Source organism: [Lactobacillus] rogosae (assembly GCA_900112995.1).
Lineage (GTDB): Bacteria > Bacillota > Clostridia > Lachnospirales > Lachnospiraceae > Lachnospira > Lachnospira rogosae.
The window spans coordinates 57,672-115,342 of the sequence record FONU01000012.1 but is presented as its reverse complement, the minus strand read 5'-3'; the positions used below and the strand labels follow the sequence as shown (position 1 = coordinate 115,342).

The 57,671-nt window shown below is 36.3% G+C and carries 58 protein-coding genes (2 of these 58 cut by a window edge); 6 read left to right on the top strand and 52 right to left on the bottom strand.

Going from position 1 to position 57,671, the window contains the following annotated elements:
* The 5 genes from BM157_RS06480 to BM157_RS06460 all read right to left on the bottom strand — a co-directional run.
* A protein-coding gene (locus BM157_RS06480; protein ID WP_090140399.1) for a GHKL domain-containing protein crosses the window boundary here: on the bottom strand, positions 1 to 455 show its 5' end (the start). 859 nt of this gene lie to the left of the window's left edge; the window shows 455 of its 1,314 coding nt (coding positions 1-455); the start codon lies at positions 453 to 455; its stop codon lies off the left edge, out of view.
* 27 nt (positions 456 to 482) lie between these two features.
* Entirely contained in the window at positions 483 to 1,226 is a 744-nt protein-coding gene (locus tag BM157_RS06475) for a LytR/AlgR family response regulator transcription factor (RefSeq protein ID WP_022502447.1), read from the bottom strand.
* 13 nt (positions 1,227 to 1,239) lie between these two features.
* Complete coding sequence (locus tag BM157_RS06470) at positions 1,240 to 1,986, bottom strand: CvpA family protein (RefSeq protein ID WP_022502448.1); 747 nt, start codon at positions 1,984 to 1,986, stop codon at positions 1,240 to 1,242.
* 100 nt (positions 1,987 to 2,086) lie between these two features.
* Positions 2,087 to 3,349 carry a DUF5711 family protein gene (locus BM157_RS06465; protein ID WP_022502449.1) on the bottom strand — a complete coding sequence of 421 codons (1,263 nt, stop codon included), beginning with the start codon at positions 3,347 to 3,349 and terminating at the stop codon, positions 2,087 to 2,089.
* A gap of 67 nt (positions 3,350 to 3,416) precedes the next feature.
* Positions 3,417 to 4,712, bottom strand: a complete 1,296-nt coding sequence (locus BM157_RS06460; RefSeq protein ID WP_055177579.1) for a LysM peptidoglycan-binding domain-containing protein — start codon at positions 4,710 to 4,712, stop codon at positions 3,417 to 3,419.
* Positions 4,713 to 4,958: 246 nt separating this feature from the next.
* Here BM157_RS06460 and yyaC point away from each other — a divergent pair, with 246 nt between their 5' ends.
* Complete coding sequence (gene yyaC / locus BM157_RS06455; protein ID WP_022502451.1) at positions 4,959 to 5,528, top strand: spore protease YyaC; 570 nt, start codon at positions 4,959 to 4,961, stop codon at positions 5,526 to 5,528.
* A 3-nt stretch (positions 5,529 to 5,531) separates the two neighbouring features.
* Here the strand turns inward: yyaC and BM157_RS06450 are convergent, their stop codons facing one another.
* From BM157_RS06450 to BM157_RS06440, 3 genes are all read right to left on the bottom strand, one after another.
* Positions 5,532 to 6,623 (bottom strand): hypothetical protein, encoded by a 1,092-nt coding sequence (locus BM157_RS06450; protein ID WP_055306944.1) that lies wholly within the window; start codon positions 6,621 to 6,623, stop codon positions 5,532 to 5,534.
* 19 nt (positions 6,624 to 6,642) lie between these two features.
* Positions 6,643 to 8,928 (bottom strand): hydratase, encoded by a 2,286-nt coding sequence (locus tag BM157_RS06445; protein ID WP_090140397.1) that lies wholly within the window; start codon positions 8,926 to 8,928, stop codon positions 6,643 to 6,645.
* A 68-nt stretch (positions 8,929 to 8,996) separates the two neighbouring features.
* Positions 8,997 to 9,413 carry an HIT family protein gene (locus BM157_RS06440; RefSeq protein WP_022502454.1) on the bottom strand — a complete coding sequence of 139 codons (417 nt, stop codon included), beginning with the start codon at positions 9,411 to 9,413 and terminating at the stop codon, positions 8,997 to 8,999.
* A gap of 142 nt (positions 9,414 to 9,555) precedes the next feature.
* Between BM157_RS06440 and BM157_RS06435 the strand changes: the two genes are divergently transcribed.
* The gene (locus BM157_RS06435) at positions 9,556 to 10,386 is read left to right on the top strand and encodes an ATP-binding protein (RefSeq protein WP_022502455.1); all 831 of its coding nucleotides are present in this window, start codon (positions 9,556 to 9,558) and stop codon (positions 10,384 to 10,386) included.
* On the opposite strand, the gene BM157_RS06430 is transcribed toward BM157_RS06435, so the two are convergent.
* The 12 genes from BM157_RS06430 to BM157_RS06375 all read right to left on the bottom strand — a co-directional run bounded on the left by BM157_RS06430 (position 10,370) and on the right by BM157_RS06375 (position 21,984).
* Complete coding sequence (locus BM157_RS06430; protein ID WP_022502456.1) at positions 10,370 to 11,362, bottom strand: SCP2 sterol-binding domain-containing protein; 993 nt, start codon at positions 11,360 to 11,362, stop codon at positions 10,370 to 10,372. The genes BM157_RS06435 and BM157_RS06430 overlap by 17 nt on opposite strands.
* 109 nt (positions 11,363 to 11,471) lie before the next feature.
* Positions 11,472 to 13,118, bottom strand: a complete 1,647-nt coding sequence (locus BM157_RS06425) for a DUF6382 domain-containing protein (RefSeq protein WP_090140394.1) — start codon at positions 13,116 to 13,118, stop codon at positions 11,472 to 11,474.
* Complete coding sequence (locus BM157_RS06420; RefSeq protein ID WP_022502458.1) at positions 13,118 to 13,519, bottom strand: TadE family protein; 402 nt, start codon at positions 13,517 to 13,519, stop codon at positions 13,118 to 13,120. Before BM157_RS06420 ends, BM157_RS06425 begins: the two co-directional genes overlap by 1 nt.
* Before the next feature lie 32 nt (positions 13,520 to 13,551).
* Complete coding sequence (locus BM157_RS06415) at positions 13,552 to 14,022, bottom strand: hypothetical protein (protein WP_022502459.1); 471 nt, start codon at positions 14,020 to 14,022, stop codon at positions 13,552 to 13,554.
* A gap of 14 nt (positions 14,023 to 14,036) precedes the next feature.
* Complete coding sequence (locus tag BM157_RS06410; protein WP_055306949.1) at positions 14,037 to 14,891, bottom strand: hypothetical protein; 855 nt, start codon at positions 14,889 to 14,891, stop codon at positions 14,037 to 14,039.
* Positions 14,892 to 14,993: 102 nt separating this feature from the next.
* The gene (locus tag BM157_RS06405) at positions 14,994 to 16,721 is read right to left on the bottom strand and encodes a DUF5702 domain-containing protein (protein WP_090140392.1); all 1,728 of its coding nucleotides are present in this window, start codon (positions 16,719 to 16,721) and stop codon (positions 14,994 to 14,996) included.
* On the bottom strand, positions 16,718 to 16,915 hold the full coding sequence (locus BM157_RS06400; protein ID WP_022502462.1) for a Flp1 family type IVb pilin: 198 nt from the start codon (positions 16,913 to 16,915) through the stop codon (positions 16,718 to 16,720). The genes BM157_RS06405 and BM157_RS06400 overlap by 4 nt, the downstream gene beginning before the upstream one ends.
* A 268-nt stretch (positions 16,916 to 17,183) precedes the next feature.
* Positions 17,184 to 18,329: a type II secretion system F family protein gene (locus BM157_RS06395; RefSeq protein WP_022502463.1), complete on the bottom strand. Its 1,146-nt coding sequence runs from the start codon at positions 18,327 to 18,329 to the stop codon at positions 17,184 to 17,186.
* 67 nt (positions 18,330 to 18,396) lie between these two features.
* On the bottom strand, positions 18,397 to 19,071 hold the full coding sequence (locus BM157_RS06390; protein ID WP_022502464.1) for a type II secretion system F family protein: 675 nt from the start codon (positions 19,069 to 19,071) through the stop codon (positions 18,397 to 18,399).
* A gap of 64 nt (positions 19,072 to 19,135) precedes the next feature.
* Positions 19,136 to 20,371 carry a CpaF family protein gene (locus tag BM157_RS06385; RefSeq protein WP_055306953.1) on the bottom strand — a complete coding sequence of 412 codons (1,236 nt, stop codon included), beginning with the start codon at positions 20,369 to 20,371 and terminating at the stop codon, positions 19,136 to 19,138.
* A gap of 57 nt (positions 20,372 to 20,428) precedes the next feature.
* A complete protein-coding gene (locus BM157_RS06380; RefSeq protein WP_022502466.1) occupies positions 20,429 to 21,439 on the bottom strand; it encodes a P-loop NTPase family protein in 1,011 nt (336 codons plus the stop codon).
* Positions 21,440 to 21,489: 50 nt separating this feature from the next.
* Positions 21,490 to 21,984, bottom strand: coding sequence for an A24 family peptidase (locus BM157_RS06375; protein ID WP_055177515.1), 495 nt, complete (start codon positions 21,982 to 21,984; stop codon positions 21,490 to 21,492).
* A gap of 157 nt (positions 21,985 to 22,141) precedes the next feature.
* Between BM157_RS06375 and BM157_RS06370 the strand changes: the two genes are divergently transcribed.
* Positions 22,142 to 22,393, top strand: a complete 252-nt coding sequence (locus BM157_RS06370) for a DUF2508 family protein (RefSeq protein WP_090140389.1) — start codon at positions 22,142 to 22,144, stop codon at positions 22,391 to 22,393.
* A 210-nt stretch (positions 22,394 to 22,603) separates the two neighbouring features.
* Positions 22,604 to 23,680 (top strand): glycoside hydrolase family 25 protein, encoded by a 1,077-nt coding sequence (locus BM157_RS06365; protein WP_090140387.1) that lies wholly within the window; start codon positions 22,604 to 22,606, stop codon positions 23,678 to 23,680.
* 3 nt (positions 23,681 to 23,683) lie between these two features.
* On the opposite strand, the gene BM157_RS06360 is transcribed toward BM157_RS06365, so the two are convergent.
* The 32 genes from BM157_RS06360 to BM157_RS06205 all read right to left on the bottom strand — a co-directional run bounded on the left by BM157_RS06360 (position 23,684) and on the right by BM157_RS06205 (position 55,410).
* Positions 23,684 to 24,202: a spore maturation protein gene (locus tag BM157_RS06360; protein ID WP_090140384.1), complete on the bottom strand. Its 519-nt coding sequence runs from the start codon at positions 24,200 to 24,202 to the stop codon at positions 23,684 to 23,686.
* Positions 24,199 to 24,777, bottom strand: coding sequence for a nucleoside recognition domain-containing protein (locus BM157_RS06355; protein ID WP_090140382.1), 579 nt, complete (start codon positions 24,775 to 24,777; stop codon positions 24,199 to 24,201). The genes BM157_RS06360 and BM157_RS06355 overlap by 4 nt, the downstream gene beginning before the upstream one ends.
* A gap of 55 nt (positions 24,778 to 24,832) precedes the next feature.
* Positions 24,833 to 25,768 (bottom strand): NAD(+) diphosphatase, encoded by a 936-nt coding sequence (nudC, locus tag BM157_RS06350; protein WP_055306958.1) that lies wholly within the window; start codon positions 25,766 to 25,768, stop codon positions 24,833 to 24,835.
* Between the two features lie 93 nt (positions 25,769 to 25,861).
* Positions 25,862 to 26,809: a TIGR03943 family putative permease subunit gene (locus BM157_RS06345; RefSeq protein WP_055177505.1), complete on the bottom strand. Its 948-nt coding sequence runs from the start codon at positions 26,807 to 26,809 to the stop codon at positions 25,862 to 25,864.
* 97 nt (positions 26,810 to 26,906) lie between these two features.
* Positions 26,907 to 28,085 carry a CobW family GTP-binding protein gene (locus BM157_RS06340; RefSeq protein ID WP_022502474.1) on the bottom strand — a complete coding sequence of 393 codons (1,179 nt, stop codon included), beginning with the start codon at positions 28,083 to 28,085 and terminating at the stop codon, positions 26,907 to 26,909.
* Positions 28,086 to 28,155: 70 nt separating this feature from the next.
* Complete coding sequence (gene whiA, locus BM157_RS06335; protein ID WP_090140380.1) at positions 28,156 to 29,100, bottom strand: DNA-binding protein WhiA; 945 nt, start codon at positions 29,098 to 29,100, stop codon at positions 28,156 to 28,158.
* On the bottom strand, positions 29,100 to 29,984 hold the full coding sequence (gene rapZ / locus BM157_RS06330; RefSeq protein WP_022502476.1) for an RNase adapter RapZ: 885 nt from the start codon (positions 29,982 to 29,984) through the stop codon (positions 29,100 to 29,102). Before rapZ ends, whiA begins: the two co-directional genes overlap by 1 nt.
* A gap of 17 nt (positions 29,985 to 30,001) precedes the next feature.
* Complete coding sequence (gene murB, locus BM157_RS06325; RefSeq protein WP_055177504.1) at positions 30,002 to 30,922, bottom strand: UDP-N-acetylmuramate dehydrogenase; 921 nt, start codon at positions 30,920 to 30,922, stop codon at positions 30,002 to 30,004.
* 27 nt (positions 30,923 to 30,949) lie between these two features.
* Positions 30,950 to 31,903 carry an ROK family glucokinase gene (locus BM157_RS06320; RefSeq protein ID WP_318255840.1) on the bottom strand — a complete coding sequence of 318 codons (954 nt, stop codon included), beginning with the start codon at positions 31,901 to 31,903 and terminating at the stop codon, positions 30,950 to 30,952.
* Positions 31,884 to 32,837 carry an HPr(Ser) kinase/phosphatase gene (gene hprK, locus BM157_RS06315; protein WP_022502479.1) on the bottom strand — a complete coding sequence of 318 codons (954 nt, stop codon included), beginning with the start codon at positions 32,835 to 32,837 and terminating at the stop codon, positions 31,884 to 31,886. The genes BM157_RS06320 and hprK overlap by 20 nt, the downstream gene beginning before the upstream one ends.
* A gap of 134 nt (positions 32,838 to 32,971) precedes the next feature.
* Positions 32,972 to 34,810 (bottom strand): excinuclease ABC subunit UvrC, encoded by a 1,839-nt coding sequence (gene uvrC, locus BM157_RS06310; protein WP_055177502.1) that lies wholly within the window; start codon positions 34,808 to 34,810, stop codon positions 32,972 to 32,974.
* 118 nt (positions 34,811 to 34,928) lie between these two features.
* Entirely contained in the window at positions 34,929 to 35,507 is a 579-nt protein-coding gene (locus BM157_RS06305; RefSeq protein ID WP_055177500.1) for an indolepyruvate oxidoreductase subunit beta, read from the bottom strand.
* A gap of 131 nt (positions 35,508 to 35,638) precedes the next feature.
* Positions 35,639 to 37,360, bottom strand: a complete 1,722-nt coding sequence (gene iorA, locus BM157_RS06300; protein WP_090140378.1) for an indolepyruvate ferredoxin oxidoreductase subunit alpha — start codon at positions 37,358 to 37,360, stop codon at positions 35,639 to 35,641.
* 59 nt (positions 37,361 to 37,419) lie between these two features.
* Positions 37,420 to 39,054 (bottom strand): class I adenylate-forming enzyme family protein, encoded by a 1,635-nt coding sequence (locus BM157_RS06295; protein WP_090140375.1) that lies wholly within the window; start codon positions 39,052 to 39,054, stop codon positions 37,420 to 37,422.
* Positions 39,055 to 39,223: 169 nt separating this feature from the next.
* On the bottom strand, positions 39,224 to 39,898 hold the full coding sequence (locus BM157_RS06290) for an ABC transporter ATP-binding protein (protein ID WP_055177496.1): 675 nt from the start codon (positions 39,896 to 39,898) through the stop codon (positions 39,224 to 39,226).
* Entirely contained in the window at positions 39,882 to 40,985 is a 1,104-nt protein-coding gene (locus BM157_RS06285; RefSeq protein WP_090140372.1) for an ABC transporter permease family protein, read from the bottom strand. The genes BM157_RS06290 and BM157_RS06285 overlap by 17 nt, the downstream gene beginning before the upstream one ends.
* A 129-nt stretch (positions 40,986 to 41,114) precedes the next feature.
* Positions 41,115 to 42,347, bottom strand: a complete 1,233-nt coding sequence (locus tag BM157_RS06280) for an ABC transporter permease family protein (RefSeq protein ID WP_090140370.1) — start codon at positions 42,345 to 42,347, stop codon at positions 41,115 to 41,117.
* Positions 42,348 to 42,352: 5 nt separating this feature from the next.
* Positions 42,353 to 43,300, bottom strand: a complete 948-nt coding sequence (locus BM157_RS06275; RefSeq protein WP_055177486.1) for a hypothetical protein — start codon at positions 43,298 to 43,300, stop codon at positions 42,353 to 42,355.
* Between the two features lie 80 nt (positions 43,301 to 43,380).
* Positions 43,381 to 43,755 carry a hypothetical protein gene (locus BM157_RS06270; protein ID WP_055177484.1) on the bottom strand — a complete coding sequence of 125 codons (375 nt, stop codon included), beginning with the start codon at positions 43,753 to 43,755 and terminating at the stop codon, positions 43,381 to 43,383.
* A gap of 286 nt (positions 43,756 to 44,041) precedes the next feature.
* Positions 44,042 to 45,169: a hypothetical protein gene (locus tag BM157_RS06265; protein WP_156333771.1), complete on the bottom strand. Its 1,128-nt coding sequence runs from the start codon at positions 45,167 to 45,169 to the stop codon at positions 44,042 to 44,044.
* Between the two features lie 307 nt (positions 45,170 to 45,476).
* Complete coding sequence (locus BM157_RS06260; RefSeq protein WP_090140368.1) at positions 45,477 to 46,205, bottom strand: LytR/AlgR family response regulator transcription factor; 729 nt, start codon at positions 46,203 to 46,205, stop codon at positions 45,477 to 45,479.
* Between the two features lie 196 nt (positions 46,206 to 46,401).
* Entirely contained in the window at positions 46,402 to 46,878 is a 477-nt protein-coding gene (locus BM157_RS06255) for a hypothetical protein (protein ID WP_090140365.1), read from the bottom strand.
* A 45-nt stretch (positions 46,879 to 46,923) separates the two neighbouring features.
* A complete protein-coding gene (locus tag BM157_RS06250) occupies positions 46,924 to 47,355 on the bottom strand; it encodes a DUF2500 family protein (protein ID WP_022502491.1) in 432 nt (143 codons plus the stop codon).
* Positions 47,356 to 47,480: 125 nt separating this feature from the next.
* Positions 47,481 to 48,341 carry a type II toxin-antitoxin system HipA family toxin gene (locus tag BM157_RS06245; RefSeq protein ID WP_090140363.1) on the bottom strand — a complete coding sequence of 287 codons (861 nt, stop codon included), beginning with the start codon at positions 48,339 to 48,341 and terminating at the stop codon, positions 47,481 to 47,483.
* Positions 48,328 to 48,612: a helix-turn-helix domain-containing protein gene (locus BM157_RS06240; protein WP_022502493.1), complete on the bottom strand. Its 285-nt coding sequence runs from the start codon at positions 48,610 to 48,612 to the stop codon at positions 48,328 to 48,330. Before BM157_RS06240 ends, BM157_RS06245 begins: the two co-directional genes overlap by 14 nt.
* Before the next feature lie 187 nt (positions 48,613 to 48,799).
* Positions 48,800 to 49,213 (bottom strand): ATP synthase F1 subunit epsilon, encoded by a 414-nt coding sequence (gene atpC, locus BM157_RS06235; protein ID WP_022502494.1) that lies wholly within the window; start codon positions 49,211 to 49,213, stop codon positions 48,800 to 48,802.
* Between the two features lie 212 nt (positions 49,214 to 49,425).
* Positions 49,426 to 50,811 (bottom strand): F0F1 ATP synthase subunit beta, encoded by a 1,386-nt coding sequence (gene atpD / locus BM157_RS06230; protein ID WP_022502495.1) that lies wholly within the window; start codon positions 50,809 to 50,811, stop codon positions 49,426 to 49,428.
* Positions 50,812 to 50,852: 41 nt separating this feature from the next.
* Positions 50,853 to 51,812 carry an ATP synthase F1 subunit gamma gene (gene atpG, locus BM157_RS06225; RefSeq protein ID WP_022502496.1) on the bottom strand — a complete coding sequence of 320 codons (960 nt, stop codon included), beginning with the start codon at positions 51,810 to 51,812 and terminating at the stop codon, positions 50,853 to 50,855.
* 35 nt (positions 51,813 to 51,847) lie between these two features.
* A complete protein-coding gene (atpA, locus tag BM157_RS06220; protein WP_022502497.1) occupies positions 51,848 to 53,866 on the bottom strand; it encodes a F0F1 ATP synthase subunit alpha in 2,019 nt (672 codons plus the stop codon).
* Positions 53,866 to 54,348: an ATP synthase F0 subunit B gene (locus BM157_RS06215; RefSeq protein ID WP_022502498.1), complete on the bottom strand. Its 483-nt coding sequence runs from the start codon at positions 54,346 to 54,348 to the stop codon at positions 53,866 to 53,868. Before BM157_RS06215 ends, atpA begins: the two co-directional genes overlap by 1 nt.
* 74 nt (positions 54,349 to 54,422) lie before the next feature.
* Complete coding sequence (gene atpE / locus BM157_RS06210) at positions 54,423 to 54,650, bottom strand: ATP synthase F0 subunit C (RefSeq protein ID WP_022502499.1); 228 nt, start codon at positions 54,648 to 54,650, stop codon at positions 54,423 to 54,425.
* A gap of 73 nt (positions 54,651 to 54,723) precedes the next feature.
* Complete coding sequence (locus BM157_RS06205; protein WP_022502500.1) at positions 54,724 to 55,410, bottom strand: F0F1 ATP synthase subunit A; 687 nt, start codon at positions 55,408 to 55,410, stop codon at positions 54,724 to 54,726.
* A 618-nt stretch (positions 55,411 to 56,028) separates the two neighbouring features.
* Here BM157_RS06205 and BM157_RS06200 point away from each other — a divergent pair.
* Together BM157_RS06200 and BM157_RS06195 are read left to right on the top strand one after the other, a co-directional pair.
* The gene (locus BM157_RS06200; RefSeq protein ID WP_022502501.1) at positions 56,029 to 56,535 is read left to right on the top strand and encodes a DUF2752 domain-containing protein; all 507 of its coding nucleotides are present in this window, start codon (positions 56,029 to 56,031) and stop codon (positions 56,533 to 56,535) included.
* 142 nt (positions 56,536 to 56,677) lie between these two features.
* On the top strand, positions 56,678 to 57,671 hold the 5' portion of the coding sequence (locus BM157_RS06195; RefSeq protein WP_022502502.1) for an NAD(P)-dependent oxidoreductase. The gene runs 242 nt beyond the window's last position; 994 of the gene's 1,236 nt are visible here — the first part of the coding sequence; its start codon is at positions 56,678 to 56,680; its stop codon lies off the right edge, out of view.

Genomic DNA, 57,671 nt, shown 5'->3' with positions numbered 1-57,671 from the left:
CTTACCATAATAATACAGCTAATTTCTCTACTAATGTCTGAACTGTACTTTTCAATTCTCGTAAGAGAACAGTTCTCCAATATCAGACGAACCAGAATATTAACAGTAACCGACATACTTATATGATATGCCGTACTGGCTGTTACCGTGTATACATCAAAAGCACTATACTTAAAACCTGCAATCATAATAACAAGAAGAAGTATATACATCGTATAGCTGTTGTTAATCAGAAAACTGTACATACATAATATATCAACTGCCGCCAGAAGAATATTATATACATAATAAACAGCTATTTTAAAATAACTTAACAGCCGTACATTAAGCCCATATGAACTATCTGCTGGTTTCAAATGTTCCACATATATATAATTCTTCTGATACCCAATATATATAATATAGTCTATTATACCTGCCAGCATACACAATAAAAACATATGATTATCTAACATATCTTAAGTGCACCTCTTAATATTAAACTACCAGAGCCTTCTGCTTTTGCCTCTCTCTGATGTTATATAGCTCGTATAATCTGTCATAAAATCGTTATATCTTCCACGTCCCAAGTCCAGTCTTATCTCTTTGCCATCTACGCCTCTCCTGCACCAGACATTGGATTTATCAACCCTGCTTACATATCTGTAATTAACAATACAGCCACTTCTTGTCTTTCCAAATATCAGCTCTGGAAGTTCATTATATACATCATTAATCTTTCCATAGAACTGATATTCCATATTAGTGGTTATAAGGTTAATTATTCTTTTGGACGACTCCATATACACGATATCGTCATAGTATGTGCTGACTAACTCTCTGTTACATCTGAATATAAGCTTGTCATCTCTTGAATTAATAACCTCTTCAAGCTGTGTTACAATCTTGTCCACCTTCTGCATTGTAACAGGCTTCACAATATAATTAAAAGCGTGTACATCAAATGCTTCCGCCATATAATCTGTATGGCTTGTCGTGAACACTACTATTGAATTAATATCTGACTGTTTAATATTCTTTGCCAGCTCTACACCATTATCCGCCCCAAGTTCAATATCAAGAAAATAAGCATCATAATGCTTATTGTTAAGTTCTCGTTTTATGTCATCTACGCCAAAATATACATCTACTTCTGCTTCACATTCTGTTTCCCTCAATCTGTCATCAAGAAGATGTTCCAATGTTCCCGCCTGTATCTTATCATCTTCACATATAGCTATACGCATATTATTCCTCTGTCTATGATATTATCATCTTCATTATAATATTATTATCGTATATAAATTCCAAAAAGCTGCTGCTATGAATCTGTGCAAGTATATCCGAAGCCCATACATTATTGCCAAATGCTGTAACTATTGCAAATACTACCCACACTATAATAAGTCCTTCAACTATACCTGCTATTGTTCCGCACAATTTGTCAGCCTGATGAATAACCGGAAGCCTGCTTATTACGCCTGTCACTCCCATAAACACCTTAAGAATTATGTATAATATAACAAATACTATGCAGTAGCATATTGCATTAATTATGATAGCACTAAGCTGTGCCGCAAATATCTGTGCCGCCATCTCTTTTATTGTAACCTCAGCCGATGTTCCAGCTGAGTCTAGTATTTTCATAGCTGCTGACTCTGTTATATTGTCAGAAAGGCTCTGTGGAAGCTTCATATATTCACTTATGGCATCAACCTTTGATTGTATCGCATCCTTGTATACAACAGTACTGCTGTCTATAACCTGTGAATCATCTTCTCCATATTTCCTGCCGTCTTTTATGATATTTTCATATATACTCTGTGTAATACGCTCGTCCATATCCGTATCATTCTTTACTTTTTCACTTACTATTGGTGATGCAAATGTTGTGACAGCTATTGTTATAATCATAGCAACGAGTGATGCCGCCATTCTTATTGCACCTTTTTTCATTCCATTAAAAGCCGCTATACATAAAATAGCCGCAACGCATATTAGTACCATATCATCTCCTGTTAAATATTATAAAATTACCATTATATTTCATATAATTCATTATCCGTCATTGAGTCATTCCAGACATTATTTATTATCTAAATTGTAGTTACTTGAGTTTAATATTCTGGATATACTTGGTGTTAATTAATATATATTCACCTCTTGTACCTGTTGGAAGTACCTTACTAGCCGGCATATCAAAGCTCATATTAGCAACATTCTTTCCTTTAAGATTGAATACAGAAAATGAAGTCGAATTATTCATAACTACACTTGAACCATCAAACTGTATATTATCAACCTGTGTTCCGAATTCAGCTTCACACACCTTTGAACCAGAAAAATTGTATACAACCATTTTGTATAATTCTCCTGAGTCTGAGTTATCCAGCACAAGGCCAATATAATCTGTGCCAAAGAATACCCTGTCTATTGTATTATCTATCTGTATTTCCTTTTCAAGACTTGGATATTCCTTTATTTTATATATGCTTATTACATTTTCTCCAACTGCTACCGCTATATTATTGCTTAAGAACTGGACATCTCCAACAAGCACGTCATTATAATGATTGAAACCACCAACAACTCGCTCAGTTTCATTCTGTCCCACCTCCGAAAAGTTGTAGAACACCACATTAGTCTTAATCTCTTCACCGCTTACATATACATATGAGGCGATAAGCTTGGCTGAGTCGTTGGAAATACTTATATCAAGCGGATATCCATCTCCTGCAAGTGTTGTCTTTACACTGTAGATTTTATTGCCTTCCTTGTCATACATATTGATGTAGTTAGCTTCATTATCTTCAAGCACTGCCGCAACTGCTCCATTAGCTGCAACCTCAATCTGCGATATGACAAGTGAAGTATCTACTTTTCCTATATTGCCATTTTTATTAAAAATATATATCGTATTGCCGTTAATATCTCCTATTGCAACACAGTCCTCACATATCTTAACCTGCGGCTTCTGCATAGAATATGTCTGGTTCCACAGTGCCTTGCCCTTGGCCGTATAATATGCTGCACCATCATTACTGTATCTTATATAACCATCACCATATGCTATATAGCCAGAAGACTCAATATCTTCCCTGTTAAGAGAACCTGTAACTGAATACGAGGTAAATACATATCCATCAATAAGCCTCATAACAAGCACTACCGCAATTGCGATTACAATCACGCCAATAGCAGCTATTATTACCATATGTCTTCTATGCTTCTTTATTCTGTGTTTGACAATCTCATCATCTTCCGTTTCGTGCGTCGCCGCCTCCGAAACATTATTCATCTGTATTACTTTTCTTGCCGGAGCGTTCTTATCTCCATTAAATCTTGAACTTCCTGAAATTATATCAGCCATCTGTTGTCCCCTTTATTATAATCAAGGCTTAAAAGCTGATTTTATTATACATTATCCCCATAAATATTCAAGGAAGTTTTATTTCTTGTCCGACATATAGAACATTGGCATCATCTAATTCATTATACTTAAGAACCTCTGTATATTTAGTTGTAGTTCCATAATGCTTCTTGCATATGCTCATAAGTGTATCCCCTGTCTTTACCGTATATACATAAGCTGTATAAGCCGCCGTATCATCACCAGACGAAACACCCTGTGCTGTCTTAGGGGCCGTGCTGCTGTCAGAGCTGTTCTCATCACCCACGCCATTCGCATCGTCTGAGTTATTCAAACTTTCCGAACTATTCGCACTGCCGGAGTTTCTTTCTGTGCCGCTGGAATTACTGCCTGCATTACTGTAGTTATCCGCATTTTTCATATTATCTTCGTTCTGTGATGTGTCTGTATCACCTTTAGTTGGATACACATCTCCTGACAACTTGTTCACTGTAACCGTGTCATCCTGATTGTCTGACTGGTCTGTATCATTTCCCGACATCTGATTCATAAGAGTATTAATCGACTTGTCGAACTGCTTCATCTTCTCATAGCTGTTCATAAGATTAATTCCAATAACAATTATAACCACAACAAGAAATGTACTCATAACATACATAAATGAATTGCTTTTCTTCTGTTCGTGCAGCTCATCTTTTTCTTTGATTACATTTCTTATTGTCTGCATAACCTTATCAGTCCTGGAATCCTCACAGGATTTCTTTCCATTGCGTTCAAGCATATATTCCTGCATTTCATAATTCCGCTCATAGAAACACACATACCCTTTCTGTTTTCTAAGGCTTCCATTTTCATACAGGTAAAAATGCTCCTCTTTACAGGCTGTATCCACAAGATATAATGTCTTCATCATACCCGCAAAATTATCAAGATGGATTTTCTTAAGCCTTGCCATTCTCTCACTTGTTAAATCTGGCACAACTGCAAACCAGCCCACAACCGACAGATTTGGAAAATATTTCTCTGTATCTGAATATATTCTGTTCCATACATTTTCATCAAAACGTATTCTCTCCCCCTTATCCTCTACAACAGATTTAATTACCCCCTTTACAAATACGCATTTTTCCTCACTGTCCTTCTGCAGCTCGCCTAATAACACGCCAGCCTGCTCTATCATTGGATTATTATATGCAATAGAATTGATGTATGTAAACGCATAATCTTCTATGTATATTTTCTTATCAGAGCTTACATCACCTATCTGCTTTATATTCTTTGGTCTTCTTATGCTTGTCACACCTTCTTTTACATGGTGCGAATTCTTATCCGACTCATCTTTATTACATATAATCTCAATCATACCCTCCTCATTCCTGCGCTGATATTAAGCAATAGACACACAACAATACATTCTGACAGCGCACATATGTATTGCCGCATTAGGTATGTCCACTTTTGATATTTGCATAATAGCACCATAAACTTAAGAATTTTATCATAATATGTCGGCTGGATAATTTAATTTTATTTTTTGTAATATTTTTTGATGCCACTAAATATATTATCTTAAAAATATATTGCAAATTGTGCGAAGAAGTGAGGTCTTATGAATTATTATTTTGATTCTTCCAGCGAAAAAGCTGCTTTATTATTAAGCATACGACTTAAGTCAATAATAAACACTAAGAAGAAGCCTAATCAGGAAATCATAATTCTATGTATTGGCAGTGACCGCTCAACCGGCGACAGTCTTGGACCTCTTATTGGGTACAAGCTAAAGAAGGCACCTCAATGTGGATTCTACATATATGGAGATCTAATGCATCCTGTACACGCAGGCAATCTTCAACTATATATAGACAAAATCAATGAAACCTTTGTTGATCCTTTTATTATTGCGATTGATGCTTCTCTTGGACGTGAAGAACATATCGGACTTATCACTTTAGGAGAAGGTCCTTTAAAACCTGGACTCGGGGTCAAAAAAAAGCTGCCTGAAGTCGGAGCTGTTCACATTACCGGAATCGTTAATTCTTCCAGTAATTCTAATCACTCCATACTTCAGACAACCCGTCTTTACCTTATAATCCAGCTTGCTGATGTAATATTTAACGCACTCAATGCACTGCTTATATCGGGCAATATATTAATTATTACCCCAAAAACTATAGCCTGATGGTTATTTCCTATTCTTGTATACAGCCATTGCCTGCGAAATAGTCTGTGCTTCTCCTGAACTGATAATATTATCAAGTTCTGTTAAGCGCTGGACATTAACAAATTCTTTACCAAGATAAGCTTCATAATTAGATGATATATATATTCTCTGCTGTTTGATGAGGTCATCTAACTTCATATATTCATCTTTCTTCTTGGCAAGTTCTTCTCTCATAAGATTAAGCTTATCTAAGTATCTGCCCTCTACCTCTTTAACAAGGTCCGGCTTTACAGTTTCTTCAAATTCCCTTAAAGCATTCTGCTTCTCTTCCTCGGTCTTTTTAATATTATCACCGATAGAATTAATTCTGTTATCAAAGCTTTCAAGCCCATACATAGCTTCGTCTTTATCTTTCTTGATTGAATGTTGTGTCTTTTTGATTATTCTTTTATTATCCCTTATCTTATACCTGGTATCCCTTGCCGCCATAATAGTATCCTTATGTGCAAGTATAAGGTTAATATATACGCTTCTTCCAATTATAAGAAGTAATATTCCCATCACGCCAGCATATATAACCGGTACATATGCTGGTATGACTGGTAATAAATATAATGCCGCAGGTATTAATGCAAATACTATGAGCAGAAATAAAGTATACACTAATACATCTCTGACTTTTCTTGAAATATATAATGCCATAAAAAATGAATTATTAACAATACGAGGTATATTCTCCTGAATAAATGCTTCATTAATCTCATTCTGAAGGCTCTTATTCTCAGCTCTTAAAGATGCTGTCTCAGAAGCTATTCGCTCTTTAATCCCCTGCATCTTAGCTTTATCTCTGTCTGCCTGAACCTGCTTAATTGTGTCTTTATCCTGTGAAACCGCTTTATCATAACCTGCACATATAGAGTCCGTACTTTCACTTATTCTTGACGAAATCTCATCTTCCATAGCTTTAGTGGTGCTATCTATCTCCTTGGTTATATCCCTGATACTTACTGACATACGCTCAAGACGTTCTTTCTTTTCAGCGTGTTCATTAATATCGCCAAGAATCTGCTCTAAAACCTGCTGGTCACCATTGAGTATATTCTGTTCTGCCATTATCTGCCTCTATTTTATATTAATGGTTTCTGTAGTAGTTAATAAGACATCCGTCAAGAATTATCTCACGCTCATCATCTGTAAGCTCATCCATTTTAAGTTCAAATTCTTTCATATCTTTGTTAACTACATATGCTTTCATTGATGTAGCCTTATTCTTAACCGCATCAGCTATCTTAGGTATAAAGATATAATCTCCATTAGTAAATGGAAGTTCTCCCTTATCTATTATAAATGGAAGCATACCCCAGTTAATAAGGTTAGAACGGTATCTCTTAGTAGCGTACTCATTAGCTATATTAGCCCATCCGCCAAGAACCTTCTGACATGATGCTGCCTGCTCTCTTGCCGAACCATCACCTGGCTTAACTGCAAATATTGTGCTTCCAACACCAACATTTTCTTTGCTTACATCATAAGTTTCTTTAATCTTATGCATAATATCTCTTAACTCTGGAAGTGCTTCTCCCATACATTCGCCAGCTTCTCTTGCTTTCTCTGCCTTCTGTACTTCTTTAGCACGTCCAACATATGCTGGGTCTTTTCTTGAAAGAGCAAATTCTGCAAGTCCTAAAGGATTAGAACGGTATGATGATGTCTCTCCTGATGGGATAAGTTCATCTGTTGTTGTAACTGGGTCGTGAATTTCTGATACAACCTTAATGATTAAGTTCTCTGGGAGTGCTACCATCTCTGGCCAGTCCTTAATATTAGGTCCAAACTGTATTTCCTGTTCTGGGTCTGCTACACCCTTGCTGTCAAATACTCTGTTAGCATATATAGCACTATCAAAATGATATGTTGGTCCTGTGAATTCTACATCACAATCTGTAGCTGCTGTAAGGAAGCCCTTATTAGCTGCTGTAGCTGCAATAGATCTTGCATCCATAAGTGCAACTGATGATATCTGTCCATTCTGTAACTTAGAACCTTCTCTGTTAGAGAAGTTTCTTGTAGAATGTCTGATAGAAAATGCGTTGTTTGCAGGAGTATCACCAGCACCAAAGCAAGGTCCACAGAATGCAGTCTTAACAATTGCACCTGTCTCCATAAGGTCAGCAAGACGTCCATTTCTTGCAAGCTCCATATATATAGGTGTACTTGCTGGATATACGCTTAATGTGAACTCGTCTGCACCTATTGAATGGCCTCTTAATATGTCTGCTGCCGCACAGATATTCTCAAATCCACCACCTGCACAACCAGCGATAATTCCCTGATCTACATAAAGCCTGCCATCTTTAATCTTATTAGTAAGCTTGAAGTCTACCTGTCCGTCAAGACTTACAAGTGCCTTCTTCTCTACATCTCTTAAAATATCCTCAAGGTTAGCATTAAGTTCATCAATAGTATATGTATTACTTGGATGGAATGGCATTGCTATCATTGGCTTAATCTTACTAAGGTCAACATATACAACTCCGTCATAATATGCGACACTGCCAGGATTAAGTTCCTTGTAGCTCTCGCTTCTTCCGTGTATATCATAGAATTCCTTAATCTTTTCATCAGTTCTCCATATTGATGAAAGACAAGTTGTCTCTGTTGTCATAACATCAACGCCAATTCTGAAATCAGCACTTAAGTTAGACACACCTGGTCCAACGAATTCCATAACCTTATTCTTAACATATCCGTTAGCGAATACCTCACCTATAATTGCAAGTGCAACGTCCTGAGGACCTACGCCCTTCATTGGCTCACCTGTCATATAGATAGCTACAACACCCGGCATATTAATATCGTATGTCTTATTAAGAAGCTGTTTAACAAGCTCTGGTCCACCTTCACCCATTGCCATAGTACCAAGTGCACCATAACGTGTATGGCTGTCTGAACCAAGTATCATCTTGCCGCCTTCTGCAAGCATTTCTCTTGCAAACTGGTGAATAACGGCCTGATGTGGAGGTACATATATTCCGCCGTATTTCTTAGCACATGTAAGTCCAAACATATGATCATCTTCGTTAATTGTTCCACCTACTGCACATAAACTGTTGTGACAGTTAGTAAGTACATAAGGTATTGGGAACTTCTCAAGTCCTGATGCTCTTGCTGTCTGTATAATTCCTACGAATGTAATATCGTGTGAAGTCATCTTATCAAACTTTATCTTAAGCTTGTCCATATTATCTGAGGTATTATGTGATTTAAGAATTCCATAGGCAATTGTATTCTTTGCCGCCTCTTCACTTGTGATATTACTGCCTGTCTTAGCAGCTACCTGTGCTAATGCTGTCTGGCTATCTTCAATAATTTCTGTTCCATTAATGAGATATGCCCCACCTTTGCTTAACTTAACCATTGATTATTGTTCCTCCTGAATATTATATATGTTATTAAACATCTAGCTATTAATTATATGCTTATATTTTATAAATAAGGTGTAACCTTATTCTTTATAGCATTAATAACATCTTCTTTAGCTTCTCCCGGCTTCCAGCCTACATTAACTGTATCATTCTTATATCTAGGAATGATGTGCATATGAAAATGGAATACTGTCTGGCCTGCTGCCTCGCCATTATTCTGTACTATATTAAGTCCTTCATAATCCAATGACTGTTTATATGCTTTGGCAATCCTTGTAGCAACCTTAAATATATGAGCTGCTGTATCTTCATCCATAGAATATATGTCATCATAATGGTTCTTTGGAAGAATTAAAACGTGTCCATCTGATGCAGGACCTGCATCAAATATAACTTTTACAATATCATCCTCATATAATGAATTAGTTGGTATGTCTCCATTAGCCAGCTTGCAGAATATGCAATCATCTTTTTTCATAGAGCATATCTCCTCCCATTTATTATTTACTTATTTTATGTTTCAGTATATACTCGTATAATAACTTAAAGCAAGGTGGATTACAATATTATTTGCTTTAAAAGACAAAAAAGTACAGCCAAATGGCAGAATGGGGATTGTAATGCTAACTTTTAACGAATATACAACTATATCCAATAACTGTAGTGATAATAAACAGTTATCTGATGCAATTAACAGCGTATGCAGTGCCGCCCTTGAAGAAAGCTCTGTAATCTCTCACGAAATCAAGAACCAGGCAGCCTATTTAAAGACCTGCTACCAGCTTCTTTCAAGCCGCAATGATGAACTTCGCAGTAACAAATTCTGGAATAATATGGGTTCAACAATAGATGAACTTGTTAATTATCTTGAAAGAACATCTATCTACAGATACAGCTTCAAGCAAAGCGAAACGGTAAGCTGTACTCTATCTGATATCATTAACAACATTAACGAATATATCAAATCAAGATACAATGGTCTTATAGCCCTTGATACTTCTAATATCAGCCTGGAATGTAGTTCAGCTTCAATATATGCCAGCTCTCATTATCTTAATATTGCCTTAAAAGAAATCATTGATAATGCTTACGAAGCCGCCAGTGAGCGTAACTGTAACAATTGTATACTTATATTGTCCGCTATAATGTCACCTGACATTAAAGATAAGCTGATTCTTTCAATAGGAAGTAATAAAACCAATAACGGCAGCTCTATTTACCAGCCTGACAATATCAGCTCCTGCATTAACAATGACATTAATGATAATAACTGTAACAGACCTGGACTTAAAAGTAAGCTCTGCAAGCCTTTCTACACAACACACAAGGGGCACACTGGTCTTGGTCTTTCAATTGTGAACCAGATATGCCTTTTAAGCGGCATTGACTGGAATATCATATCCGATAATGATGTAGTAACTACAGTTTTCGCTTTTAATCTTCAAAATTAAATACTTCGTCTAACATTCTTAATGTTCTGAAATTACCTTTGGCTGTCATATCTCCAGTCATAAATGCCCTGTGGAATGTAATTCTCCCCTGAACTATGCGGTCAAAGGTTTCTTTAGACATTTTACCAATAACATCAGCTTCCATATCCTGACCAAACTCTACTGTAAGATTGCTTCCCTGAACATTAACTATAATATTCTTATCCTTATCGCTTATCATAAACATATACCTGCCATTATAATTAAGCTGTGGCTTAAAATGATTTCTGAATACGCTAAGATAATAATCATCTCCACCATTCTGTTCATCACTAAGAAGTTCTTTATATATGCTTGCAAGTGACTCTATATCCTCTTTCTGTGTCTTAACAAATTCATCATCAGATGCATACTTAGATAGCTGTTCACTCTCCTGAGGTGTGAAATTAACAACCTCTTTAATAACATTCTTTCTTATAGTCTGACTGCTTGAAGGAAGATTTCTTAAGCCCTTTGATATGGTTCTGTATATATTTTCAGCATATTTTTCGATTATCTCTTTATATTCGTTATTAAATTCAAAATCTGTTGTATCGTCTACATAAGCACTTAATGACTCGCCTACAACTCCACCTATTATCTCCCACGAATTGCTGAGTGCTGTAACAACTTCACGTTCTCCATATGCTCTTGACATAACCACCGGAAACATATACGTAGATGATGTTCTGCTCTTGTCTGCATATAGCCAGCAGGAGTCAAGAAGTGTCTGCATATAGCCTCCCATACCAACCCACTCAACTGTAGTAGCAAACACAACTCCGTCTGCCTCAACTACTGACTGCGAAAGAGTTGTAATTGTATTCTTTATCTCATAAAGATTATACCTTGTAACGTGAACATTAAGTTCCTCTAACACTTCCTGGATTCTGTTAATAACGACAATTGTCGGGTCATCTACAAGACCTCGTCCACCATAATATATGTTTACATTCATATAATTAATATCCTCCCAAATATACCTGTTATCAATTAAGCTTTCCGATAATTGTAACACAAGTATTAGATTTTGGCGACATTTACTGTACTGACTTTATACACTTACTTTATACTATACTTACTTTGAACTCATACGCCGCAAACTTTAATATATCTCCATTATTAATATTAACTCTTGTATGCACCTTCAGTCTCTCACCATTAATATAAGTACCATTAGTCGAATTCATATCCTCTACAAAGAAACCTTTATCGCCATACGAAAAACAGGCGTGAAGCTTACTTATAACCGGATTGTCTATGTATACATCAGAAGCTTCCCTGATGCTTCCAACTGTGCAGGGAAACTTACACAGACCAATGGTATTATTAACATTATCATATTCTCCATTATCAGGTCTTACATCAGGAAACAAATCATCTGTCAGACCTTGAAGGCAAAGCTTATTATTCTTATTATCTTCTTCTGCCAGTGATTTAAGATAGTCACTTAAAAGAATTGTATGCTCACATTCTTCTGCCCTATTATCTACATTTCCCTCATTATCTTTAATAACCTCTGCCGTTACAAGCTTATTATCAATCTCCTCGTTAAGGTCAAAACGATACGGAATTTCGTTGACATTTTCTGACTTCGCCTGCTTTAAATCTCCAACAAGCACACCCGCCTTATCTGCAATATAGAACAACACAATTCCAGCTATAAGTAATGCTGCCGATACAACTGTATCCAGCTTTACAACCGCATAACTACGAAACAAAAGACTTGCCGCTGAGTTATATAACAATAAAACTGCCACTGCCTTTAATATAAGCTGTGTCTTTTTGTCAATGCATTTATTATGCTCTTCAACACCAACTGGCTCCGGTCTTACCGCTGATAATATCTTCCCATTAGCATATGATCTTTTATCTTTAATATCTGTATGCGGCTCATCAGCACTGCTTCCCTTATTAATATTTGTTTGGGAACTAAAATCCGGTACACTATCCGATTTTCTTCGAAATTTAGAATTGACGGTGCTCTCATTATTATTTGCACCCCTGCAATTTACCACACTATCAGCATTATTGAGAACCTTAGAGCCTGCCATTCCCTCTGTATTATTGATAATATTAGAATACTCACCACCCTCCGCCGTATTATCAGAACCACTTTTATCCACCGAATTACTTTCATCTTCATTATCTTCAAATAACTGCATAAGATTATATGGTGTGTAATCTCTTACGAGAATTCTCTGGTACGCTTCATAGAATTTTACAAGTCTTATTTTTTCAATTGAATGGTCAAATCTTTCTAATATATATTCATACAGGCTTCGCATTTTCCCATAAAAATCCGTATTATTATCCAGCAGGGAATACATAAAATACACTTTCTTATCTACTAAAGAAATATATATACATCCTGGGTCTAATATTACACGATCAAGATTAAGCATATATTCATTTACAACTCTTGCCATCTTAGATATGTTGCCAAGCAATGACTGCACATCAGACATATTAACCTTGCCATATTCAAGCAATGTGCTTAACTGCTGTTTTGAAGTTATATCATAATATATACATTTTCTTGAATTAATCTCGTTAATGGAAAATTGAAGAAAATAATCAGGCCTGTTTCGCATAAGCATTTTCATCTCATACTCAACCAGCTCATTGCTATCAGTTATATCAACCACCGCATAACTTATATTATTATTTCTTTCATATTTAATGCTTAAATCCTCACCACAATACTGGCTCATTATCCAACCACCTCCATAAGAGCATTTGTCTTTCGTATCAACCGGGCATTATCTATTTTATTTACATTTTCACTAATATTACATATATCTGACATACCTGCGTAACTTCCTATAACCGGAAAACTGGCACTACACACTATGCTTTCGTCCTGTTGATATACCCTGTCATCATATATATTTATATCCCGAAGGAACATAGTCCTGTCTGCCGCATACCTCTCTCCTCTTTTTATCAGCTCTTTCCTTGCAGTAATATCACTTTCCTTTTCATACTCTATCGATATCTGACTCACCATATTCCTTATGATTATCCTATCGTGCATATAAATCCCAACACTTATCAGTGCAATAATTATCATTGTAAATATCGGAACAATAATTGCATTTTCTACTACTTTCATACATCTCTCCATTTCTTAAACACTGACAACTGTTACTGTAATAAAGTTCTTAATATAGTTCCACCGCCAATAACACAACACACTAATGACACCAATAAAAATGGTATATATGGCATAGACGTCCTTAGCTTCATTCTTCCTCCTGCTATCAACGTTCCCCCGGCGATAATTATTAGAAACATAGATAACAACACTGTCTGTATCGTTATATACATTCCTTTAAGCACAGTTATATATGCTATTACTATTGCATCAGCCTCACCTGTTATATGTGTGATCCGTGCAATAATATAAAGACCTGCTCCTATAATAACTGCCGGAATATAATAATCTCTAATCAATAAATGTAGTTCTAATTCACTTCCATCAATAACGTCTGCTAAATGCAGCATAATAATACCAGCTCCCATAACCACAATACTTATAATGTTAATCTTTCTTCTTTTTATATCTGCGTATGACATCGCCGCAAGCCATATAATCAAATATAATGTCTTTAACATCTGCTCCCCCTGTCTTATTCCTGACACTTTTCGCACAACCTGCGGTCACTGACACTGTCTTTACTGACTTTCTGAATATTTCTTTTAAGTTCTGTACAATTACGCGAGCTGTGGTATCTTGTCCCATATAATGTATAATAAATTGATGTTGTATCTTTTGTCTGTCCGCAATGTTCACACGAATAATATTTAGCACCCGAAGCATTCCTTAAAACATCCATACATGACCTGTCAGCCTCCAATATGTATCTTAACAAATATGTACATTCCTTATTAGTATGATATACTTCGCCCCCGGCTGTAATGTACACATATTCTTTATCTGACACATTTCCTGCAAAATTATCTTTATCCTCCCCAAGCCACGCATTTATCCTCTTTCTGTCGGTAACTCTTATTGTAGACAGACCAAATATATCAAAAGGATTTTTGATACTGTATGTAAGCTTTATATCTATAACTGAATTGTCATTTAATATCTTAGAACTCATAAACATAATTCCGGCATTACCACCCATTATGTTATGGTCAGCAGCATAATCTGTTCCTATCTCGTCTATAAGCAATCGTCTTATTGTCTCTGCCACCATTCCCTTTGGGACATTTCCACTATTTTCATAAACATATACATAGCCTGCACATTTTCTTAATGTCACATAAAAGGCATTGTTGATGTGGATTCGCACTGCTATAACCTGCATAATAAACATAATTGACATAACAGCATATATAAACAGAGGAATTACAATTGCTCCCTCCACACTTGCCGAAGCATTTAAGTTATGTGCCTTGCTACACTTTATGGTTCTTGATAATATTCTATTAATTACTGGCGTTATTAAATTCCTGTAGTTATGGATTGTCCGCATAATACTATGCACTCCATTTTCTTTTTTCTGCGGGTAAATCTTATCTTTCCTCCCTTCTTAAATATAATCAACCAACTTATTCTGTGTAGAAAGGCACATTTGCTAAATATAACTGTATGACAGCTTCTGCCTGTACACACTGCCTGTTCCATTCATCTTAAAATGTGCAGCTCCGAAAGCTGCATATATGTAATTCTTCATTCTGAATCCGCTGTGCCCATACATAATCATTCTTAATTCCATTAATGCTGCAATGCGGTAATTTCTGTCCGATTTGTTCATAAACATAATTAACAGCTTTAAATATTCTTTATAACCAATACTATTATCCCTGCCATTTTCCTCAACTTTATTATTATTCACAGCCTCATATGATGTAATATTATTTATCAGGGATTGCAAATTCAGCTTTTCATCTACTAATGAACTTAGCTGTAATATCCAGTTATCCCTGTTCTTAATAAGAGCTATTGTTTCTCCTGCCAGCAATTTTCTTAACTCAACTATAGATTCAGCGTATGCCCATATCGAAACAATAATGTACTGCACAAGCCTGACTGCCAGATCACAGCCCGTAACTCCCACCAGTGCCGCCGCCAGCATATAAGCCTCTGACATCTTATCCTGTGAACTTATAAGATAAGATAGGTTAACACCCTCTCTTATAACAGATAACTGATTAATTACCTTGTATACATTCTTTCTGTCATTATGTTCACCTCCAATAATATATTCCATTTCATAATCTAATAAAGCACTGCTTCCTGCTCTGTCATTATCACCCGGTGATGTGTCCGTATAACAGATAAAATGCTTCGCAACATATTCCGTGCTTAATACATTTTTCTTTAATGTATCTTCATTCCCACTTGCTTCGATACTTCTTTTTATTTCATCTTTATTTATAAAAGAAATGTCACGGCTCTTAATGTATTCATCTGCAAGCTCCTGTATTTCTATATATTTGTTAGAAATCCTGCCTTCTGTCACAGTCTCACAAATTCCTGACTTCAGGTATTCATACAACTGCCATACTGCATTTAACGAAGTATTAATCTGTTCTTTCTGTCTATCTTCATACTGCATATCACCATCATCAGACTGCTCTAACATATCAGCCAGATCCTTTTTTAAGTTTTCATTATCTTCCATAAACTGCTCAGAATATGCCTGTGCCTCACTTAAATTTTCACCACATCTAACATACTTACATTCATTATCAGCTTGAACAGACTCTTGTTCTTTATCATTCTGGACATTCTCCTGTTCTTCGCCACTTAGAATAGACTGTTGTTCTTTATCAAGCACATTGCTATACATTCCATATTCCATAGCCTTAACAATCTGCTCCTCGACACCATATCCCTCATTATCTGTCATATACGAAAACATATTAAAAGCACAATCTGATAAGCTTATATCTGGTGAATAACTGCTTATATTTTCGTTAATATAACTGCACAGTTTATTATTGAGTATGTCCGATTTATTCAATGCAAATATATTAAAATCTTTAAGCAGCTGGTTATTATAACTTGCAAATACTGACTCCTCCGACAACCTGCAGCTCTGTTTAACAACAGTATAATACCCTGATTGCAGTGATGACTTAATGCACGTTGTAATCAGGGAAATCACAACCATTAATACCATTGCCGCCATAACTGTCAATTGTGCCGGCAATGATATATGTAAAATGTCCTTATTACACATATCACTGCTCATACCACAACCAGCATTATATATATTATGGACATCACAATTAACAGCATTATGTATATTATTGACACCATAACTAACAGCATTATTACCCCTACTGACAGCTATCATATTTTGTTAGCCTGGGAAGTCATCTTTGATAAAAGCTTATTGACTAATGATGTTATCTGGCTTTTAAATATTATTACAAGGCCAATCAGAACAACTGTAATAAGAACTATTTCCACAACACCCATTCCATCTTCTTCATTCCAGAATTTCTTAACTGACTTTATTATTACATTTTGTGCTATTCTATTTCCCATATTTATCCTCTTTTCTGCGTGCATTTCTTTCTAAAAATTATACATTTTCCTACAAGGCATACATTTTCTCCCAAAAATTATACATTTTCCTACAAGGCATACATTTTCTCCCAAAAATTATACATTTTCCTACAATGTATATATTTCTCCTTAAAGTTATGTATTGCTTCCTGAAAGATTAGTATCCTGCACGCAACGATACCAATCTTCACATAAACAGAACTTCTACCTGTTCTTGTAACTTATTTTTATGACCTGTCCTGCATTTTTACACTTGAAAGCTTATGACTGCTGGCACCATAACAATTATCATTACCACTATCAACAGCATAAACATAGGCATTAATAATCTTGTTGCTGCCTCCTCTCCTTTCTTAACTGCAAGGCTCTTTCTTTGTTCAAATGCATCATAGGATTCCTGATATAATAATTCTTTTAACTCTTTTGTTCCTTTCTTTATATTAGTCTGTAATAGTGATGCCAATTTCAGGTATTCTCTTGTCTGACATCTATGTCCGAATTCTTCATAAGCCTTATATTCACTTATACCTGACTTTATCTGGCAATCTGTTATATACATCTGCTCATACACAATTCTCTCATCTTTAGCACTTTTCTTTTTCCTCATATAATCTTCTATCATCTTCTCCCACGCCCTGCGTACTGTCATTCCTGCACCAAGCAGAAGCGTAAGCTTGGATATAACCTCTGAATAGTCATACTGTAACTGCTTCTGCCTAAGCTTTTGTTCCTCTTTAGCTTTGGTTTTCTTCTTGTAATAAATAAGCACTATAACAGCAATTACAATCATAGCTGCAAATAAAAGATTATTCTTACTTCCTGTCTGTGATTGCACATAGGCATATGTAACACTGGTGTTGTTTATTGTATCCGGCAGTTCTATAACAGCTTTATCCTCATTTTCATTTAATGCGTTGTCTATAATTCTTTTAAGTGTCTGCTTATCTGTCGTTAGCATACTATGCGGATTTTCCCCTAATGATTTAACATTAATATCTATTACTCCGTTTCTTGTATAATCTTCATACGACATTACATAATTCAATGCTGTTTCTACACTTTCACCTGCACCAATATTTTCGTTATATACCGTTCCGTCATAATCTATAATCCGGTAATCTTCCGGATATATATGTATATTGACAATCCCATTACATAAGCTGTCAGGGAACTGAATTGACATAACAATATTATCCAGTGAATCATTATCTTTTTGCAAAATATCCAGCAATTCATCATATGCCCTGTCAAAGCAGGACATCGTTTCCTCATAAGTCATCTTTCTTGGACTAATAACTGTATCTATGCTTATAGTAGTTCCACTATTCTCATCTTTAACGTCAAGCGTTATCTGTTCAGGTTCTTCACCCGGCTCTGGTCTTTTTATTTCCATTTGTACACTCCACTTATCTTATATATTAAATCACTCCTCATATTATCCACCTGCCGTATCATATGTATCATATATTTATGTCTGTTATTTTCTGTGCCAGCATAACTGCGGCGGCATATATCAGAAGGCATATTGTCATAACTATAATTCCCATAACATTGCCATAAAGAACATCAATATATTCAGGAGATGTTAATCTAAGATATAATGTAATCACCAGCGGCATACATACCATAACTCTTTGCTCAAGCCTCTTTCCTGTAATTATTGTATCTATCTGCTGCTGGACTTCTGCCTTTTCGTGAATTATATGCGAGGTCTGCTTTATAATTCCTATTACATCACCTCCGCTCCTTTTCGCATATCTGAATATTTCAGCAAAATATTTTATGTCATCCAGATTGGTACTTGCTGCATAATCGTCTAATATATCTTCAAGATTTTCATTTCTTCTTATTCTGTTCACAATCATATTAAAATCTGCAACAATTACTGCATTTTGTCCATACAGCATAACCAGTTCCTGCAATGCCTCTGCAAATGAATTCTCAATTGAGTAACCCGTATTCAACGCAAATGAGACTGCCTGCATCCCATCTCTGAACTGTCTTATAAGCTCATTATCCTTCTGATACCTTTCATTAAACCTCTGCTTTTTAATATGATAAATAACATAAGGGCTGAATATTATTACTGGAATTAAACTATCATAAAATACATAAGAAACAGCAGTTACTATCAATACTGCCTGCAAAAGATAAATGTAATCATTCCTACCAGATAGATGTGCCCGTTTAATAAATTTATTAAGATTTACATTGCATTGTTCCTGTGTCTTTTGACCACTCAAGCTTTTCAGTATTCTTAAGGCTGTTATTCTGTCTTTTAAGTGTGCCAATAATCTTTCCATTTTTATCTTCGCCCTCCTCAACGTACTTATATAATGGAACAAGTTCAAATTCATTATTCTTATAACCACATACTTCTGTAATCTCCCATACCTTTCTTGTCTTATCCCTCATTCTTTTTAAATGGACAATTATGTCTATTGCAGAAGCAATCTGCCTGTCAATAGCTTCTGCTGGCATATCTATTCCCATAAGAACCATTGTCCTTAATCTTGTAAGCATATCCTTAGAACTATTACTGTGTCCTGTTGACAGGCTGCCATCGTGTCCTGTTCCCATTGCCTGTAACATATCAAGAGCCTCCTCACCTCTTGTTTCACCTACAATTATTCTGTCAGGTCTCATTCTTAGGCTTGACCTTATAAGATCTCTTATTGAGACTTCATTATCACATTCCATATTGGACTTTCTTACTTCAAGTCTTACAAGATTGCCAACCCCCTGGATCTGCAATTCAGCCGAATCTTCAATTGTAATAACTCGCTCATCTTTGGGAATAAAATTAGACAGTGCATTAAGAAATGTTGTTTTACCACTTCCTGTGCCACCAGAAACAAATATGTTGTAACGGCATTTTACAAGTAATTCAAGAAAATCTGCCGCTTCCTTAGTTATAGAACCTAACTCAATTAATCTGTCAATATCTATTGGCGTATCATAGAATTTTCTTATCGTTATGACTGGTCCATCTATGGCTATCGGCGATAATACCATATTCACTCTTGAACCATCAGCCAGCCTTGTATCTACAATAGGTATCGCTTCATTAATTGTCTTATTCGACATCGCCGCTATTCTCTGTGCTATATCTTCAAGCTTCTCTCTGCTTTCAAATTGTTTATTCCATTTAGTTATCCTGCCTTTCTTCTCAATAAATATATCTTTATACCCATTAATCATTATCTCTGTTATATCATCATCTTCCAGTAACTCCTGTAATATATCAAGACGTTTAATTGAATTATAAAGCTGCTGCCTTAAAAGTTCCCTGTTATGGACAGATATAGCCCTATGCTGTGAAATCTCATATATACATACATCTATTACCTTATACAAATCCTCATCGGACACGTCCAGATTAATATCAAGCTTTTCATAGACTTTTTGTTTTAATTCAAAGAATAATTCTTCCATAATGCCTGCTATTCATACTTACTCCCTATGCTATACTTAACTTCTTCTATGTCATTTCTACACCATATCTAATAAAGAACTTACATAACCATACGCATCTGTATACATAATTCTTTTAAGAAAACCCTCATCCATTGTATCCTTCATCTTAAGATTAATTCTCATCATTCTGTCAACAATAGCTTCCTTCCCGCTTTCAATAAAATATCTTTTCAGATTATTAAATCTGCAATTCTCTATATAATCTCCACTGTCAGATATATATACATTACTGCATCTTCCCATAATGCTCCAAGGCTTGTTAATTCCCTCTGATATATTAACAACAATATAATCATATTTTAAATTATGTGCCAGCTCATCCAGCAGACCACTTATAAGCCTGTCATTAACATACGATATATCATCAGCACATACCACAGCCGGTATATAGTCAAATAACTCATTCGCCTTTATACATTCTCTAATCTGCTGTGTAAAATGCTCTCCTGCCTGCTTAAACATATAGAATACATCTGACAGATTACTACACCCGTCAGACATCATAATATGCTCAATGCCTGAGAATTCATCAAGATTGATAAAAAGTGTCCGTCCCTTTTTAGAATATGCCGCCGCAATAACCATTGCCAAAGTCACTCTTAAAGTCGAATTAAAGCCATACACTCCGATATATCTGGTAATATCCTCAACCCTCTGCGTTCTATCTGGTCTTTGTCTTGTAATTGACCCTAAAAGCTGGTAAGCTGGCTGGTATTTGCACACACCGATAAGCCCTTTCTCTTTCTTATCATTAATAATTCCTGCTTCTTTCTCATCTTCACACAGAACAATAACGCTGTTATCATCTGTCTTAATATCCTCATGATTAATGCCATATGTGTATTGTTCTTCATTAACCATTAACACATCTGTCTTATTAGCTAAAATGTATCTGTTAAACTCCTCCTCTTTGGTAAACACTTTAGCCCTGTAGGGAATATCCTTACTGTCGTTAATTATTCCCATAAGCCTTTTGGCATAACTCTCATCATCGTCATATATCACGCATATATTATCTTTTGCCAAATACACTTTCCTCCATACACTATATAATCTTAATTACAGTATCTACAGCTTTATGCTTTAATATTTAATACCACCATAATTGCCGCTCCAAGACACAAGGCATATGTATAATGAAATCTATGTATTGTATGTCTTCCCTGCTTTATTAAAACATTATCTCTTATACATACACCCTGTCTGCCTTTAATTACGCCAACATTCTCTAATACACCTGTTAATACACCACATACCATAGCCGCACATATCAACCTCACAATATATGTAACACCAATCAGCAGTCCGCACACAGCAAGAAGCTTAACATCTCCTGCACCTACGCCGCCAAATATATACACCATATACATAATTGCAAAACCTGCCATACCGCCATATATATACCCTCTCACATCACCTCCATACATCAGGCTTCCCATATTAATAACAACACCAATAACCATTCCTGCAATTATAATTCTATTCGACACCTTAAAACGTCTGTAATCATCAATCACCGCCATCATTATGATAATAAACATAGCGGCGTATCTTATGTACTGCTCTGTCATATTCTCTTTAATTCTCCCATATCTTATCAGACAACTTTATATATAAATTGCCACCACAATACAGTTGTCTTAACTCTATTATTCTGTTTAATGTATAGAATTACCAATTACTGACTATACTTATAAAAAAAGAGGAAACGAGGTAATTCTATTGAAAATGTTCAGCAAGAAAAAAAATCCTGCTACATATGATGAAAAATATCTTGTTGAGGAAATTAATATGACAAAGGCTGCGCTTAGTGCCGCATATGCCAACTTTGATAACGCAACTGACCCAGACCTTATAGATTGTTATATATATCAATTAAATTCTGAGCAGAAACGCTATAAATACCTTCTTCAAAAGGCTAAAGAATCAGAAATATATGCACCCAACATATATCTTATGCAGGCATCTGATATACTCTAAATATGTGATGTATATTAAAAATATGGTGTACATTATATATACTATTTATTTAGTATATTGTCAATATGTTTTCTTATATTTTTTATATTTTTCTAATACAATTACTACATTTTACTATTTGACTTTTAAATACAGCTCGTTTACACTGTAGTTATCATTTATTTATATGCGGTTACACATTAATGTACTATAAAGAAAAGAGGGATACCTATGGATAATAATTTCAACAGCCAATCTGATAACAGTTCAGATTGGAAATCTAATTCCAGACAGAAGAATAAAAGCAGGACTGGCAGCAAAAGCAAATTATCTGTATTGACAATTGTTCTGCTTGTTACTGCCATCGCTTCAATAATAGCCAATATTGTCCTGCTTGTTACCGACTCCAAGAGAACTGCTGATACTGTAGCAAGAATTGAGGACAAGGACATTGAAACTGCACGCAATACTGAGAAAGACGATATGCTTAACCTTATCCGAAGCAGATTTGAGAGCGGTTCATCTACACTCTCATTATTAAAAGAACTTTATCCTGACAACATAGTATATGTCAATAGAAGTGGTAATTATGTATTTGCCGATATTAACCCTAAGCTTGCCGCAAGCGAATATGATAAATCAGCCTTTGCCCGCAATGATAAGGGATTGATGACTTATTCAGGAACTAATGCCAAGACATATACAGGAATTGATTTATCAAAGCACAATTCTGATGTGGATTTTGCCAAGGTTAAAGCCGCCGGTGTGGATTTTGCTATGATTAGATGTGGCTACAGGGCTTATGGCTCAGGACTTCTTGTGGAAGATAGTTCATTTAATACTTACACAACTAATGCTATCAAGAATAATATAGATGTCGGTGTATACTTCTATTCACAGGCTCTTAACAAAGAGGAAGCTATCGAAGAAGCCAACTATGTACTTACTCTTGTAAAGCCTTATAATATTACATACCCAATCGCTATTGACGTAGAAGCTATAGAAAATGACAGCTTCCGTCAGGAAAATCTTTCGGCTAGTGAATTAACTGACGTAATAATCGCATTTTGCGACACAATTAAAGCTGCTGGATATACTCCATTAATCTACAGTAATCTTTTGTATTTTATGGATAATGTTGAACTTGAAAGACTTGAAGGTTATGATAAATGGTTCGCCGGTTATCAGACTGCCTCTCCATATTATCCCTACAAATACGCTATGTGGCAGTATACAAGCACAGGTTCAATAAATGGTGTATCAGGCAATGTAGACATCAATATTGCTATGAAAAATCTGAAAAAATAATAATTAACAATAACGCGCAAGAATGACACTCGCAGCTATGCCTGCCGCTGTTGCAATTAATGCACCAGCAAGTGTCCAGCGCGTTTTTTTAATGCGTGCCGCCATATAATATACTGACATTGTGTAAAATACTGTTTCTGTACACCCCATAAGTATAGACGTTATAAGTCCTGTATATGAGTCTGTTCCGTACTGCTTGAATATATCAAGGCTAAGTCCGGTTGCAGCTGACGAACTGAACAGCCTTACTATAATAAGCGGCACTATGCTTGCCGGTATTCCAAGCTTTCCACACACACCGCTTAAAAGTCCAGCTATAAAATCAAGAAATCCAGAAGCTCTTAATACTCCGACCGCAACCATAAGCCCAATCAGTGTAGGTGCTATTGAAACCACTGTCCTCATTCCATCCTCTGCACCATTTACAAAGTTATCGTAATTATCACTCTTTTTGTACATTCCATATCCAACAATAATCAATATGACAAGCGGCATTATATACGCTGAAATCTTAGTCATCATCGCTCCCTCCTTGTCATAACCCTGCAAAATATAACAGCCGCAAGCGTGCTTATAGCTGTTGCTATTATTGAGGGAAATAGTATTGCAGTCGGGTCGGGACTTTTGTACTGGCTTCTGTATGCTATTATATTTACTGGAATTAACTGAATTGAAGAAATGTTAATCACAAGAAATGTACACATATCACAGCTTGCTATATTCTTATTCTGATTAAGCACTGCCATCTCTTTCATAGCCTTTATACCTGCTGGTGTAGCCGCCCAGCCAAGTCCAAGAAAATTAGATATCATATTGGTAACTATATAGCCAAATGCTTTGGTGCTGCTTGGAACACCCGGAAACAGCCATTTTATAAGAGGCTCTATCATGTATCTGCACTTGTCTATAAGTCCTGATTTTTCTGCTATTTCCATAAGACCGCACCAGAATGACATAATACCGAACATAGTTATACATAATGTGACAGCTTCCTTGGCGGAGACAAATGCCCCCTGCGTGACACTTTCTATATTACCTGTGATAAGGGCATATACTATTCCTATGATAATCATAAAGCCCCATAACCAATTAAGCATAGAACCACCCCACATATGTTTGGGATAATTCTATGCTTAATAATAATGTATTATTCTAATTAGACGGAACAATTGAATGTTCTTTTTTGAATTTTAATATCATCTCTCTTGTAAGACTTATTCCATCGTCTTCTAAGTCAAGGTCGTCTGCCTTAACCCACGTTCCAAGTGATAATTCATCTTCCTGCAATGTGATTTTATCATCACCGTCAAGCTCACAGAAGAACCCTGAAAGCAGTGAGCCGCTAAGTCCCCAAGGCTGGCTCTTGTAATATTTAAGGTTCTTGACCTTAAGTCCTACTTCTTCCATTACCTCACGCCTGACTGTCTGCTCTATTGTCTCTCCAGCCTCATTAAAGCCAGCGACTAAAGCATAATTCTTATATGTTCTTCCTGCATACTTTGTAAGCAGAACCCTGTCGTTATCTGTAACTGCCACGATAACCGCAGGACTTATCTTTGGAAATACCATATTGCCACATACCGGACACTTTACCATACGCTCTTTGTTATCGTGTATTGTAGGTCTGCCACATCGTCCACAATAATGATTGTCCCTGTACCAGCCATACAGATGATATGCCGTTATTGCTGCAAATGCTGTGGCTTTCGGTTTGGCTTTTCTAAATGAGTCTACCCCGACAAATGAAAATCCTTCCACCACTGATGTATACTCATTATGCACTTTGGAATCTGCCATTTCACCAGCATATTGTCCTCTTAATAATTCGCCTTTTCTCTGTGCAAGAAAATATTTCGTATCATCCACAGATAAAAGGTATGTAAATGAATAATTATCAACAGAATCTTTTGATATACCTGTCTTTATCCCCTGTATGAACTGCTTGTACAGTGGATAAGTTAATGTATCTTCTTTAATATACTTCGCAAGAAGTGATGAACCCTCAAAGAAGAATACTACATCATTATCCTGCGGACTACATTCTACATATTGGTTATCAAGTCTATTAGGAAATATATCCTGTATCATTGTTCTCTCCAGCCGTATTACTAATTGTTATATATGTCCGATTTATTCAAAAAATATAGAATATAAAATTCTATTTTCTCCACGCTTACAAGCTTAGAAATAAACCATCTCTTCCACTGGTGGCTCTGCATTTTCAACCTTTTCTACATAAAGAACAGGTCCTTTCTTCTTGTATGCCATCTGGAATTCATTCTTGATTGTTGCTGTAACCATTATCCACTGTCTATTCTCTAAAGAAGCAATGTTATTATAAAAGCTTATATAGCCAATAAACTGTGTATCCTCAGCACAGCAGGTCATAACCTTTCGTCCTGGTACAAAGTTCTTATCTTTGAAATATTTATTCTTTAATACCTGACCCTTAAATCTTACTTTCTTGCCAACATATACATCTGGTCTTTCTGATACATCCATATACCATATTCCATAATCAGCATCATCAACCTCGATAATATCCGCATTAACATCATAAGGAAGCTGTTCTGCAATTGACATCATCTCTCCCTTATCGTCCTCAAATACAATCTGAAGTGTGTTATTAAGTGCTCTCATACTTCTTCTGTAGCTTCCAAGATCCATACCTGACTTACATCTGTTAAATATAACCATATCTGTATACTTAACAGTCTCTGCAATTATTGATCTCATATTGTTCCACTGAAGATTGAATGCTGTAGCATCAATAAGTGTTATTGACTGGTATATCTCCCAGCCTCTTGGCTTAGCTGTTCCCATAAGAAGGGCTGGATCCCACATACCATTATACTCAACAATTACTATCCAAGGGTCATACTCTTTATCAAGTTCATTAAGCTTGGCTTCTGTTAATTCTTCTTTTTCAAGAACTACCATATCCACACCATTATCTTTTAAAAGCTTCTCGCTGTATTCTTCTTCGCCTTCCTCACATACGATAAGGAGCTTATTCTTTGCCTCTGCAAACTGTCCCATTGCTATAGTATCTGAGATAAATCTGGTCTTGCCACTATCTAACTGGCCATTTATTAAAAATATAGGAATCTGATACTCTTCCTGTGCCATTATATGTCCTCCATCTATTCTAACTATATATAACACTGGGGGCTTATGCCCCCAGTCTGTGATGTCTGCGGATTGTCCAGTACTTTAACTTCCGCAATTATACATTAAATAATTCTTTAAGAGCAGCTTCTTTTAATTCTGCTCCTATTACACATATTCTTCCTGTAAAATCAGGCTTACCTTCCCTGATTTCATATTCTTCTGGTACAAGGTCAAAGAACATCCACTTACCATCTGTGCAAGGAAGCATACCCTTAGCTCTTAAGATGTTACCATAATCATCTGTCTCAGAAAGCTTTCTTAATATCTCTGAAAGTTCTTCCTTGTCATACTTGTTAGGAGTTTCTACGCCCCAGCTTGTAAATACTTCATCGGCGTGGTGATGACCATGCTCGTGATGATGTCCACAGCCACACTCGCCATCGTGATGATGATGTTCATGCTCTTCATCGTGGTGGTCATGTCCGCAGCCACATTCATCATCGTGATGATGGTGATGTTCGTGTTCTTCATCGTGGTGGTCGTGTCCGCAGCCACACTCGCCATCGTGATGGTGATGTTCATGCTCTTCATCGTGGTGGTCGTGTCCGCAGCCACACTCGCCATCGTGATGATGGTGATGTTCGTGTTCCTCTGCAACCTTTGCTGCTGCCTCTGCAAGCATTTCAAGTTCAAGATTAGTAACATTTTCCATAGCATCAAGTATCTGCTTGCCATCAATATCATCCCAAGGAGTTGTTATAATATGAGCATCCTTATTAAGTGATCTGATAAGTTCAATATCTGTCTTTAACTTGGCTTCTGACACATTCTGTGTTCTACTGAGAATAATAGTTCCAGCGTGCTCAATCTGGTTGTTAAAGAACTCACCAAAGTTCTTCATATATACCTTTACCTTAGAAGCATCGGCTACTGTTGAAGCACTGTTTAAACGGATTTCATTCTCAATATGAAGATCCTTTACAGCCTTAATAACGTCTGAAAGCTTTCCAACACCTGATGGTTCGATAATAATTCTGTCTGGGTGGTACTTCTCAACAACTTCCTTTAAAGATGTTCCGAAATCACCAACTAAAGAACAGCATATGCAGCCTGAATTCATCTCTCTGATTTCAACGCCTGACTCCTTTAAGAAACCTCCATCAATACCTATCTCGCCAAATTCATTTTCTATAAGCACAACCTGCTCACCAGCAAGTCCTTCTTTTAAAAGCTTTGCAATAAGAGTAGTCTTACCTGCTCCCAAAAATCCTGATATAATATCTACTTTTGTCATATTATCCTCCATTCTGTCTATACATTTAACTAATAATTTACCTTACCTAATTTTTATTATACGCTTGTTGTCAATCCCCTCTTTCAAGTCTTAACTGTTCTGCGTATTCGCTTATCTTTCTGAGTCTGTGATTGACACCCGACTTGCCAACAGGCGGGTCTAACAATGCACCTATATCTTTAAGGTTCATATCCTCGTGTTCAAGCCTTACCTCGGCAACCTGTCTTAAGCTGTCCTTAAGGCTTCCAAGACCAACTGTATCCCTTATATATATTATGTCCTTAGTCTGCTTTACCGCAGCGGCAACCGTCTTGTTAAGGTTCGCAGTTTCGCAGTTAACCTTACGGTTCACGTCATTACGCATTTCTTTAAGAATCATAACATTGTAGAGATTCATCTGCGAAACATATGCTCCCATAAGATTAAGCACATCTGTTATATTACTGCCTTCCTTCATATATACTATATAATCATTCTTGCGGACTGTAATCTTAGCATCAAGCCCGAAGAATATAAGCATATCACACAGGCACTGTGCATCTTCTTCATAGTCGCATACTATTTCATAATGATAGAATTTATTAGGGTCGCTTATAGACCCTGCCGCTATAAATGCACCTCTGATAAATGCTTTCTTACAGCAGTCCTTCTGCACTATTCTTGTGTCAACAAATACAGGTTCAATATTATCAAATGATTCATCAGCCCATTTAAGTGTCTGCAATATTTTAGCGACATATTCCTGATTTTCTATTCTGATTGTTGTGTCACGGCTGCTCTTTGAAACATATATTATATCGCCTGTATCAATATCAAATATCTGCTCTAATAATACTATAAACTTATATCTTGCAATCTCGTTCTCAGTAGACATCTCTATCTGCATTCTTTTGCCCGATGCTCTCCTGATACGTCCTGACATTCCCATTATCGCAGCAAATTCAGCTATCTGGCAGTGCCTTGCCATATCTATTCTGGTGCTTAATTCTTCTTTAACATCTGAAGAAAACGACATTACTTATCTCCCTTTCTCTTAGCATCTTTGTCTATATCGCGATGTTCAGCTTTACAGCCATATGGTGTACTTGCTATTCTTGCCGCCAGCTCATTGGCAAGTGTTACTGAACGGTGCTTTCCTCCTGTACAGCCAACCGCTATAACAAGGCTTGACTTGCCCTCTTTTACATAGTTAGGAAGAAGAAATTGTATAAGATCATCTACCTTATTAAGAAATTCTTTCGCCTCTGGTGCTTTCATTACAAATGACTGTATTGGTTTGTCATTGCCTGTAAGCGGCCTTAATTCTTCAACATAATACGGATTAGGCAGAAATCTTACATCAAATACAATATCTGCATCTACTGGTATTCCGTATTTAAAGCCAAATGACAGCACAGTTACAAATAAATTGTTATACTCCTTACGTTCAAGAATTATCTTCTGTAACTCCTGCTTTAATTCTCTTGTAAGAAGCGTACTTGTATCAACAATATAATCTGCCCTCTGCTTAAGGAACTTTAACTGTTTCCTCTCAAGCTCAATACCTCTGTCAACTCGTCCGTCCTTTGCAAGCGGATGTGTCCTTCTCGTTTCTTTATAACGCTTTACAAGCACTTCGTCACTAGATTCAAGGAATAATATTTTATAGTTATACTGGCGTTTTTTCATATAATCAAGTACGGACTCGAACTCTGCAAGAGAATGTCCGCTTCTTATATCAACGCCTAATGCTATATTATTATATCCGTTATCCTGTTCCTGACAGTCTGCCAGCTCCGCAAATTTAGGTATAAGCGATATAGGCATATTATCAACACAATAATATCCCTCATCTTCAAGCATATTTAATGCTGTTGATTTACCTGCACCTGACATTCCCGTTACAATAACTATCTTCATAAGTTCCTCCACGGCATTTAACTAAAATCTCCGAGCTTTATAACCTCCAGTTCAAGATCTACACCTGACTGCTGTTTAACTTTATCCTTAACCATATCAGTAAGCATACACACATCCTTTGCTGTTGCATTGCCTGCATTAACAACAAAACCAGAATGTTTCTCTGAAACCATTGCTCCGCCAACTGACACTCCTTTAAGTCCTGCATCTTCTATAAGCTTAGCTGCAAAGAAGCCTTGTGGACGTTTAAATGTACTTCCTGCACTAGGATATTCCAAAGGCTGCTTAGCTCTTCTCTTAACAGCAAGTTCCTTTATAAGTGCCTTGATTGTGTCAGTATCACCTTTCTGTAATCTGAACACAGCACTGACAACTATATAATCCATAGCCGCTATACAGCTTGTTCTATAACCTAACTCAAGTTCGTCCCTGCTAAGGCTTATAAGCCTGCCGCTTCGGTCGAGTACATCGGCACTAACTATTATGTCTTTAATCTCTCCACCATATGCACCTGCATTCATTCTAACTGCACCGCCTACGCTTCCCGGTATTCCCGTTGCGAATTCAAAGCCTGCAAGTCCCTTATCTGCCAGCTTGTTACCAAGTCTTGACAACATCATTCCTGACATAACCTTTACAGTAACATCATCAATATATTCTACCTCGTCAAATGTATCTGAAAGCTGTATTACAACTCCTCTTATTCCTTTATCTGATACTAAAAGGTTGCTTCCGTTACCTATAACGCAGTATTCTATGTCCGATTTATTCAAAAACCGAATTAATGATTGTAACTCCTCAATAGAAGATGGCTGTACATAATAATCTGCACAGCCTCCGATTCTAAATGTAGTATGAATATTCATAGGTTCACCAGTTCTTACCTGTGTGTCACCCACAATTAATTTAAGATTATCTAACAGCTCATTGTTATCCATAAGCTTCTTACTCTCCAATCTTTTATATTAACCTAATGCCAGCTTGGCAGCTCCATACATACCTGCATCATTACCAAGTTCAGCCCTGACTATCTTAGTATTCTTGCATGCGTGAAATGCGTATTCTTTATAATACTTAGCAACTCTTTCTATAAGATAATCACCTGCCGCTGATACTCCTCCGCCAATACATATAACCTCTGTATCAGTCATAGCAGAAGCACAGGCAATGCCTTTTCCTAAATATCTGCATACATAATCAACAACCTTTATGGCACACGAATCTCCTGCTTTAGCTTCATCAAATACTGCCTTAGCAGATATATAAGGAAGTGCTCTAAGTGCCGATGGCTCATCGGTTGCATTTAACATTCTTGTCGCTGTTCTGACTATGCCTGTTGCTGATGCCACCTGCTCAAGACAGCCCTTATTACCGCAGTTACAGTATTCTGTCTCCTCCTCTACTATAGGCAGATGTCCTATCTCTGCCGCAGCACCATTGTATCCGCATATTGGCTTACCATCAATTATAACTCCGCCGCCAACACCTGTTCCTATTGTAACTAATACAACGCTTGAATATGCTTTTGCACTTCCCATCCAGTATTCACCAAGTGCCGCCATATTGGCATCATTGCCAACTTTAACTTCATAGCCTGTCATATCTTTAAAAGTCTGTGCAACGTTAAATACACCCCAGCCAAGATTAACACATTTGTTGACTGTTCCATCTTCTCTTACTGCACCTGGAACACCTATTCCAACACCTTTAATCTCATCACAGCTTCGTCCCGCCGCTTTCACAAGCTCTGGAATATGTTCTTTAATATCTGATAAAATAAGACTTCCGCCCTCATCTTTCCTTGTTGGTATCTCATCCTTGTATACAAGCGTGCCATCTGTTGTGAACACGCCGCATTTGCAGGTTGTTCCACCTATATCAATGCCAAGAACTATATCCTTAAATAAACTCATCTTCATCATCACCCCTCATAAGGTTCTCTTGTACTCTTCTATATAACTCCTTAGCCGCATTGTAACCCATCTTCTTCTGTCTGTGGTTTACAGCCGCAGCCTCAACTATTACTGCAAGATTACGTCCTGGTCTTATTGGAAGCGAATGACACACTACTTTATTGCCAAGATATTCTGTGTATTCTTCTTCGAGTCCAAGTCTGTCATACTCCTTGTCCTTATTCCAGTCCTCAAGCTTGATAACCATATCAATCTCCTGAGTTTCCTTAACACTCTCTACACCGAAAAGTGTCTTTACATCAATAATACCAATACCTCTTAACTCTATGAAATACTTAGTAACTCCGGGTGCTGAACCAACTAATGTTTCATCACTTACTTTTCTAATCTCGACAGCATCATCTGTTACAAGACGGTGGCCTCTCTTTATAAGCTCAAGTGCTGCTTCACTCTTACCTATACCACTCTCACCTGTAATAAGCACACCTTCGCCATATACATCAACTAATACACCGTGTATTACTATACAAGGTGCAAGCTGTACTTTAAGCCATCTTATAACTTCTGCTGAAAATGAAGATGTTGACTCAGCAGACTTTAATATTGGAATCTGATATTTCTTTGCAAGCTCTATAATCTCTGCCTCCGGCTCTAAATTCCTACAGAAGATAAGGCAGGGAATATTGCTTGATAACAACTGCATATATCTTTCATAACGCTCTGTTTCTGAAAGGCTCTTAAGATAAGCATATTCTACATTACCTATAATCTGTATTCTGTCATTATCGAACTGGTCATAAAATCCGGTGAGCTGTAACGCTGGCCTGTTAAATTCTGGAACGTGAATCCATATTCCCTTAACATCAATATCAGGTGTAAGATTAACAAGATTCATCTTCTCGATTACCTTGAATAAATTAACTCTTTCTTTTCCGTTCATATCTACTCCAATCCTGCGCAATTATGCCACATTTTATATTTCATTGCCTTACTTAAGACTATATATCTTCTGACTATCTATTATTAATAGTTTAACACAGTGCAATTAATATTGAAAGACATTAAAATAACACATCAATGAAAATATTTGTATATGTTCTGCGCTACATTTTCTGTAATTCCTTCTGCCTCCATAAGCTCACTTACATTGGCATTACGGATTTTGTCAATATCAAGAAAATGTTTCATCAACGCTTTTCTTCTTGCTGGTCCGATTCCTTCAATCTCATCAAGAACTGAGCTTACCTGCTTCTTGCTTCTTAATGACCTGTGGTATTCTATCGCAAATCTATGTGCCTCATCCTGAACCCTTGTTATAAGCTTAAAACCTTCACTATGCCTGTCTATTGGAATTTCTACATTATTATAGTAAAGTCCCCTTGTGTTATGGTTATCGTCCTTAACCATACCGCATACAGGAATATTAATATGAAGTTCATCAAGAACCTCCAGTGCAATGTTCACCTGTCCTCGTCCACCATCCATCATTATAAGGTCCGGGTACACAGCAAAACCCCTTGTCTCTTCCTCACCTGCACGCTCTCTCATTCCTCTTGTAAAACGTCTTGTAAGTACTTCTCTCATACTCTTATAATCATCAGGCCCTTTGACCGTCTTAATCTTGAACTTTCTATAATCATTTTTCTTAGGTCTTCCGTCCTCAAATACAACCATTGAACCAACTGACTCAACACCACTTGTATTAGATATATCATAAGCCTCTGCACGCCTTATCGAAGCAAGCCCAAGCCAGTCTGCTATCTGCTTCATAGCACCTGTTGTCCTTTTCTCCTCAAGCTTAATCTTCTCTGCATCTTTAGTTAATACCATAAGTGCATTCTTATGGGCAAGTTCAACCATTTTCTCCTTATCGCCCTTCTTTGGCGTGATAATTGTAACTTTCCGCTTCTTCCTGCTTGAAAGCCAGTCGGCGATTGTACCAGCATCCTCAATCTCCTCCTGTGTCATTATCACATTGGGAATATATGGTGTTCCACCATAATACTGCTTCATAAATTCTGACAAAATGCCGCTTCTGCTGTCATTCGTTGCAACCTTCATATGGAAATGCTCACGTCCAAGAAGCTTGCCCTGTCTTATAAAGAATACCTGTACAACTGCATCTTCCGCGTCCATAGCGCACGCAATTACATCTCTGTCTGTTGCATCATCTGCTGTTATCTTCTGCTTCTGTGCGATCTGCTTAACGCTGATTAACAAATCCCTGTATCTAGCGGCTTCCTCATATTCCATACGCTCGGAACAATCCTGCATTTTATTCGTCAGCTCATTAATAATCTCAGAATAATTACCATTAAGGAAGCTTATTACTTTATCTATATTTTTTTTATATTCATCTTTGTTCACATAACCCTGACAAGGTGCATTGCACTGTCCGATATGGTAATTAAGGCATGGTCTGTCCTTGCCTATATCTTTAGGAAGTCTCCTGTTGCACGTTCTTACCTTGTAAAGCTTACAGAGCAGTTCAATTGTCTCCTTGACAGCACCTGCTGATGTGTACGGTCCAAAGAATTTGCCAGTTCCGTGCTTCATTGTTCTTGAGAATAACACTCTTGGAAATTCCTCTCCAATAGTAACCTTAATAAAAGGATAACTCTTGTCGTCCTTTAACATCGTGTTATATTTTGGTCTGTGTTCCTTTATAAGATTACATTCAAGCACCAGTGCTTCAAGCTCAGAATCTGTCACGATATACTCAAAATATGCAATATGTGAAACCATCTGGACAACTTTTGCCGAATGATTTTTATTACTCTGAAAATATTGTCTTACACGATTTTTTAATATCTTAGCCTTGCCGACATATATAATTGTGTCGTGTTTATCGTGCATAATATACACTCCCGGCTTATCTGGGAGCTTCTTTAATTCTTCTTCTAGATTAAACATATAAGCCTCTTTAATTCTATATAATAACTCCTGCCACTAATATTACAAAATGGATATACATATGATACCATAATATCACAAATGTATATCCATTTTACCTTTATTATTTTACATTTACTCAGCCTCTGCCAAGCTTCAATGCCTTATGATTAAGCTCTCTGTATTTCTCTGGGACTATCTCATCTATTGCTTTATCCCACACCTCATATGGAATGTCTTTGAAATAATCTGATAATCTTCCCATAAGTACAATATTAACCGCTTTGGCCGACCCTGCTTCTTCTGCTATTGATAAGAAATCTTTAGCATCGACCTTTGCACCTGCACTCTCAAGCTTTTCAATAATATTATCTGGATACTGCATAGCACCTGTAATTACCGGCATTGGGTCAACTTCCTGCGTGTTAGTTATTATCTGTCCGCCAATCTTTAAATATTCAATCCATCTTAACGCTTCAAGCTTCTCAAATGAAAGAATATAATCAGCCTCACCTTTATCAATAACTGGAGAATATACCTTATCTCCAAATCTTACATAAGTAACAACACTTCCGCCTCGCTGGCTCATTCCGTGTACCTCTGACACTTTAACATCATATCCCTGCTGCATAAGAACATAACCAAGCAGTTTACTTGCCAGAAGTGTTCCCTGTCCGCCAACACCAACAATCATAATATTCTTAACTGAATTACTCATACATATTCCTCATTTCCGACATTATCAGATGCCCTGCCTAATTTCACATCAAGCAAATCTAATTTGAACAAATCGGACATCTAATACTTTTTTCTATTCCATTAACACCTAATATACATCGCCTTACAACATTATATTGCCTCGAACTTACACATCTGTGAACATACTTTACAGCCTATGCAGAGTGTAGGGTCAATATGTGCTTTCTTATCTTTAACTGCAATTGCTGGACAGCCTATGCTCATACACTGTTTACAGCCAACACATTTGCTTTCATCTACACTGATTGGTGGTTTATGTACTGTTCCTTTAATCATAACGCAAGGTCTGCGGCTTATAATAATAGATGGTTCTTTAGCTGCAAGCTCCTCTGTAACAGCTTCCTCAACTGCCTTAAGGTCATATGGGTCTACAATCCTTACTCTGTTAAAGCCCAATGCCCTGCATAATGCTTCAAGATCAACCTTTCCTGCTGGTTCACCACGAAGGTTCTTTCCTGTAGTTGGATTTTGCTGGTGTCCTGTCATTCCTGTAATAGAATTATCAAGGATAATCACTGTCGAATTACTCATATTATAAGAAATGTCTGTTATACCTGTCATTCCTGAATGAATAAATGTTGAATCTCCGATAACACCTACGCTGTTACTCTCTGCTTCCTCACCTATAGCTTTATTAAAGCCGTGAAGTCCTGAACAGGAAGCTCCCATACAGACATTCAAATCCATTGCATTAAGCGGTGCAACTGCGCCCAATGTATAACAGCCAATATCACCATATACCATACATTTTTTCTTCTTTAAAATGTAGAATATTCCTCTATGTGGACAGCCTGCACACATAACTGGAGGACGTGCTGGAACATTTTCTTCTATAGTAATATGCTCTGGTTCTTTCATACCAAGACATTTTCTTACAAGGTTCTGGGAGAACTCGCCGCATATAGGAAATGTATCCTTACCAGCCACCTTAATTCCAAGCTGTTTGCAGTGATTTTCAATTATAGGGTCTAACTCTTCAAGAACAATAACCTTATCTACCTTCTGTGCAAAGTCTTTTATAAGCTTTTCTGGGAGTGGATTAATCATTCCAAGCTTTAATATGCTAACTTTATCACCTAATACTTCCCTTGCATACTGGTATGAAGTAGAGTCTGTGATAATTCCCACACTTGTATCCTCACCCATCTCAACTCTGTTAAGTTCTGTGCTTTCAGCATATTCTATCAATGCCTTAGTTCTCTCCTCAACCCTTATATGAGCATTTCTTGAGTTAAGTGTCATCATTACTTTAGCTGGGTCTTTTACATAAGGAACTCTATCTGGCTCAACTCTTTCCTCTGTATCAACTATGCTCTGTGAATGGGCTACTCTCGTGACCATTTTTAAAAGGACTGGTGTATTGAACTTTTCGGACATCTCAAATGCTTTCTTAGCAAATACTCTCGACTCCTCTGAGTCTGATGGCTCAAGCATTGGAAGCTTCGCCGCAATTGCATAATGCCTTGAATCCTGCTCATTCTGTGATGAATGCATTCCTGGGTCATCTGCAACACACACTACAAGTCCTGCATTAAGCCCCTGATAGGATATTGTAAATAATGGGTCTGCCGCAACATTTAAGCCTACGTGCTTCATAGCACACGCCGCTCTTACACCACCAAGTGTTGCTCCGTGAGCCACCTCTAATGCAACCTTTTCATTAGGTGCCCATTCACAATATATCTCATTGTAAACTGCCGCCTCCTCTGTAATCTCTGTACTAGGAGTTCCCGGATAACTTGATATAACCTTACAGCCTGCTTCATATAACCCTCTGGCAACCGCTTTGTTGCCTAACATTAACTCTTTCATACCTTTTCCTTCCATTATCTATAATAATATCTGTATTGCATATTAATCTATAATCACAATTATGCTTTGTTCTCCATCGCAACAAGCTTATCTGCTCCATATATTTTACGAAGCTTTGGTTTCTCTATCTTTCCTGTCGCATTTCGTGGTATCTCAGCAAATATTATCTGCTTAGGTCTTTTATAACGTGGAAGCTCAAGACAGAACTTTTCGATTTCTTCCTCTGTACAACTGACTCCGTCTTTAATCTCTATAATTGCTGCTGTCTTCTCGCCCAGACGCCTGTCAGGAAGACCAATTACCGCTGCATCCTTTATCTTGTGAAATCTTCTTAAGAAATCTTCTATCTGCACAGGGTAAATATTCTCGCCACCGGACACAATTACATCTTTCTTTCGGTCTACAAGGAAATAGAAACCATCTTCATCCTGCATAGCCATATCTCCTGTATACAGCCATCCGTCCTTTAATACTTCCTTTGTAGCAGCCTCATTTCTATAGTAACAAGTCATAACTCCCGGTCCTTTAACACAAAGCTCGCCTACATCACCTTGACAGACTTCGTTATCATTTTCATCAACAATCTTACATTCCCAGCCATAACCCGGAATTCCAATTGCTCCAACTTTATGTATGTTCTCAACACCAAGATGAACACAACCCGGTCCTGTTGACTCTGACAAACCATAGTTAGTGTCATATTGATGATTAGGAAAATATTCCTTCCACCTCTTAATAAGTGATGGTGGCACCGGCTGAGCACCTATGTGCATAAGACGCCACTGCGATAAATTGTAATCTGATAACTTAATCTTTCCTGAATCCAATGCATCAAGAATATCCTGCGCCCAAGGCACTAACAGCCATACTATAGTGCAGTGTTCACTTGATACTGCTGACAATATCTGTTCCGGCTTCGTTCCTTTAAGAAGAACCGCCTTACTTCCTGCAACAAGGCTTCCCATCCAGTGGAACTTTGCTCCTGTATGATAAAGTGGTGGTATACATAAAAATATATCATCTCTGCCAGTAGAATGGTGCTTCTGTTCCATAATAGCCGCCTGTGTAAGGCTCTGGTGCTTATGAAGTATTGCCTTGGGAAATCCTGTTGTTCCTGATGAAAAATATATCGCACCATAATCATCTTCTGTTATCTTAACATCTGGCTCTTTACTTGAACAATCAGCAACAAGCTCGTGATAGCTTTCTGCAAAGCTTGGACAGTTGTCTCCTACATATATAAGAAGTCTTCCTCTTAATAATCTCTCAGCATTAACCTCTATTCTTCCAATGAATGCAAAGCCAAATACAATGACATCTACCTGTGCAAGTTCAGCGCAATAGTATATCTCATCTGAGTCATATCTGAAATTAAATGGCACTGCTATTGCACCTGTCTTTAATACACCAAAATATATTGGCAGCCATTCCAGGCAGTTATACATAAGAATAGCAACCTTATCCCCTTTCTTAACTCCACGGCTTATAAGCATATTGGCAAACCTATTGGCTTTCTCATTAAATACGCTCCATGTAATCTCACGCCTATATGGCATATTGGCACTTGGCTGTATTAAATCAAATTCTTTCCAAGTTGTTCTCCTTGTATCTTTCTCATCTGGATTTAGTTCAACCAAGGCAACTTCATCGGGGTATAACTCGGCATTTCTTATTAAATATTCTGTTACTGGCATAGCATTTTCCCTTCCATTATTGAATAAATATATGTACTAGCTTTCTTTAAAATACTACATATGTTCTACGGCTAAAATTCATATTTTATTTGATAAATTATCTTAATAAATAATAGAATACCACATTTTACACAAATAAAAAAGAGTTGCAAGGCAACTCTTTAGTCAATTATACCATTTCATCACTTATAATCTTTCCGTCACATATATTAATAATTCTGTTAGTGCTGCTGGCGATATTGATATCGTGCGTAACAAGAACAACCGTTTTACCCTGATTATTAATTTCTCTTAAAATATTAATGACTTCTTGTCCGGTGCTCTGGTCTAATGCACCAGTCGGTTCATCAGCAAGAATAATATCTGCATTAGTTACAAGTGCGCGTGCTATTGCCACGCGCTGTTGCTGTCCTCCCGACATTTTCTTTGGCAATTTATCTTTTTCTTCCACAATATTCAACTTTTTCAATTGTTCATTAATTATTCTTTTTCTATCTTTTCGTCTTATATTGTTAGCCAGCAACGGCAGCTCAATATTCTCATAAGCTGTATAATAATCCATTAATGCAAAATGTTGAAATACAAATCCTATATTCTTCTTTCTAAATCTATGTATGTCCAATTTATTCAATCGTGACACTTCTATGTCATCAACATAATAACTTCCGTCTGTAACACTATCCATACAGCCTATTATGTTAAGAAGTGTACTTTTACCACTCCCTGATGGTCCCATAATAGCTACAAACTCCCCATTATCTATAGTTAATGATACCTCATCTAACGCTTTTTTATTTTCAACCTTTGCATCATATATTTTTGTTATTTTATCTAATCTTATCATATGCCTGCCCCCTATATATATCTACAACTGGATATATCATCGCAATAACAAGTGTTATCAGAAATAAACCAACTGCTAATAATATTAATTTGACACTCCACAATCCCATACCCTGAATTGTTGAATACCTTATAAAGCTATATAACACATATCCTACAAAATACATTATTACAGTAATTATCATTAGCAGTAACAGATTAACTGCAATATCGGCTATCATTCTTATATTACTAAATCCAAATACACGTTTTATTGCAAGCTCTTTCTTTCTCTGTACCGTCCAGAATATTGATATAATTATGCTGTTAATAAGGCAAAAAGCATATACCATAACATTAGTTTTAATATTTTCTTTCTGAAGAGTTTCACTCACTGTGCTTTCGCCCGTATCTTTCTTGCTATATGACACTATATTACAGGTATTATCAACATTGACTACATTTGAATATACTTTATTATAAATTTCCATAATATCTTCCTTATTACTATATACTGTCAAAGATATATTAGACAGTGAACTAAATGACTGCTTAAGACTATCACTCATACAATCTATATTAAGTACAATCTTATAGTCCCAATAATCAGATACCGGACTTCCTATAACACCTACAACCTCATATTCCTCCTGACCAAGTGTTATATAATCCTTGCCATCCCTATTATATACATATCTGTATTTATCACGTCCTAATGCCACACAATTTCTGCCATTATCCGTTTCTTTATCGGGTATATGTCCTCTAATCATAGGATAAGGGGTTGACTCATTAACTGCCAAAAGCACTTCACAACGGTTCGTACTTCCAATTTGTGCCACTTCTACCGACATACGTCCTTGTGCTAACACATTTCCTACATCTACATTTACTGCCGCATATGATAATATATCTTTCTTTGCAAATGTATCTATATTCAGCTCTATCCTATTCTTAGCCAGAGCCTTAAGCCTGTCATTTTCTTTTGCATAAGCTTTATTAATCGTATTAAGCACTCCAAATATTGCTGTTAAAATAACAAGCTGACTTAATATGAAATATATCGAAACAAGCCTGTATCTGAATATTTTATTAAATATTTTTCCCATTCAAATGCCCCCTGAATATGCTGTTCAATAACTTCTCCACCGCTAATCTTATATTTTGAAAACCTCTGTCACTAACCTACTGATTTAACAGCTTTCACCATCAATCTGCACACCCGGTATTTTCTATAATTAATCTACTGGTTTGATAACTTCTGCCACTTTCATTCGTGATATTATAAACATAGGCACAATACCAGCTATAACAGTAACAATCACAAGTTCTGCCAGATACATTATTGGAACAGCGACACAATGACTAAACCAGTCACCATATTTAATCATATCCAGCTCTGAAATGTTATTCATAAATACTTTTCCAAATATATTTTTCTGACATATAAGCCATATAATTATTTCTGGAATTAACACTACAAAGACATTTTCCATATAATTAATTGCCATAATACTTCGCTTGCTAACTCCACAAGCAACCATAATTCCCATATGTTGTCTATTCAAAAGACACGAAACTATTGCCGCAGAAGACATTGATATTAATGCAAGCAGAAACAGCAAAACTTCTGCACTAAATGAGCTGTCCGCTGTTATATTTCTTAATTCTTTTTCATTTGCTATTTCCTCTGCCTCATTAATCACACTTACTCCAAGATTACGCTCTGCCGCCCATTCAACAATGTCCATCTTAAGTTTATCTGCCACTGCCTCATCATCAACTATATAATATGGTGTATCCGGCATACCTCCTATATTATCAAAATATTCATAATTGGGAGTTATCACAACAATCGTATTATCAAGATTATATGAGTCTATATCACTAACACCGCCAAATAACTTTCCCTTTAAAGGCCACGATGCTCCCTTTTTTAAATAACCTGCAATCTCGCAACTTGATTTCTCATTTTCCTCATAATAATTAAATTGAATTCCTGTTTTATACTCATTCCTATAACTATAGCCCACATATGCCATATTCTCACTACCATTTTTTTTGCTTTTCAGATTATCGTTATCCAACAGCAGATTACCCATATTAGCAATATCTTTTTCTATAACAAGTGTCTTTACAAGTTCACCATTAAGTATCATTTTATTGTTATTAAATCTTCCACAAGCAACAACACCTTGATAATTACGAATATATTGTATAAGCTCATCACCTATCTGAGGAGTATATTCAGGACTCATTAGATTAAGATATTTTACATAGTTAACCTTATCCGGATTTACCGCAAACATCGAACTCATTGAATTAATTCTATGCTGATTAGAAAAATATCTTGTTGCTATAACATCAGTCATATATATAGATATTGAACTCATAGCAAGAAGCAGTATAATCATTATCTTTTTTTGAAAAATATCATCAAGCATAAGCTTTAATATATATCTAATTCTCATATTTCTCACTCCCCTATGAACTGCCCTATATGTTCCTGTTTCCACACCTGATACTTTTCATTATCAGATATATTGTAGCAATTATCACCATTCATAAGGTAAGCAAACCCTGTTGTTTTAGATACTTTTAACACAAGTAAAAACTGACCACAATCATTCTCCTCTGCCATCTTCTTATAATCTATATAAAATATACTTGTATCTGTTATATATTTTTCTCCTAAATATACACAACTTACAAAATCTTCATTTGGACAGTCTTTCACCAAAAAATCCTTATATGCTCTTCCATCGCATTTAGTTATATCGCCAAACCTCTGCTCTATCAGATTATTAGGTATTCCGTACACTTGCAGTTTCATCTCTGGATATTCGGGATATAAATCTTTATACAACGCAAAAGTTATACATCCCACATCATATATACCCAATTTGTTAATTCCATTATTAGCTGTTAATGAAAAGGTTTCTTTAATCTGCTTTTCCTGTGTTGGATATACCTCTTCATCAGCATTATATCCCAACATTGGATTGCTCACATATATAAATTGACATCCATAACTCTTTAATGTTGCTGTCTTTGTGCCATCTGGACGATTATATCCAGAATATTCATATGAAAATACAAATTTAGCGTCATCTTCACAATCAAATACCCCAGCAACTTTGGGACTAATTAATGGAGTATATTTCCACACCATTCCATTATCTGTCTTTAACTCATTTACCCAAAATCCACTATCTATAATCCTATCGTCACTGTTGTCTGATGAATTCTTTTCGCTCTCAATATCAGATACATCTTTACCCAATGTATTATTTTCCGTTATTGTTACACTTGGCTTATCTAATTCTATATCTGCCTCTGTATTATGAGATGATGTTGTTCCTGTTCCACAACCAGCACTTATCGTCATTACCAGAAGCAGTAATATAATATATACTTTTTTCATAAGCTCCACCCCCTCCCTTATATAGGTATAACTTAGCTTCAATACATTATTTATTGAAGCTAAGTCATATTTTCATTTAATTACCAGCAAGAAGATAATTCGACTCTATCTCTTGCTTCCCCTGAACTTGTTCTGTGCAAACGATGTATACTATAATAATCTTCTGCCCAATCCCAGCCAGTATTTTCGTGTACCGACCCCTGTACCACTCCTGACCAATAATCGGACTCTTGTCCATCCTGATATGTTGTACGCAAATACAAAGAAGCATATTCCCCACTCCTATCATTAATAGTTCCGGCATCGCAACACTTTATGCCTCCTGAACTTGTCGCATTATTATAAGCGTGTCCATCTTCCATATCATAACTTTCTGCAAATACTGGAATTGTTCCAATTACCCCTAATGCAACTACAACTGCAACTGCATTTCTAACTAACTTGTTCTTAACCATTCTAATACCTCCAATTTCTATAAATTTAGTTACACCTATCCCTCATCATAACCTAAAATAGGCAAGTTACAATTGATTGCACATGCAATTGTGCAATACCCTTCTACATTTCTATTTCTTTATTCACCCCTCTCATAGCATTTTGATATATAATAGCAATATTTAGGAATTCCCCATTAATTGCATTATATCTGTATCTCGTATAAAAGAATACAATTCCCAATATACTATCACTAGCCTCTAACTAGATATGACAATACGGTATAAACATTTCACCCCTAATACATCACCTTATAACATTTGAAAATGTATCCTTATACACAGTTTTATCTATCGCATTAACAAATATAATTTCGTTCTTTGATGCATTTTCTCCTATAACAGATGGTATTTCAATAACAATCACCCAATATGGAGCTATCTCATATCTGGTATTGTAATCTATGCCATCGCCACCTGTTACCTGAGGTATATATTGTAATTCTGCCCGAATAATATTCTGTTCTGACACATAATCATACTTTGTCATTGCAATATTTACAGCAGTATCATAACTTATAACTTTATCCTTAACATCTTCCTTTGTAATAAAATCATATTGATAAGATGTATCAAGATAGATAAGTCCCTGCTTTCCATATATAACTTTAACCTGTGTTGGTACACCACTCTTTAAAATATTATCAAATGCCACATCTGACATTGTCTGGTTATCAAGCTTTCTTTTAAATATCATACAATAACATTCATCATCTTTAGTCCAATCGTCTAATTCACTTGTCAATTGTAATTTAGCTTTAACTTTCTTTTGACTATCAACATCTATAACATATATATCTGGCTCATCGCATACTTCAATTTCTAATTCTGCAAGAATATTACTAACATCTGCCAAACAATCTTCCTTTGATAAATCATCAAGTTCATCTAACTGATACCAGCTTTCATCACTCATCTTAATTCCATATTGTGTTGGAATATAATATTCATATTTAAGCTGCGTATATGATGCACTCCTGTACCCTATATCACTGCCGCTAATACAGTATCCACCATCACTGTATTTATATATGTATCTTAATATATTGTCTTCTTTGTCTTTTATCTCTCTGCAATTTACTATTGATGTATCATCTTTTCTAAATAATTCTGCATTATTATCTGCTTCTTCTTTATCAACTGCTCTGCGAACAGCCTGACTTATATACCATTGGTCTTCGTTACCTACATCATAAAGCTCATCAGGTATCTGATTATCCATAACTTCCTCTGGTGTAATATTATCTTTCTCTGTTATCAAGCTCTTATTATTATCACTTTGATACTTTGCCATATTGATTGTAGAATTTGGCAAAAATAAACCTGCTGATAAACTTATTAATAATACATCTGCTATTAATGTTAATTTCTTCATAAGCTGCTCCTTTTCCGACTCATCTTCCGTCTTGTTATTATCTCTCAACTAATCTATTATCTTCCGTTTCTCACACACATCGCTTCTATATCCCAAAATTATCACATTATTTCACTTCATACAACCCTATTTGCAAAAAACGACTATAGCAGACAAAAAACGACTATATTTACTATTACATTTTATTAGAATAATTTAACCACAAAAAAATCAGATATATATAGTCATCTATAATGACCAATATATATCTGATATTAAATACCACTATTTCATTATCAAGTAATATTCTCGCTTAAACTTTTAACCGCTAATTATTTTCTTTAAATTCCAGTATTCTCTTCTTAACTTCTTTATATCGTGATTTCGGAACTCCCAAATCCATGCCATTCTTTAGGTACACACGATAACTGCTGATGTTATTAACATACATCATATTAACTATATAGCTTTGATGTACCCTTAAAAGATACTTATATTCCTTTAATTCATTCTCTATGTCATCAAGCTTGCTCTTGACAACATAATCACCAAATTCCTTACCGTGTATATGATATGTAACTTTATGGCCACTGCTTTCTATATAGATAATCTTACTGACATCAACCTCTTTTCTACCAGAGTCACAACTGATAATTCTCTTATCTGAATTAATGTAATTCAGCTTATATAATATTGCGTTCATACATTCATAGATTGAACCTTTTAAATCCATACTATCCTTCAATAAATATCTGAACACATCATACTTATAACCCTGCATATTATAATCTGACATTGAGGTTATAGATATTATTATAACTCTATCCGAATACATTCTTATCCATTCAGCTACTTTAATATTATCTATTCCTGTCATATTAATATCCAGAAATACTATGTCGTAATTCACTATCTTATCTTTTAAACCAATCAGCTCACTGCCAGAACTGTACATATCTATACTATATTGCAATTTATTCTCATTAAGATATTCTTCTAAAAGCCCACTTATATTCTTCACGAACATCTCCTCATTATCACATATAGCTATATTCATCACAATCTACCCCTGTCTATCTATTCTACTCTGCTTTTATATTGTGTGAAATTATGTTCATAACAATACGAATATTTAATTATATAGGTATAATTTATCACGTCATTAATTCAATAACAATATACCTTACAAAAAAAGACTATATGAAACAAAAAAAGACTATTTACATCTAAAATATCTATAGCTTAAGTTTTGCTTATTGCAGTCCGACATAATAACGCCAGTTTGTATTCTCATACATATCACAAAATGCTGAAATTCCTGCCATCTTCTGCTTAAGTTCATTGACCTTTTCTTCCCCAAGCTCTCTCTTCTCATCAGCCGAAAATGTATACTGCCATCCATTCTCGCCATACTGTGAAAGCATATCATAGCTTGTGTTAAACTCACCCAGAACAAGCTTTTCGTTCAAATACACTAAAGCATCATTATAATCTGCCTTAAACTGTGCAAGTGCCTTATCCCTGTCCTTATATATCTGTACGCCATATATATTGTATGCACGCTCATATACATCGTTGTTATCCAGCTTCTTGTACGCACTTTCATCTACCTTCCTTACAGGTATCAATGGTGCTACAAATACAGCTATTATACCAACTGCCACTAATATCGCTGCCACAATAGATACAATCTTTAAAATATTGCTCTTACCGCTTTTAGCTTTCCCCATAAAAATCCTCCTTTTCATTGATGACATCAACATCTCCTAAAAGCTCTATTCTTTCGTAAATGAATAAAACTCACAACCTTTATAATCTAATACTCCTTTATCTCCTTCTTTAATGTTATCAAATGTCTTCTCATCTACATCAAGTTCAACATCTTTCCCATTGACATCAAAGTACAATCTATAAGCTATTCCCCTATTAGACGTGCTTCCATACCCCGGTGCCGGTCTGTTAGAACCTAACGATGTGTTATATGCCTTTACTTCTCGGTATGCTTCTTTGACTTTGGATATCAGAACTGCATTTTCATTCTTTCTGTTAGCTATAAGCTTCTGATATACAATGTACTTATATACCGAACGAAGTATCCATAATACAAATATTATCGCTATAATATAGCAGACAATTCTGAGCCATAATGGAAATTCTATAACTCTCATATTATTAATTCTTTGTCCCGGACTTTGTATAACTGGCATACGCTGCACCTCCTATTCACTATATACATTGGTATAGTTTATCATTTGTATATAACTCACACTTTACAATATTTTCTAATACTAATATAACATTGTATTTATATTTGTGCAATAGGAATTAATACTTATTTGTAAGATTGATTAATATAGTCTTTTAAATCATTTGCTACTATTTCATATATATTTTCCGCTATTTTCTTTGCCCTCCTGCTATCAAGTTGAATATTTTCCGCCACCTGAAGTATCTCTTTCATACCCGGATTACGCCCATTACCATCTACCATAGTTGCGTGCTCTCCACCTATAGAATTACTGTATGTCAAATCATATGCTGGTGATAATTCCCATACTTTCTCATTATCATTATAAATAAAAGAAAAATTCTTAGAATGGTCATCACGATTATGTGCAAATACATTAAAGCACATAAGGCGATACATTTTTTCAACTTCTTCATAACTTTTTGTAAGTATAAATGTCAGCTTCATTAGCTGGTTATAATCAAGATTCGGTATTCTATGCGAAGTTTCCATTAAACCACTCACTGATACCATATGAATTTTCTTATCTCCCTGTCTGTCAAAACGCTTTACCGCAAAATATCCTGAACCTATTGAAGAATTAAGCAAACGTGTCTCTGGCATATTTATACCACATCTTCCTGCACATAACGAATATTCATATTCCTGCTGTCCTATATCTTTGCTATCATACGATGACGGAAATTTTACTATCCATTCTTCTCCGTCTATATCATAGTATACCTTGGGTCTTGCACCACCTGATGAACCTCCCATTTGAAATATGTTATCAAGACTTTCTGAATTATTAGTTTCAAATATTCTTTCACATTCTTTGGCTATCTCATCTAATGACATCTGTTCTTCTTTTTGCAAAAATATATTTTCTGGATAATACTCAAGTGCTCCCATTCCACTTTTACCCACTATGGCAATACACACATCAAGCTTCTTAACGCTGACCATCAATAACCTCCTGAATAGACGAATATCCTTTTTTAGCAAAAAGACTTTCAAAATCTTCCTGACAATTCAGAACAAAAGCAATCTTAATAAGGGAGTCAAGTGATATATTTCCCGTCTGTTCAAATCTTTTTAAAGAACCTAAACTTACGCCTGCACGCCTGCTAAGCTCTGCCTGCGTAAGCTTCTGTTCTTTTCTTCTTGCTCTCATTCTCTTTACAATATCATTATTAACATCTTTTGGAGTTTTCATTAAATCTAATATATTATTCATAGCTAATATATTAGCTATTTAGTTAATTTTTGTCAATAATAGCTAATATATTAGTCATTTAAAAACACCACCCATTAACTTCACGCTAATGAATGGTGTCTTTACATTTTATTAATATCTACATACACCGCCTGCTGGTACATTTTCTGCCCTGCAAGCCCTGTACATATTATAATATATTAACTTTCTATACATCATGGTTCTTAACACCACGAAGTCGTGCCATAGCTCGCGCCATAGAGGCTGTCGATACGTGATATTCCATAATGCTCTGTTTCTGTGCAAGCTGTTCCCTCGCTCTTTCAAGCGCCGCCTCAGCTCTGAACTTATCTATTTCTTCAGGTCTTTCAGCCGAATACACTATTATATCAACTTTGTTGTGTTCAACTTTAAGAAGTCCTGTCGAAACTATAGCTTCCTGCCATACAGTTTCTCCTGGAACTCTGAATCTTAATTCTCCTGTTTCAACACTACAGGTCATAGGCTCGTGATTAGCCATAATAGCCATCTCTCCATCGAAACCATCAAATATAAGAATTTCACAAGGTCCATCGTAGAATACCTTATCGCAGGCTATTAATTTCAATGAAAATGTATTCAACCCATACCTCCTTGTTTTTTACGAAGTAAAAAATGCGACTGCCCTTGCAGGAGCCGAAGGTTTTACCTCATTGTTTTTTACGAAGTAAAAATGCGACTGCCCTTGCAGGAGCCGAAGGTTTTACCTCATTGTTTATTACAAAGCAAAAACTACACTTCTACGACATAGAAAGCTGTCTGCTTTCCTGTCTTGTGAAGCAGATCCAGCTTTATCTACTTTAATGTTTCAGCCTTAGCCTTAACATCTTCAATAGTACCTACATTAAAGAATGCAGCTTCTGGATATTCGTCCATTTCACCATCAAGTATTGCCTTGAAGCCCTTAACAGTATCTTCAACCGGAACATATTTACCAGGTGTACCTGTAAAGTTCTCAGCTACATGGAAAGGCTGTGATAAGAATCTCTGGATTTTTCTTGCTCTGTATACAGTAAGCTTATCATCTTCTGAAAGTTCTTCCATACCAAGGATAGCAATGATATCCTGCAATTCCTTATACTTCTGTAAAACTTCCTGAACACGTCTTGCTACGTTGTAATGTTCCTCACCAACAACATCTGGTTCAAGAATTCTTGATGTTGACTCAAGTGGGTCAACGGCAGGATATATACCCTGTTCAACAATCTTTCTTGAAAGAACTGTAGTTGCATCCAAATGTGAGAATGTTGTTGCAGGAGCTGGGTCAGTAAGGTCATCGGCTGGTACATATACAGCCTGAACTGATGTGATAGAACCTCTTGTTGTTGAAGCAATTCTCTCCTGTAATTCACCTAAGTCAGTTGCAAGAGTTGGCTGGTAACCAACGGCTGATGGCATACGTCCAAGAAGTGCTGAAACCTCTGAACCAGCCTGAACGAAACGGAAAATGTTATCAATGAATAACAACACATCCTGCTTCTTAACATCTCTGAAATATTCAGCCATTGTAAGACCTGTCTCTGCAACTCTCATTCTTGCTCCAGGTGGTTCATTCATCTGACCAAATACCAAAGCTGTCTTATCAATAACTCCGGACTCTTTCATCTCTGTCCATAAGTCATTACCTTCACGGCTTCGCTCTCCTACACCTGTAAATATTGAATAACCACCACTCTCAGCAGCTATATTTCTGATAAGCTCCTGAATAAGAACTGTCTTACCAACACCAGCACCACCGAAAAGACCAATCTTACCACCTTTAGCGTATGGTGCAAGCAGATCAATAACCTTGATACCTGTCTGTAACATTTCTACAACAGGGCTCTGCTCTGCAAATGTTGGTGGATTTCTGTGTATACACCAGTGTTCTTCTTCATCTAATTTTTCTCCATTATCAAGGGTATCTCCAAGGACGTTAAAAAGTCTTCCCAGAGTCTTCTCACCCACAGGTACAGATATACCGCTTCCTGTAGCTGTTACCTCCATATCTTTACAAAGGCCCTCACTAGCTGCAAGCATAATACATCTTACAACGTTATTACCTATATGCTGTGATACCTCCATTGTCTTCTTTTTTCCATCCTGTATTACATAAAGTGCATCCTTGATTGCTGGAAGATAACTGCCCTCAAATTCGACATCGACTACAGGTCCTGAAACCTGTACTATCTTTCCTTTCATCTCTTCCACCTGAATTCACCTCTTTCTGCTATATCTTGCGGCTATTTTCCCGCCTTTGCTTTCTTCATCTTTTTCTTCTTAAGAGCCTTAGCACCACCTATAACCTCAGTAATCTCCTGTGTTATAGCTGCCTGACGAAGTCTGTTATACTCAATTGATAATTCCTTAAGCATAGCTTCTGCATTATCTGTAGCTGCCTGCATAGCAACCATTCGTGCATTTTCTTCTGTCGCAAAGCCCTCAACAAGTGCTCCATATATGAATCCTGTTACATAATTGTATGCAAGATCATTAAGAACAACCTTTGGTGACGGATATATTACAAAATAATCATCTGAGCCTTCAAAATCTTCAAGAGTACCATTACTTTTACCCTTTTTTACATTATCAACTAACTCTTCCTTAATGAACTGATTGGTCTTAAGAGGAAGTAACTGTTCAACCTCGACCTCTTCTTTCATTCCTCGTTCCATTCGTGTATACACAATATACACCTCGTCCATTTCTTCCTCTTTATAACGCTCAACTATGTCTTCTGTTATAACTCTGGCTCTGTGAACTGATGGATTATTAGCTGAAAATCTGAATGACTCCTCAACATTATAACCAAGTGAAGTAAAATACTGTCTGCCAGTTTCTCCTATTGCAAATATCTTGTATTCCTGTGACTCATCGCACAATCTCTTGGCTTCCTTTAATACATTATGGTTATATGCACCAGCCATTCCTTTATCACCACTTATGACGATAAATGCTTTTTTCTTTATCTGCTCGTGCATATCACTATTTCTATTATCAAAGAAAAGATGCTGCATAGTAGGAAAATGATACAAAATACTCTTTATCTGATCCTGCAATCCATAGAAGTAAGGCTCTGTATCCTCAAGCTTCTGTCTGGCTTTTCTAAGTTTAACTGAGGACATCATATACATAGCTTTGGTGATTTTCATTGTATCATGAATACTATTTATTCTGCTTTGAATTTCTTTAGTATTCGCCATAGCTTATCCTCCATTTCCACACATTTTTATTAATATTACTTATTCTTAAATTCCTTAGCAGCCTCTATAATTGCTTCCTTAGTCTCATCTGTGAGATCTTTAGTGGACTCAATTGTATTAATAATATCTGAATGTTGTTCTTTAAAGAATGTAAGCATTTCTTTTCTAAATGTCTTAATATCCGCAAGTTCAACATCACTAAAAATATGTGCATTAGCTGAAACTAATATAATAACCTGTTCAGCCATACTGAATGGGTGGCTAACCGGCTGTTTAAGAAGTTCCATAAGTGCACGTCCGTGCTGTAACTGATTCTTAGTACTTTCATCAAGATCTGATGAGAACTGTGTGAACACTTCCATCTCTCTGTACTGTGCCAGATCAATACGGATACTTCCTGCTGCCTTCTTCATAGCCTTAGTCTGTGCTGCACCACCAACACGGGATACAGAAAGACCTACGTTAACGGCTGGTCTTTGGCCTGAGAAGAATAACTCACTTTCAAGGAATATCTGACCATCTGTAATAGATATTACATTGGTTGGTATATATGCTGAAAGGTCGCCTGCCTGTGTCTCTATAATAGGAAGTGCTGTTATTGAACCACCACCTGCTTCTGGTGAAAGACGGCTTGATCTTTCAAGAAGTCTTGAATGAAGATAGAATACATCACCTGGGTAAGCTTCACGTCCTGGTGAACGCTCAAGCAGAAGTGATATTGCTCTATATGCAACCGCGTGCTTTGAAAGATCATCATATATAATAAGTACATCTTTGCCATTGTGCATAAAGTATTCAGCCATAGCTGTACCTGCATATGGGGCAATATACTGTAATGGTGCTGGATCTGCTGCTGTAGCTGATACAATAGTTGTATAATCCATAGCACCTGCTGTCTTTAATGTATTAACAAGCTTGGCTATTGTAGAAGCTTTCTGTCCAATAGCGACATATATACAGATAACGCCTTTACCCTTCTGGTTAATAATTGTATCTGTTGCGATAGCTGTCTTACCTGTCTGACGGTCACCAATAATAAGCTCTCTTTGTCCACGTCCTATAGGGAACATTGAATCAATAGAAAGAAGTCCAGTCTCCATAGGTACTGATACTGACTTACGCTCTGTAATACCAGGTGCTTCACACTCTACTGGTCTGTAGCCATCTGCCTGGATATCACCCTTGTCATCAATAGGTGAACCAAGTGCATCAACAATTCTTCCAAGGAAACCTTCACCAACTGGAACACCAGCCATCTTTCCTGTACGGACAACCTTACTGCCCTCTTTAACTTCAATATCACTACCAAAAAGAATAACGCCGACTTCATCACGTCTGACATCCTGAACCATACCTTTTACACCGCTGTCGAATATAACGATTTCACCATAAAAAGCGTGGTCAATTCCATCAACATTGGCAATACCATCACCAACCCAGTTAACTACACCAATCTCTTTATCCTTAACTTCAAGCTGGAAATCTTCGATATTAGCTTCAAGGATTGAAAGAATACCTTTCTCACTTGCTGTAGCCGAGCCTGTGCCAACCGCCTTGGCAATACTGCTCTTTAACTGGTCAATACGTGCTTTCTCACTCCAGTCATACTCTTTAGAGCCAACCTTTAATACAAATCCACTCTTAAGAGATGGATCTTTAACCATCTCAAGCTTGATATCAGGATTATGGAATTCTTTCTCAATGAACTTCTTAATACCTGCAAGCTGCTCATCAGATGGTGCTTCAACATATGTAAGGACTGCTGAACTTTCCTTCTGTTCTGGTGTCTTTTCAAGTTCTGTTAAAGCTTTATATACTTCTTCAAATAAATTAACATCATTATTATCACATAAAAGCTGTAAGAAGTTTCTTACATTTTTAGAAAATACTTTCTGAATCACAAGATGCTTCTTCTCAAGTGATACCGTAGGATCATTAAGTTCTTCCTTAACCTGTGGTACAACATCAAATATATCTTTCACCGAAGATAATTCTTCGTGTGTCATTCCAGCTTTATGTAATTCTTTTGCATAATCAATTGCTGTCTGTATCACTATTTATCACCTGCTTTATTCAAAAATGTGTCATAAAGTGCTGCATTAGTATCGGCACTATTGCTTCCGACAACCTTAGCTGCTGCATCTACAACCATATCTGCAATTTCTTTTTCTGCTTTCTTTAATATCTGTTCTTTCTGGCTTATTGCCTCAGCCTCGGCGTCATCTTTAATCTGTGAAGCTGTCTTGTGTGCATCTGTTACGATACGCTGATATTCTTCATCAGCAGTCTTTCTCGCCTCAGCAACAACCTTTTTCTTCTCATTTTCAGCATCACTTAAAACTGCTTCATACTTAGTCTTAAGTTCTTCTGCTTCGCTCTGCTTAGCCGCAGCCTCGTCAAACTGCTTATCGGCCTCTGCCTGTCTTGCTGCAATAATCTTCTGAACTGGCTTATATAAGAATATTCTCATAAGCACAAAGAGAATTAAAAGGTTAATAACTGTAAATAAAACATTCCAAACATCTAACTGGAGCATCTTATTCCCTGCCTTTCCTTTAATCTTTTCTTGTTATCTTTATATTTGTCTGCCAAAGCAGGCTTTTATTATGCTTAAGCAAGCATAACGATAATCATAAGGGCGATAACGAAACCGTAAATAGCAGTAGCCTCTGCCAACGCACTACCAAGAATAAGTGTCTTTGTAATCTTACCTTCTGCCTCTGGCTGTCTTGCAACAGCTTCTGAAGCTCTACCAGTTGCTATACCAATACCAATACCTGCACCAAATGAACCTAATACGGCGATACCTGCGCCAATAGCTATAATTGTTCCACTCATAATCTTATCTCCTTTTTCTTAACATATACTCATATATAGGCTATCTGCCTACACAACAAGCTTTCTTAATTAATTATTCTGTAATCTCATCAATATACAATGATGTAAGGAATACAAATACGTATGCCTGAAGTAAACCATCAAATATATCGAAGTACAGACTGAACACAACCGGAAGTCCTACCGGAAGTATCATTTTCAGAAGCTCCATAATAACGAAAGCTCCTAATACATTACCGAAAAGTCGCATACAAAGTGAAAGTGGCTTTGTAACAACTTCGAGAATGTTAATTGGTGTTACGATTGCAACCGGCTCAACAAAGCCGTGTAACCAACGCTTAACACCCTTGTGATAGATACCAGCAGCTTCAATAAGAATAATACTCATAAGTGCCAGTGCTACCGTTACTCTTAAGTCCTTTGTTGGGGACTTAAATCCAAACAGTCCGATAATATTGGAAACACCAATATATAACATAACTGTTGTAAGATACGGCACATAAGCCTTACCCTTCTCGCCAACCATTCCTTGAACCATCTTCATAAGACCTGTAACTATGCTTTCAGCAACAGCCTGTCTTTTACTTATATGATCCACCTTAAGATTTCGGGTCAGTATAAATGAAACTACAACCAGGACTGCCATAATGATCCATGTGACCACAACTGCCTCAGATACTGGTATTCCACCCAAAATAGGAATCGTAAAGACGGTCTCACATTGAAGCTCTTCAATAAGATTCTGTGCTAAATCATTCAAAAAACCATCTCCTTATCCTTTCTTTTTCTCACTGCGAAGTTTATACCCATTTTATGGAAATGTAAAGCAAATAAATTAATTTTTAACAATCTTAACTTTTTAATCTTAACATATTATACAAATCTATGTATGTATATCAGTACATCAACTTGTTATCTCAATTAATTATGGATATGATAATTTTCTAATATTACATAAAAATATATGTATTATCTGACTTTATGATACAGCATTTATTATGTATAAAAGTTAGTACAATTAAGGGATATCAAGCAATACTGACCATCGGTCATTTATTTATTTTTTAATATTTTACATAGAATTCTTTATGTTTTATCATTTATAACATATATAAAAAATGTATGCAGACATACCATTATGTTATATAATAAGAAGAAAATACATTAAAAATACAATTGTATAGAGTAAAATGCACAAAAATTAAAAATTTATTAAAATATATAACTTATCGTTATTATCAAGGTGTATATGTAATATTTTTCACTATTTGTTATATATTTATTAATTAACTTGCACCTATAATTGGCAATTATAATTTCTAACAATGTAACTTATTATATTAAGAATTTTATTAATATTAAGGATTTTATTAAGAATATGAAACATTCATTGAACCCACAGCACAATACAACTGCCGGCTCACACCCTGTTAAATCATCAATACGCTGGCATAACATCAGAACATCTTCTTACTGGAACATTTTCAAATTATCAGCCTGTTTCTTCCTTATTATTATACTACTCTATTTTACCCATATTGGCTGTCCTATTAAATTCATAACAGGCATTTCCTGCCCAGCCTGCGGTATGACGAGAGCTGTGCTTGCAATTCTTCACGGTGATACACACGCTGCACTTAATTATCACCCTCTTGTCCTTACACTTCCAGTGCTATTAATAAGTGTTATCGTATATATAGTTAATACCAGACGTATTAAGCCTTCCGTCAGGTTAAGCCGCCTGTTGAATTGTATCTTTATATTATCTGCGGTGCTATTTATCGCCGTGTATGTACTACGAATGTTAAATACCACAGATACTATAGTCACATTAGCACCTTCACAATCAATATTGGTTAGATTATTCAGAAATATCTTCAAATAATTGTGAAAAGATTATCTATTCTTTTAATAAGCAATCACATATGCTAGAATATAACCAGAATATTAGTTGGCACTAACATTTCCTGCTGACTATATATTCTGGTTATTATTATATGGCGCACTAGCGCAGAAAGCAGGTATATATGGCATTACATGTTATGGATGAAGCCAATCGTTGTCTTCAATGCAAAGTTCCACAGTGTCAGAAAGGCTGCCCTATAAGCACCAACATTCCACTGGCAATTAAGTTACTCAAAGAGAACAAGCTTGATGAAGCAGGTAAAATGCTTTTTGAAAATAATCCTCTTACAACTGTATGCAGTCTTGTCTGTAACCACGAAAACCAATGCGAGGGGCATTGTGTTCTTGGACGTAAGGGAGCACCTGTACATTTTTCAACAATAGAGAATTATATCTCAACTACATATGCTAACAAAATGACAGAAGGTCCTAAGCCATCTAACGGTATGCGTGTAGCTATTATCGGTTCAGGTCCTGCTGGAATTACAATTGCTATTATCCTGGCAAGATATGGATATCAGGTAACTATATTTGAGGGCAAGGACAAAATTGGCGGTGTCTTAAGATATGGTATTCCTGAATTTCGTCTTCCCAAATCAGTTCTTGACGATATCGAATACCGTCATCTTGAATTAAAGGGTATCAAGGTACGTCCTAATACTCTTATAGGAAGTGCAATAACTATTGAAGATTTATTCCGTGATGGTTATAAGTCTATATTCGTAGGAACTGGCGTATGGAATCCTAACACACTTCACATAAAGGGCGAGACATTTGGAAATGTCCACTTTGGAATTAACTATCTTAACAACCCCGACAGCTATAAGCTTGGAGAACGTGTAATCGTAATCGGTGCTGGTAATGCTGCTATGGACGTTGCAAGAACAGCGATAAGAAAAGGTGTCCGCAGGCTAACCTGCTTCTCTATCACTAAAGAAGTAGCTGCCAGCCAGTACGAATTCAGCTACGCCACTCTTGAAGGTGTTGAATTTGAATATAACAAACGACCAGTTGAGATTAAAGATAACGGCGTAATATTCAGAGATGTAATAGAAAATGAAGATGGCTCATTCACTGATGTAGATGGAAGCGACACATTATATGAATCAGACAGCG

Bases quoted from the DNA above. Each gene is read 5' to 3' on its own strand.
- BM157_RS06475 (WP_022502447.1), bottom strand. From the start codon at position 1,226: ATGCGTATAGCTATATGTGAAGATGATAAGATACAGGCGGGAACATTG.
- BM157_RS06470 (WP_022502448.1), bottom strand. From the start codon at position 1,986: ATGGTACTAATATGCGTTGCGGCTATTTTATGTATAGCGGCTTTTAAT.
- BM157_RS06465 (WP_022502449.1), bottom strand. From the start codon at position 3,349: ATGGCTGATATAATTTCAGGAAGTTCAAGATTTAATGGAGATAAGAAC.
- BM157_RS06460 (WP_055177579.1), bottom strand. From the start codon at position 4,712: ATGATTGAGATTATATGTAATAAAGATGAGTCGGATAAGAATTCGCAC.
- yyaC (WP_022502451.1), top strand. From the start codon at position 4,959: ATGAATTATTATTTTGATTCTTCCAGCGAAAAAGCTGCTTTATTATTA.
- BM157_RS06450 (WP_055306944.1), bottom strand. From the start codon at position 6,623: ATGGCAGAACAGAATATACTCAATGGTGACCAGCAGGTTTTAGAGCAG.
- BM157_RS06445 (WP_090140397.1), bottom strand. From the start codon at position 8,928: ATGGTTAAGTTAAGCAAAGGTGGGGCATATCTCATTAATGGAACAGAA.
- BM157_RS06440 (WP_022502454.1), bottom strand. From the start codon at position 9,413: ATGAAAAAAGATGATTGCATATTCTGCAAGCTGGCTAATGGAGACATA.
- BM157_RS06435 (WP_022502455.1), top strand. From the start codon at position 9,556: ATGCTAACTTTTAACGAATATACAACTATATCCAATAACTGTAGTGAT.
- BM157_RS06430 (WP_022502456.1), bottom strand. From the start codon at position 11,362: ATGAATGTAAACATATATTATGGTGGACGAGGTCTTGTAGATGACCCG.
- BM157_RS06425 (WP_090140394.1), bottom strand. From the start codon at position 13,118: ATGAGCCAGTATTGTGGTGAGGATTTAAGCATTAAATATGAAAGAAAT.
- BM157_RS06420 (WP_022502458.1), bottom strand. From the start codon at position 13,519: ATGAAAGTAGTAGAAAATGCAATTATTGTTCCGATATTTACAATGATA.
- BM157_RS06415 (WP_022502459.1), bottom strand. From the start codon at position 14,022: ATGTTAAAGACATTATATTTGATTATATGGCTTGCGGCGATGTCATAC.
- BM157_RS06410 (WP_055306949.1), bottom strand. From the start codon at position 14,891: ATGCGGACAATCCATAACTACAGGAATTTAATAACGCCAGTAATTAAT.
- BM157_RS06405 (WP_090140392.1), bottom strand. From the start codon at position 16,721: ATGATAGCTGTCAGTAGGGGTAATAATGCTGTTAGTTATGGTGTCAAT.
- BM157_RS06400 (WP_022502462.1), bottom strand. From the start codon at position 16,915: ATGGGAAATAGAATAGCACAAAATGTAATAATAAAGTCAGTTAAGAAA.
- BM157_RS06395 (WP_022502463.1), bottom strand. From the start codon at position 18,329: ATGGAAATAAAAAGACCAGAGCCGGGTGAAGAACCTGAACAGATAACG.
- BM157_RS06385 (WP_055306953.1), bottom strand. From the start codon at position 20,371: ATGGAAGAATTATTCTTTGAATTAAAACAAAAAGTCTATGAAAAGCTT.
- BM157_RS06375 (WP_055177515.1), bottom strand. From the start codon at position 21,984: ATGACAGAGCAGTACATAAGATACGCCGCTATGTTTATTATCATAATG.
- BM157_RS06370 (WP_090140389.1), top strand. From the start codon at position 22,142: ATGTTCAGCAAGAAAAAAAATCCTGCTACATATGATGAAAAATATCTT.
- BM157_RS06365 (WP_090140387.1), top strand. From the start codon at position 22,604: ATGGATAATAATTTCAACAGCCAATCTGATAACAGTTCAGATTGGAAA.
- BM157_RS06360 (WP_090140384.1), bottom strand. From the start codon at position 24,202: ATGATGACTAAGATTTCAGCGTATATAATGCCGCTTGTCATATTGATT.
- BM157_RS06355 (WP_090140382.1), bottom strand. From the start codon at position 24,777: ATGCTTAATTGGTTATGGGGCTTTATGATTATCATAGGAATAGTATAT.
- nudC (WP_055306958.1), bottom strand. From the start codon at position 25,768: ATGATACAGGATATATTTCCTAATAGACTTGATAACCAATATGTAGAA.
- BM157_RS06345 (WP_055177505.1), bottom strand. From the start codon at position 26,809: ATGGCACAGGAAGAGTATCAGATTCCTATATTTTTAATAAATGGCCAG.
- BM157_RS06340 (WP_022502474.1), bottom strand. From the start codon at position 28,085: ATGACAAAAGTAGATATTATATCAGGATTTTTGGGAGCAGGTAAGACT.
- whiA (WP_090140380.1), bottom strand. From the start codon at position 29,100: ATGTCGTTTTCTTCAGATGTTAAAGAAGAATTAAGCACCAGAATAGAT.
- rapZ (WP_022502476.1), bottom strand. From the start codon at position 29,984: ATGAAGATAGTTATTGTAACGGGAATGTCAGGTGCAGGTAAATCAACA.
- murB (WP_055177504.1), bottom strand. From the start codon at position 30,922: ATGGATAACAATGAGCTGTTAGATAATCTTAAATTAATTGTGGGTGAC.
- BM157_RS06320 (WP_318255840.1), bottom strand. From the start codon at position 31,903: ATGAAGATGAGTTTATTTAAGGATATAGTTCTTGGCATTGATATAGGT.
- hprK (WP_022502479.1), bottom strand. From the start codon at position 32,837: ATGAACGGAAAAGAAAGAGTTAATTTATTCAAGGTAATCGAGAAGATG.
- uvrC (WP_055177502.1), bottom strand. From the start codon at position 34,810: ATGTTTAATCTAGAAGAAGAATTAAAGAAGCTCCCAGATAAGCCGGGA.
- BM157_RS06305 (WP_055177500.1), bottom strand. From the start codon at position 35,507: ATGAGTAATTCAGTTAAGAATATTATGATTGTTGGTGTTGGCGGACAG.
- iorA (WP_090140378.1), bottom strand. From the start codon at position 37,360: ATGAAAGAGTTAATGTTAGGCAACAAAGCGGTTGCCAGAGGGTTATAT.
- BM157_RS06295 (WP_090140375.1), bottom strand. From the start codon at position 39,054: ATGCCAGTAACAGAATATTTAATAAGAAATGCCGAGTTATACCCCGAT.
- BM157_RS06290 (WP_055177496.1), bottom strand. From the start codon at position 39,898: ATGATAAGATTAGATAAAATAACAAAAATATATGATGCAAAGGTTGAA.
- BM157_RS06285 (WP_090140372.1), bottom strand. From the start codon at position 40,985: ATGGGAAAAATATTTAATAAAATATTCAGATACAGGCTTGTTTCGATA.
- BM157_RS06280 (WP_090140370.1), bottom strand. From the start codon at position 42,347: ATGAGAATTAGATATATATTAAAGCTTATGCTTGATGATATTTTTCAA.
- BM157_RS06275 (WP_055177486.1), bottom strand. From the start codon at position 43,300: ATGAAAAAAGTATATATTATATTACTGCTTCTGGTAATGACGATAAGT.
- BM157_RS06270 (WP_055177484.1), bottom strand. From the start codon at position 43,755: ATGGTTAAGAACAAGTTAGTTAGAAATGCAGTTGCAGTTGTAGTTGCA.
- BM157_RS06265 (WP_156333771.1), bottom strand. From the start codon at position 45,169: ATGAAGAAATTAACATTAATAGCAGATGTATTATTAATAAGTTTATCA.
- BM157_RS06260 (WP_090140368.1), bottom strand. From the start codon at position 46,205: ATGAATATAGCTATATGTGATAATGAGGAGATGTTCGTGAAGAATATA.
- BM157_RS06255 (WP_090140365.1), bottom strand. From the start codon at position 46,878: ATGGGGAAAGCTAAAAGCGGTAAGAGCAATATTTTAAAGATTGTATCT.
- BM157_RS06250 (WP_022502491.1), bottom strand. From the start codon at position 47,355: ATGCCAGTTATACAAAGTCCGGGACAAAGAATTAATAATATGAGAGTT.
- BM157_RS06245 (WP_090140363.1), bottom strand. From the start codon at position 48,341: ATGGTCAGCGTTAAGAAGCTTGATGTGTGTATTGCCATAGTGGGTAAA.
- BM157_RS06240 (WP_022502493.1), bottom strand. From the start codon at position 48,612: ATGAATAATATATTAGATTTAATGAAAACTCCAAAAGATGTTAATAAT.
- atpD (WP_022502495.1), bottom strand. From the start codon at position 50,811: ATGAAAGGAAAGATAGTACAGGTTTCAGGACCTGTAGTCGATGTCGAA.
- atpG (WP_022502496.1), bottom strand. From the start codon at position 51,812: ATGGCGAATACTAAAGAAATTCAAAGCAGAATAAATAGTATTCATGAT.
- BM157_RS06215 (WP_022502498.1), bottom strand. From the start codon at position 54,348: ATGCTCCAGTTAGATGTTTGGAATGTTTTATTTACAGTTATTAACCTT.
- atpE (WP_022502499.1), bottom strand. From the start codon at position 54,650: ATGAGTGGAACAATTATAGCTATTGGCGCAGGTATCGCCGTATTAGGT.
- BM157_RS06200 (WP_022502501.1), top strand. From the start codon at position 56,029: ATGAAACATTCATTGAACCCACAGCACAATACAACTGCCGGCTCACAC.